The organism is Haladaptatus sp. QDMS2, from assembly GCF_029338295.1.
Lineage (GTDB): Archaea > Halobacteriota > Halobacteria > Halobacteriales > Halococcaceae > QDMS2.
In genome coordinates, this window is the sequence record NZ_CP119791.1 from 823843 (window position 1) to 876155 (window position 52313).

At 62.9% G+C, this 52313-nt stretch carries 69 protein-coding genes and 1 tRNA gene (2 of these 70 only partly in view); 42 read left to right on the forward strand and 28 right to left on the reverse strand.

The window, feature by feature from the left end; all coding sequences use genetic code 11:
• Positions 1-952, forward strand: partial view of a cystathionine gamma-synthase gene (locus P1M51_RS04535; RefSeq protein ID WP_276274835.1) — the 3' portion only. 203 nt of this gene lie to the left of the window's left edge; only the last 952 of its 1155 coding nucleotides appear in the window; the start codon falls outside the window, past its left edge; its stop codon occupies positions 950-952.
• Positions 953-982: 30 nt separating this feature from the next.
• Positions 983-1648 (forward strand): MBL fold metallo-hydrolase, encoded by a 666-nt coding sequence (locus tag P1M51_RS04540; RefSeq protein WP_276274836.1) that lies wholly within the window; start codon positions 983-985, stop codon positions 1646-1648.
• A gap of 47 nt (positions 1649-1695) precedes the next feature.
• On the opposite strand, the gene P1M51_RS04545 is transcribed toward P1M51_RS04540, so the two are convergent.
• Genes P1M51_RS04545 through P1M51_RS04555 form a run of 3 tightly spaced genes read right to left on the reverse strand, consistent with a single transcriptional unit; the run spans position 1696 to position 2772 of the window.
• Positions 1696-1962: an elongation factor 1-beta gene (locus tag P1M51_RS04545; protein WP_276247002.1), complete on the reverse strand. Its 267-nt coding sequence runs from the start codon at positions 1960-1962 to the stop codon at positions 1696-1698.
• A 2-nt stretch (positions 1963-1964) separates the two neighbouring features.
• A complete protein-coding gene (locus P1M51_RS04550) occupies positions 1965-2144 on the reverse strand; it encodes an HVO_2753 family zinc finger protein (RefSeq protein WP_276247003.1) in 180 nt (59 codons plus the stop codon).
• 52 nt (positions 2145-2196) lie between these two features.
• Entirely contained in the window at positions 2197-2772 is a 576-nt protein-coding gene (locus P1M51_RS04555; RefSeq protein WP_276247004.1) for a DUF2391 domain-containing protein, read from the reverse strand.
• Positions 2773-2910: 138 nt separating this feature from the next.
• Between P1M51_RS04555 and P1M51_RS04560 the strand changes: the two genes are divergently transcribed.
• Complete coding sequence (locus P1M51_RS04560; RefSeq protein ID WP_276274837.1) at positions 2911-3444, forward strand: VIT1/CCC1 transporter family protein; 534 nt, start codon at positions 2911-2913, stop codon at positions 3442-3444.
• A gap of 1 nt (position 3445) precedes the next feature.
• Here P1M51_RS04560 and P1M51_RS04565 read toward each other — a convergent pair whose 3' ends face one another.
• On the reverse strand, positions 3446-3874 hold the full coding sequence (locus tag P1M51_RS04565) for a universal stress protein (protein ID WP_276274838.1): 429 nt from the start codon (positions 3872-3874) through the stop codon (positions 3446-3448).
• A gap of 97 nt (positions 3875-3971) precedes the next feature.
• Between P1M51_RS04565 and P1M51_RS04570 the strand changes: the two genes are divergently transcribed.
• The gene (locus P1M51_RS04570; RefSeq protein WP_276247007.1) at positions 3972-5096 is read left to right on the forward strand and encodes a VIT1/CCC1 family protein; all 1125 of its coding nucleotides are present in this window, start codon (positions 3972-3974) and stop codon (positions 5094-5096) included.
• Here the strand turns inward: P1M51_RS04570 and P1M51_RS04575 are convergent, their stop codons facing one another.
• The 4 genes from P1M51_RS04575 to P1M51_RS04590 are packed head-to-tail and all read right to left on the reverse strand — an operon-like array spanning position 5097 to position 9388.
• The gene (locus P1M51_RS04575; protein ID WP_276247008.1) at positions 5097-5912 is read right to left on the reverse strand and encodes an enoyl-CoA hydratase/isomerase family protein; all 816 of its coding nucleotides are present in this window, start codon (positions 5910-5912) and stop codon (positions 5097-5099) included.
• Positions 5909-6781 (reverse strand): 3-hydroxyacyl-CoA dehydrogenase family protein, encoded by an 873-nt coding sequence (locus tag P1M51_RS04580; protein WP_276274839.1) that lies wholly within the window; start codon positions 6779-6781, stop codon positions 5909-5911. Before P1M51_RS04580 ends, P1M51_RS04575 begins: the two co-directional genes overlap by 4 nt.
• Positions 6782-6806: 25 nt before the next feature.
• Positions 6807-8219: a zinc ribbon domain-containing protein gene (locus tag P1M51_RS04585; protein WP_276247010.1), complete on the reverse strand. Its 1413-nt coding sequence runs from the start codon at positions 8217-8219 to the stop codon at positions 6807-6809.
• Complete coding sequence (locus P1M51_RS04590; protein WP_276274840.1) at positions 8216-9388, reverse strand: thiolase domain-containing protein; 1173 nt, start codon at positions 9386-9388, stop codon at positions 8216-8218. Before P1M51_RS04590 ends, P1M51_RS04585 begins: the two co-directional genes overlap by 4 nt.
• Positions 9389-9493: 105 nt before the next feature.
• Between P1M51_RS04590 and paaK the strand changes: the two genes are divergently transcribed.
• From paaK to P1M51_RS04625, 7 genes are all read left to right on the forward strand, one after another.
• Positions 9494-10774, forward strand: coding sequence for a phenylacetate--CoA ligase PaaK (gene paaK, locus P1M51_RS04595; RefSeq protein WP_276247012.1), 1281 nt, complete (start codon positions 9494-9496; stop codon positions 10772-10774).
• 40 nt (positions 10775-10814) lie between these two features.
• Positions 10815-11276 carry a MaoC/PaaZ C-terminal domain-containing protein gene (locus tag P1M51_RS04600; protein ID WP_276247013.1) on the forward strand — a complete coding sequence of 154 codons (462 nt, stop codon included), beginning with the start codon at positions 10815-10817 and terminating at the stop codon, positions 11274-11276.
• A gap of 83 nt (positions 11277-11359) precedes the next feature.
• Positions 11360-11803, forward strand: coding sequence for an ester cyclase (locus P1M51_RS04605; RefSeq protein WP_276274841.1), 444 nt, complete (start codon positions 11360-11362; stop codon positions 11801-11803).
• Positions 11804-11877: 74 nt separating this feature from the next.
• Entirely contained in the window at positions 11878-12318 is a 441-nt protein-coding gene (locus P1M51_RS04610) for an ester cyclase (protein ID WP_276247015.1), read from the forward strand.
• A gap of 55 nt (positions 12319-12373) precedes the next feature.
• Positions 12374-13249, forward strand: a complete 876-nt coding sequence (locus P1M51_RS04615) for an amidohydrolase family protein (protein WP_276247016.1) — start codon at positions 12374-12376, stop codon at positions 13247-13249.
• Positions 13246-14043, forward strand: coding sequence for an alpha/beta fold hydrolase (locus P1M51_RS04620; protein ID WP_276247017.1), 798 nt, complete (start codon positions 13246-13248; stop codon positions 14041-14043). The genes P1M51_RS04615 and P1M51_RS04620 overlap by 4 nt, the downstream gene beginning before the upstream one ends.
• A gap of 25 nt (positions 14044-14068) precedes the next feature.
• Positions 14069-14452: a PaaI family thioesterase gene (locus tag P1M51_RS04625; protein WP_276247018.1), complete on the forward strand. Its 384-nt coding sequence runs from the start codon at positions 14069-14071 to the stop codon at positions 14450-14452.
• 19 nt (positions 14453-14471) lie between these two features.
• Here P1M51_RS04625 and P1M51_RS04630 read toward each other — a convergent pair whose 3' ends face one another.
• Positions 14472-15128: a helix-turn-helix domain-containing protein gene (locus tag P1M51_RS04630; RefSeq protein ID WP_276274842.1), complete on the reverse strand. Its 657-nt coding sequence runs from the start codon at positions 15126-15128 to the stop codon at positions 14472-14474.
• Between the two features lie 86 nt (positions 15129-15214).
• Here P1M51_RS04630 and paaA point away from each other — a divergent pair, with 86 nt between their 5' ends.
• From paaA to P1M51_RS04680, 10 genes are all read left to right on the forward strand, one after another.
• Entirely contained in the window at positions 15215-16144 is a 930-nt protein-coding gene (gene paaA, locus P1M51_RS04635) for a 1,2-phenylacetyl-CoA epoxidase subunit PaaA (RefSeq protein WP_276247020.1), read from the forward strand.
• Positions 16145-16146: 2 nt separating this feature from the next.
• Complete coding sequence (gene paaB, locus P1M51_RS04640) at positions 16147-16464, forward strand: 1,2-phenylacetyl-CoA epoxidase subunit PaaB (protein WP_276247021.1); 318 nt, start codon at positions 16147-16149, stop codon at positions 16462-16464.
• Positions 16464-17306 carry a 1,2-phenylacetyl-CoA epoxidase subunit PaaC gene (gene paaC / locus P1M51_RS04645; RefSeq protein ID WP_276274843.1) on the forward strand — a complete coding sequence of 281 codons (843 nt, stop codon included), beginning with the start codon at positions 16464-16466 and terminating at the stop codon, positions 17304-17306. The genes paaB and paaC overlap by 1 nt, the downstream gene beginning before the upstream one ends.
• Positions 17296-17709 (forward strand): 1,2-phenylacetyl-CoA epoxidase subunit PaaD, encoded by a 414-nt coding sequence (gene paaD / locus P1M51_RS04650; protein WP_276247023.1) that lies wholly within the window; start codon positions 17296-17298, stop codon positions 17707-17709. Before paaC ends, paaD begins: the two co-directional genes overlap by 11 nt.
• A 2-nt stretch (positions 17710-17711) precedes the next feature.
• Positions 17712-17879, forward strand: coding sequence for a 1,2-phenylacetyl-CoA epoxidase subunit PaaE (gene paaE / locus P1M51_RS04655; protein ID WP_276247024.1), 168 nt, complete (start codon positions 17712-17714; stop codon positions 17877-17879).
• A gap of 51 nt (positions 17880-17930) precedes the next feature.
• Positions 17931-18764, forward strand: coding sequence for an NOP5/NOP56 family protein (locus tag P1M51_RS04660; protein WP_276247025.1), 834 nt, complete (start codon positions 17931-17933; stop codon positions 18762-18764).
• Positions 18764-19390 carry a fibrillarin-like rRNA/tRNA 2'-O-methyltransferase gene (locus P1M51_RS04665; RefSeq protein WP_369685086.1) on the forward strand — a complete coding sequence of 209 codons (627 nt, stop codon included), beginning with the start codon at positions 18764-18766 and terminating at the stop codon, positions 19388-19390. The genes P1M51_RS04660 and P1M51_RS04665 overlap by 1 nt, the downstream gene beginning before the upstream one ends.
• 96 nt (positions 19391-19486) lie before the next feature.
• Complete coding sequence (locus P1M51_RS04670) at positions 19487-20560, forward strand: glutamate--cysteine ligase (RefSeq protein WP_276247026.1); 1074 nt, start codon at positions 19487-19489, stop codon at positions 20558-20560.
• A 46-nt stretch (positions 20561-20606) separates the two neighbouring features.
• Positions 20607-21122 carry a winged helix-turn-helix domain-containing protein gene (locus P1M51_RS04675; RefSeq protein WP_276247027.1) on the forward strand — a complete coding sequence of 172 codons (516 nt, stop codon included), beginning with the start codon at positions 20607-20609 and terminating at the stop codon, positions 21120-21122.
• An 84-nt stretch (positions 21123-21206) separates the two neighbouring features.
• Entirely contained in the window at positions 21207-21701 is a 495-nt protein-coding gene (locus P1M51_RS04680; RefSeq protein WP_276247028.1) for a phosphopantetheine adenylyltransferase, read from the forward strand.
• A 1-nt stretch (position 21702) separates the two neighbouring features.
• Here P1M51_RS04680 and P1M51_RS04685 read toward each other — a convergent pair whose 3' ends face one another.
• Positions 21703-22011: a transcription initiation factor IIB family protein gene (locus P1M51_RS04685; protein WP_276247029.1), complete on the reverse strand. Its 309-nt coding sequence runs from the start codon at positions 22009-22011 to the stop codon at positions 21703-21705.
• Positions 22012-22097: 86 nt separating this feature from the next.
• Between P1M51_RS04685 and P1M51_RS04690 the strand changes: the two genes are divergently transcribed.
• Positions 22098-22181 (forward strand) — tRNA-Leu (locus P1M51_RS04690).
• Positions 22182-22412: 231 nt separating this feature from the next.
• Here P1M51_RS04690 and P1M51_RS04695 read toward each other — a convergent pair.
• The gene (locus tag P1M51_RS04695) at positions 22413-22724 is read right to left on the reverse strand and encodes a hypothetical protein (RefSeq protein ID WP_276247030.1); all 312 of its coding nucleotides are present in this window, start codon (positions 22722-22724) and stop codon (positions 22413-22415) included.
• A gap of 58 nt (positions 22725-22782) precedes the next feature.
• Positions 22783-23838 (reverse strand): S66 peptidase family protein, encoded by a 1056-nt coding sequence (locus tag P1M51_RS04700; protein WP_276274844.1) that lies wholly within the window; start codon positions 23836-23838, stop codon positions 22783-22785.
• A 106-nt stretch (positions 23839-23944) separates the two neighbouring features.
• Between P1M51_RS04700 and dacZ the strand changes: the two genes are divergently transcribed.
• Complete coding sequence (gene dacZ, locus P1M51_RS04705) at positions 23945-24757, forward strand: diadenylate cyclase DacZ (protein ID WP_276247032.1); 813 nt, start codon at positions 23945-23947, stop codon at positions 24755-24757.
• Between the two features lie 3 nt (positions 24758-24760).
• Positions 24761-25543, forward strand: coding sequence for a mechanosensitive ion channel domain-containing protein (locus tag P1M51_RS04710; RefSeq protein WP_276274845.1), 783 nt, complete (start codon positions 24761-24763; stop codon positions 25541-25543).
• Here the strand turns inward: P1M51_RS04710 and P1M51_RS04715 are convergent.
• Positions 25540-26061 (reverse strand): DapH/DapD/GlmU-related protein, encoded by a 522-nt coding sequence (locus P1M51_RS04715; protein ID WP_276274846.1) that lies wholly within the window; start codon positions 26059-26061, stop codon positions 25540-25542. The two genes, P1M51_RS04710 and P1M51_RS04715, sit on opposite strands and share 4 nt — an antisense overlap.
• 31 nt (positions 26062-26092) lie before the next feature.
• Positions 26093-27898, reverse strand: a complete 1806-nt coding sequence (locus P1M51_RS04720) for a DEAD/DEAH box helicase (RefSeq protein ID WP_276248468.1) — start codon at positions 27896-27898, stop codon at positions 26093-26095.
• Between the two features lie 290 nt (positions 27899-28188).
• On the opposite strand from P1M51_RS04720, the gene P1M51_RS04725 reads away from it, so the two are divergent.
• Positions 28189-28629, forward strand: a complete 441-nt coding sequence (locus P1M51_RS04725; protein ID WP_276247035.1) for a hypothetical protein — start codon at positions 28189-28191, stop codon at positions 28627-28629.
• An 8-nt stretch (positions 28630-28637) separates the two neighbouring features.
• Here P1M51_RS04725 and purD read toward each other — a convergent pair whose 3' ends face one another.
• Both purD and P1M51_RS04735 read right to left on the reverse strand, forming a co-directional pair.
• Positions 28638-29924 carry a phosphoribosylamine--glycine ligase gene (gene purD / locus P1M51_RS04730; protein WP_276247036.1) on the reverse strand — a complete coding sequence of 429 codons (1287 nt, stop codon included), beginning with the start codon at positions 29922-29924 and terminating at the stop codon, positions 28638-28640.
• A 75-nt stretch (positions 29925-29999) separates the two neighbouring features.
• Positions 30000-30236, reverse strand: a complete 237-nt coding sequence (locus tag P1M51_RS04735) for a hypothetical protein (RefSeq protein WP_276247037.1) — start codon at positions 30234-30236, stop codon at positions 30000-30002.
• Between the two features lie 90 nt (positions 30237-30326).
• Here P1M51_RS04735 and P1M51_RS04740 point away from each other — a divergent pair, with 90 nt between their 5' ends.
• Both P1M51_RS04740 and P1M51_RS04745 read left to right on the forward strand, forming a co-directional pair.
• Positions 30327-30497 carry a hypothetical protein gene (locus P1M51_RS04740; protein WP_276247038.1) on the forward strand — a complete coding sequence of 57 codons (171 nt, stop codon included), beginning with the start codon at positions 30327-30329 and terminating at the stop codon, positions 30495-30497.
• 31 nt (positions 30498-30528) lie between these two features.
• Positions 30529-30864: a hypothetical protein gene (locus P1M51_RS04745; protein WP_276247039.1), complete on the forward strand. Its 336-nt coding sequence runs from the start codon at positions 30529-30531 to the stop codon at positions 30862-30864.
• 6 nt (positions 30865-30870) lie between these two features.
• Here P1M51_RS04745 and P1M51_RS04750 read toward each other — a convergent pair whose 3' ends face one another.
• Positions 30871-31452 (reverse strand): class I SAM-dependent methyltransferase, encoded by a 582-nt coding sequence (locus tag P1M51_RS04750; protein ID WP_276247040.1) that lies wholly within the window; start codon positions 31450-31452, stop codon positions 30871-30873.
• A gap of 111 nt (positions 31453-31563) precedes the next feature.
• Here P1M51_RS04750 and P1M51_RS04755 point away from each other — a divergent pair, with 111 nt between their 5' ends.
• A complete protein-coding gene (locus P1M51_RS04755) occupies positions 31564-33675 on the forward strand; it encodes a thioredoxin domain-containing protein (RefSeq protein WP_276247041.1) in 2112 nt (703 codons plus the stop codon).
• Positions 33676-33717: 42 nt separating this feature from the next.
• On the forward strand, positions 33718-34227 hold the full coding sequence (locus P1M51_RS04760) for a universal stress protein (protein WP_276274847.1): 510 nt from the start codon (positions 33718-33720) through the stop codon (positions 34225-34227).
• Positions 34228-34229: 2 nt separating this feature from the next.
• Here P1M51_RS04760 and P1M51_RS04765 read toward each other — a convergent pair whose 3' ends face one another.
• Together P1M51_RS04765 and P1M51_RS04770 are read right to left on the reverse strand one after the other, a co-directional pair.
• Positions 34230-34592: a thioredoxin family protein gene (locus P1M51_RS04765; RefSeq protein WP_369685087.1), complete on the reverse strand. Its 363-nt coding sequence runs from the start codon at positions 34590-34592 to the stop codon at positions 34230-34232.
• A 49-nt stretch (positions 34593-34641) separates the two neighbouring features.
• Positions 34642-35658, reverse strand: coding sequence for a metallophosphoesterase (locus P1M51_RS04770; RefSeq protein WP_276274848.1), 1017 nt, complete (start codon positions 35656-35658; stop codon positions 34642-34644).
• A 154-nt stretch (positions 35659-35812) separates the two neighbouring features.
• Between P1M51_RS04770 and P1M51_RS04775 the strand changes: the two genes are divergently transcribed.
• The 3 genes from P1M51_RS04775 (at position 35813) to P1M51_RS04785 (ending at position 39048) form a co-directional block, all read left to right on the forward strand.
• On the forward strand, positions 35813-36589 hold the full coding sequence (locus tag P1M51_RS04775; RefSeq protein ID WP_276247045.1) for a RimK family alpha-L-glutamate ligase: 777 nt from the start codon (positions 35813-35815) through the stop codon (positions 36587-36589).
• A gap of 508 nt (positions 36590-37097) precedes the next feature.
• Positions 37098-38045 (forward strand): PLP-dependent cysteine synthase family protein, encoded by a 948-nt coding sequence (locus P1M51_RS04780; RefSeq protein ID WP_276247046.1) that lies wholly within the window; start codon positions 37098-37100, stop codon positions 38043-38045.
• A gap of 58 nt (positions 38046-38103) precedes the next feature.
• Positions 38104-39048 carry an alpha/beta hydrolase gene (locus P1M51_RS04785; protein WP_276247047.1) on the forward strand — a complete coding sequence of 315 codons (945 nt, stop codon included), beginning with the start codon at positions 38104-38106 and terminating at the stop codon, positions 39046-39048.
• Here P1M51_RS04785 and P1M51_RS04790 read toward each other — a convergent pair.
• The 4 genes from P1M51_RS04790 to cyaB are packed head-to-tail and all read right to left on the reverse strand — an operon-like array spanning position 39045 to position 42593.
• On the reverse strand, positions 39045-39488 hold the full coding sequence (locus tag P1M51_RS04790; protein ID WP_276247048.1) for a DUF5804 family protein: 444 nt from the start codon (positions 39486-39488) through the stop codon (positions 39045-39047). The genes P1M51_RS04785 and P1M51_RS04790 overlap by 4 nt on opposite strands.
• Positions 39489-39520: 32 nt before the next feature.
• Positions 39521-40714 carry a tRNA sulfurtransferase gene (locus P1M51_RS04795; protein ID WP_276247049.1) on the reverse strand — a complete coding sequence of 398 codons (1194 nt, stop codon included), beginning with the start codon at positions 40712-40714 and terminating at the stop codon, positions 39521-39523.
• 50 nt (positions 40715-40764) lie between these two features.
• Positions 40765-41988, reverse strand: a complete 1224-nt coding sequence (locus P1M51_RS04800) for a methionine adenosyltransferase (protein ID WP_276247050.1) — start codon at positions 41986-41988, stop codon at positions 40765-40767.
• A 59-nt stretch (positions 41989-42047) separates the two neighbouring features.
• Positions 42048-42593 carry a class IV adenylate cyclase gene (gene cyaB, locus P1M51_RS04805; protein ID WP_276247051.1) on the reverse strand — a complete coding sequence of 182 codons (546 nt, stop codon included), beginning with the start codon at positions 42591-42593 and terminating at the stop codon, positions 42048-42050.
• A gap of 93 nt (positions 42594-42686) precedes the next feature.
• Between cyaB and P1M51_RS04810 the strand changes: the two genes are divergently transcribed.
• Positions 42687-43661, forward strand: a complete 975-nt coding sequence (locus tag P1M51_RS04810) for a peptidylprolyl isomerase (RefSeq protein WP_276274849.1) — start codon at positions 42687-42689, stop codon at positions 43659-43661.
• 81 nt (positions 43662-43742) lie between these two features.
• Here the strand turns inward: P1M51_RS04810 and P1M51_RS04815 are convergent, their stop codons facing one another.
• The 3 genes from P1M51_RS04815 to P1M51_RS04825 are packed head-to-tail and all read right to left on the reverse strand — an operon-like array spanning position 43743 to position 45023.
• Positions 43743-44369 (reverse strand): transcriptional regulator, encoded by a 627-nt coding sequence (locus P1M51_RS04815; RefSeq protein ID WP_276247053.1) that lies wholly within the window; start codon positions 44367-44369, stop codon positions 43743-43745.
• Between the two features lie 25 nt (positions 44370-44394).
• Complete coding sequence (locus tag P1M51_RS04820) at positions 44395-44556, reverse strand: hypothetical protein (protein ID WP_276247054.1); 162 nt, start codon at positions 44554-44556, stop codon at positions 44395-44397.
• On the reverse strand, positions 44556-45023 hold the full coding sequence (locus P1M51_RS04825; RefSeq protein ID WP_276247055.1) for a ParA family protein: 468 nt from the start codon (positions 45021-45023) through the stop codon (positions 44556-44558). The genes P1M51_RS04820 and P1M51_RS04825 overlap by 1 nt, the downstream gene beginning before the upstream one ends.
• An 83-nt stretch (positions 45024-45106) precedes the next feature.
• Here P1M51_RS04825 and pyrB point away from each other — a divergent pair, with 83 nt between their 5' ends.
• From pyrB to P1M51_RS04840, 3 genes are all read left to right on the forward strand, one after another.
• Positions 45107-46018, forward strand: coding sequence for an aspartate carbamoyltransferase (pyrB, locus tag P1M51_RS04830; RefSeq protein WP_276248469.1), 912 nt, complete (start codon positions 45107-45109; stop codon positions 46016-46018).
• Positions 46011-46472: an aspartate carbamoyltransferase regulatory subunit gene (pyrI, locus tag P1M51_RS04835; protein WP_276247056.1), complete on the forward strand. Its 462-nt coding sequence runs from the start codon at positions 46011-46013 to the stop codon at positions 46470-46472. Before pyrB ends, pyrI begins: the two co-directional genes overlap by 8 nt.
• Positions 46473-46682: 210 nt before the next feature.
• Complete coding sequence (locus P1M51_RS04840; RefSeq protein ID WP_276247057.1) at positions 46683-47507, forward strand: hypothetical protein; 825 nt, start codon at positions 46683-46685, stop codon at positions 47505-47507.
• On the opposite strand, the gene P1M51_RS04845 is transcribed toward P1M51_RS04840, so the two are convergent.
• The gene (locus P1M51_RS04845; protein ID WP_276247058.1) at positions 47493-48056 is read right to left on the reverse strand and encodes an NUDIX hydrolase; all 564 of its coding nucleotides are present in this window, start codon (positions 48054-48056) and stop codon (positions 47493-47495) included. The genes P1M51_RS04840 and P1M51_RS04845 overlap by 15 nt on opposite strands.
• 116 nt (positions 48057-48172) lie before the next feature.
• On the reverse strand, positions 48173-48784 hold the full coding sequence (locus P1M51_RS04850; RefSeq protein ID WP_276274850.1) for a hypothetical protein: 612 nt from the start codon (positions 48782-48784) through the stop codon (positions 48173-48175).
• Between the two features lie 331 nt (positions 48785-49115).
• On the opposite strand from P1M51_RS04850, the gene P1M51_RS04855 reads away from it, so the two are divergent.
• The 6 genes from P1M51_RS04855 to P1M51_RS04880 form a co-directional block, all read left to right on the forward strand.
• Positions 49116-49298, forward strand: a complete 183-nt coding sequence (locus tag P1M51_RS04855; RefSeq protein WP_276247060.1) for a DUF1918 domain-containing protein — start codon at positions 49116-49118, stop codon at positions 49296-49298.
• Positions 49299-49353: 55 nt separating this feature from the next.
• Complete coding sequence (locus P1M51_RS04860; protein ID WP_276247061.1) at positions 49354-49770, forward strand: RNA-binding protein; 417 nt, start codon at positions 49354-49356, stop codon at positions 49768-49770.
• Positions 49771-50072: 302 nt separating this feature from the next.
• A complete protein-coding gene (locus P1M51_RS04865) occupies positions 50073-50780 on the forward strand; it encodes an RNase P subunit p30 family protein (protein WP_276248470.1) in 708 nt (235 codons plus the stop codon).
• Positions 50777-51256 (forward strand): Rpp14/Pop5 family protein, encoded by a 480-nt coding sequence (locus P1M51_RS04870; protein WP_276247062.1) that lies wholly within the window; start codon positions 50777-50779, stop codon positions 51254-51256. The genes P1M51_RS04865 and P1M51_RS04870 overlap by 4 nt, the downstream gene beginning before the upstream one ends.
• 6 nt (positions 51257-51262) lie before the next feature.
• Entirely contained in the window at positions 51263-52009 is a 747-nt protein-coding gene (gene psmA / locus P1M51_RS04875; protein ID WP_276247063.1) for an archaeal proteasome endopeptidase complex subunit alpha, read from the forward strand.
• Between the two features lie 106 nt (positions 52010-52115).
• Positions 52116-52313, forward strand: partial view of a ribosome assembly factor SBDS gene (locus tag P1M51_RS04880; protein WP_276247064.1) — the 5' end (the start) only. The gene runs 528 nt beyond the window's last position; the window shows 198 of its 726 coding nt (coding positions 1-198); its start codon is at positions 52116-52118; its stop codon lies beyond the right edge, outside the window.

Below are 52313 nucleotides of genomic sequence, written 5' to 3' on the forward strand. Positions count from 1 at the left end.
CGCACACGGGCGCTGTTTCTCCTCGGGGATGGGGGCCATCAACACCGTGCTCAACCTCCTCGAGTCGGGTGACCACGTCGTCGCGGGCAACGACGTCTACGGGGGCACCCACCGCATCTTCACACAGGTCTACGAGAAGTACGACCTCTCGTTCGACTTCGTGGACACGACCGATTTATCCGCCGTCCGCGATGCCATGCGCGACGAGACGGCACTCGTCTGGGTCGAGACGCCGACCAACCCGCTGATGAACATAAACGACATCGGCGCGCTCGCGGACATCGCCCACGAACACGACGCCCTCTGCACGGTGGACAACACCTTCGCCACGCCGTACCTCCAGCGCCCCCTCGACCACGGCGCGGACATCGTCGCCCACTCGCTCACGAAGTACCTCGGCGGCCACTCCGACGTCATCGGCGGCGCGCTCGTCACGGACGACGCAGACTTAGACGAGGAAATCGGCTTCTACCAGAACTCCGTCGGCGCGACGCCCGGCCCGTTCGGGTGCTTCCTCGTCCTTCGCGGGACGAAAACTCTTCCCGTCCGCATGGACCGTCACTGCGAGAACGCCCGCGCACTCGCCGAGTGGTTAGCCGACCACGAGAACGTCTCCGAGGTGTTCTACCCCGGCCTCGAATCCCACCCACAACACGACCTCGCCGCAGAACAGATGGACGACTTCGGCGGGATGCTCTCGTTCGAATTCGACGGAACGCTCGAACAGGCCAGCACTGTCGTGAGCGAGACTGACGTATTCACGCTCGCAGAGAGTCTCGGCGGCGTCGAGAGCCTCATCGAGCAGCCGGCAGCGATGACCCACGCCGCTATCCCGAAAGAAGAGCGCCTCGCAGCAGGCCTCACGGACAGCCTCATCCGCGTCAGCGTGGGCATCGAACACGTAGACGACCTGAAAGCAGACCTCCAGCAGGCCTTCGACGCCGCGCTGTAGCTTTACGGCAACCGCCCGCGTAGTGCCCGTATGTCGCTCCCTGCGGCGGTTCACGACATCGCACTCTCCGTCCCGTTTGGTGACCGAGACATCCAGATTCATCCAGTCGCAATCGAAACTGACCACGGACTCATTCTCGTGGATGCGGCGGTTCCTGACGCGGTCGGTGATATCGACGCCCAACTTGGCGAGTTCGATTATTCCGTCGAAGACATCGCCATTGTCCTCCTCACGCACCACGACGCAGACCACATCGCTGGCCTCGCACAGGTCGTCGAACGAAGCCGTGCGCTCGTCTGTGCCCACCGCGACGAAGCCCCCTACATCGAGGGGCGGAAAGACCCAGTGAAGGGCAACTGGGTTCCTGACCCGGTGTCGGTCGACATCGAACTCGTCGATGGTGTCACGTTCCGCACCGACGCCGGCCCGATGCGCGTCGTCGCCACGCCCGGCCACTCACCGGGGCACTGCTCGCTCTATTTCCCGACAGCGCGGACGCTCGTCGCGGGCGACGCGCTCAACGTGGGCGACGGACTCGTGGGACCAAAGCCGGAGTTCACGCCCGATATGGACGGGGCGATAGAATCGGTTGCGAAACTCGCCCGGCTGGACGTGGCAACCACTCACTGCTACCACGGCGGAACCGTGGACGAAGGGACGAGCCGAATCAAGCGAATACGCGACGAACTCCAGTAGTCGCGTCGCTCTTCGATCGCTGTCCCGAAAGAAGTGACGCGTCGGCGTTAGATACGGCCGACGTTCTCGACGGAGACGGACTCGACCCCGTCGACTTCGATGAACGCTTCTTCGACTGCTTCCGTGCCGCCGGCACCGTCGGGGACGATGACGGTTGGCAGGAGTGCGATGAGGCCGAACGCGACGTTGTCGCGCTCGAAGCCGTTGATCTTTGCGCCCTCGGGCAGGGCCTGCTCCAGGCGGTCCTGGAGGTCGTCGAGATCGATTTCAGGGCTGCTCGGCATGACCTTCATCTTGGCGGCTACTTTTCCCATGATTATGGACCCGTGAATCCGCAGTCAGGACACTCATAGAGGTTACTCTGCTTTCGGCACTTCGCACAGCGGTAAATCTGCTGGCCGCAGTCTGGACACTTGAATGCGGCGGCGTTGGTGCCGGAAATGTTGATTCCGCACGAAACGCACTTCCGTGCAGAAACTTGTTGACTCCCGCTCATACCCCCTCCTTCCGTCTCGCCGCTTTTAACCGTTATCAAACGCGGTGGGAACTCAACTGCCCGGCAGAATATCGCCGAGCGCAGCGCCGATGACCATCGGCACGAACGCAACGCTCACCTGACAGAACGCGAGCCACGGGTCGGCCCAGCCAACCCGTCCCCACGCGCTCATCATGAGCACCGCCGCGCCAAAGGAGATGCCGACGACGCCGACCAGTCGCCGGGGGAACACTCCGAGGATAGGGTTCGTAATCCGCACGTCCTGAATGTCCGCGACGTAGAGCAGGCCGATGACGATGCCGACGGCGATGAGCACCGTCGCAACCAGATACAACGGGTGCGTCGAGATGAATGCTCCCGCTTCGAGCGTGCCACTTTCGACGAACATCGGGATGCCGAAGATGATGGCTCCGACGAACGCCTCCGCGGCGTCCGCCCGGTCGAAACCCTTGATCGTGTTCCCGAACACGGAGGCGGTGGTCTGCCCGACTTCCATCGCGACGGCACGCGCCTCGCGGACCTGTTCTTTCGCCTGTTCGTCGACCGTGGATTCGAGGCGGTCGAACTGCTGGGCGAGGTCCGCGAGCGTCGACCCCCCGTCTCGTGACCCGTTTCCACGGTCGTCCATACCCGACAGTCCCACGCGGTAACTAAAAGTGTGCCTGCGTCCCGTACCGAAAACAGGCGGTTGAGTCAATTACTCTGCGAGCGTCTACGTAGGTGTGACCAGCGCGGAATCGCTCCAAAATTCCGAGAGAGTGCTTCGATGATTGGCCAGTTACTCGGCGACGACATCGAGCCTTCGGGCCGATACATCGCCGAACTCGTCTATGGCGCAAACGACGGCATCGTCACCACGTTCGCCGTCGTCGCTGGCGTCGCCGGGGCCACGCTCTCGCCGACCATCGTCATCATCCTCGGCGTTGCCAACCTCTTTGCAGACGGCTTCTCGATGGGGATGAGCAACTTTCTCAGCCGTCGGTCTGACATCGCCTACAGAGAGACGATTGGTGAAGCGCCGGTCGCAGACGACAAAACGCCTGGAAAGACGGCCTTCGCCACCTTCCTCGGGTTCGTGACGATCGGGTGGACTCCGCTTCTACCCTACGTGTTCGGCATGGAACCGGCGTTCACCATCTCGATTTTCGTCACTGCGTTCGTCTTCTTCTTCGTCGGCGCGAGTCGAAGCTTCGTCACGTCGCTGGGCTGGCTTCGCGCCGGTCTCGAAATGCTCGTCGTCGGGATGCTCGCCGCAGGCGTGGCCTACGCCATCGGTGCGGCCATTGCGGGACTCCTCTAACTCAGGCTGGTCCTTCTCGAATCGTCAGCACCGGTACCGGTGACATACGAACGACGCGCTCTGCGGTACTCCCGAGAAAGTACCGGCTGACTCCACGACGTCCGTGTGTTCCCATCACGACGAGGTCCACGTCGTGTTCGGTCGCGTAGTCCACGATTTCGTCGTCCGGAACGCCGACGACGACGGTCCCCGCTGTGGCAACTCCGGCCTTCGTTCCTCCGTCACGGGCTTTCTCGATGACCTTCGCCCCCTCGCGTTCGAGTCCTGCCTGGATGTCGTCGAGGAGGAGTACCTCACCGTAGTGACTCGTATCGACCACGTAGAGAAAGTGAATGTGTGCACCGACCACATGCGCGAGCGAGATCGCGTGGTTCTCGGCGAGAGCCGCCCCATCACTCCCGTCGGTGGGGACGAGAATCGTGTCGTACATGCAAGAAGTAGGGTGGATACTTCGGTGAACTTGTCGGTGAACCGCCGTAAGGAGGCGAGCCTACGGGGCTAAGCCGTCTGCAAGCGTTTATGCTGTCATGGTCACCGCTGCTGACAGAGCTCGGTATCTTGCTAACTGGCAGGATGAAATCGACAGCGCGTCACTCTATCGAACAATCGCCGCGAGTGAACCACAACCGCAACTCGCGGAGGTATACGCACGACTCGCCGAAACGGAAGCTGAACACGCGGCCTTCTGGGCCGAGAAGGCCGAGGCCGCAGGCGGAACGCTTCCACCGGAACGCCCATCGTGGCGGGCACGAACGCTCGGCTGGCTCGCCCGGCGATTCGGCCCGAACCTGATTCTCCCGACGCTCACCGCCGCGGAGAATGCAGGACGGTCTTCCTACCTCGGGCAACCGGAAGTCGCGGGAACCACCCTGCCTGCGGACGAACGCTCGCACGCGACTTTGCTCCGGACCATCGACGCGACAGGGGGCGTCGAAGGGAGTACGCTCGCCCGACTGGAAGGTCGTCATCGCTCTGCGAGCGGGAACGCCCTTCGGGCTGCCGTTCTCGGGGCGAACGACGGCCTCGTCTCGAATCTGAGTCTCGTGATGGGCGTCGCGGGTGCGGCACTTTCCGGGTCTGCCATCCTCATCACTGGCCTCGCCGGACTGCTCGCCGGGGCGGGTTCGATGGCCATGGGCGAGTGGCTCTCGGTCCAGAGTTCGCGCGAACTCTACCAGCGTCAAATCGACATCGAAGCCGAAGAACTCCGTACGGTTCCAGCCGAAGAAGCCGAAGAACTCGCGCTCATCTACCAAGCGAAAGGGTTGCCGGAAGAACAGGCCCGCCACCTTGCGGACCGACTCGTTTCTGACGAGCAGACGGCGCTCGACACGCTGGCTCGTGAAGAACTCGGTATCAATCCCGAAGAACTCGGGGGTTCCGCGTGGGAGGCGGCGGCCACTTCGTTCGTGCTGTTTGCGCTCGGAGCCATCGTCCCCGTCGCGCCCTTTGCGTTCCTCAGCGGGACCACGGCCGTCGTCACCAGCCTCGGACTCAGCGCCGTCGCACTGTTCGCCATCGGTGCTGCAATCACCCTTCTCACCGGTCGGAGCCTGCTCTATTCCGGTGGCCGTCAGGTACTCATCGGGCTTGCTGCGGCCGCGCTCACCTTCGGCGTCGGGACGCTCATCGGCGTCTCGCTCGCCGGGTAATCAGCGGCCCGTCCACTCGGGGTCGCGCTTCTCGAAGAAGGCGTCCATGCCCTCCTGTTTATCTTCCGTGGCGAACAACTGCGTGAACAGTTCGGCCTCGTACTCGATGCCTTGGTCGAGGCTCATCCGCGAAGCTGCTTTGATGGCGTCTTTCGCAAATTCGAGCGCCACGGGACTCTTCGCGGCCATCTTCCCCGCAAGGTCGTAGACGCGCTCGTCGAATTCGTCGTCGCCGTACACCTCGTCTACGAGGCCGATTTCCTGCGCGTCCGCAGCGGAAATCAGCTCGCCAGAGAGAATCAGGCGCATCGCGTGGCCCTCCCCAACGAGGCGAGTCAGGCGCTGAGTGCCGCCGCCGCCGGGGATGATGCCGAGATTAATCTCTGGTTGCCCCAGTTTCGCCTTCTCGTAGGCGATGCGCACGTCGCAGGCCTGGGCAAGTTCACAGCCGCCGCCGAGCGCGTGGCCGTTGATGCGGGCGATGACCGGCTTCGGGAGTTCGTCTACCAACTCGTACACACGGGGCCGACGGCTCACCGTGCGCTGTTCGAGCGCGGAGCGTTCTCGCAACTCGCCGACGTCCGCCCCGGCGACGAACGCCTTCGCCTCGTCAGAGCCTGTGAGCACGACGACGCGAACCTCGTCTGCCTCCTCGATTGCGCTGAATAGTTTCTTCAACTCCTCTCGAACCTGCGCGTTCAGGGCGTTTCGGGCGTCCGGGCGGTCGATGGTGACCGTAGCGACGTGTTCGACCTCGCTTCCCACGTCGAGGTGGACGAGCGAGCAGTCTGCTGCCACGGCTTCGAGGTCGCTCATCGTTCCACCTCGCCGACGTTCTCACCGTTCTCCCACCGGTAGAATCCCTGCCCTGATTTCTTCCCGTGATGGCCGGCCCGGACCTTCCGCTTGAGCACCTGCGGCGGCCGGAATCGCTCACCGAGTTCCTCACGCAGGTATTCGAGGATGTCGAGTCGCACGTCCAGGCCCACGAGGTCGGTCAGTTCGAGCGGTCCCATCGGGTGGTTGTAACCGAGCGTCATCGCCGCGTCGATGTCGGCGGCGCTCGCGACGCCCTCTTCGTACATTCGCATGGCTTCGACGCCAATGGCGACGCCGAGACGAGAGGAGGCAAAACCGGGCGAGTCGGTGACGACGATGGGCGTCTTCGCGATGCCCTCGACGAACTCGACGGCCACCTCGCGCGTGGCGTCGTCGGTCTGCTCTGCGAGGACGACTTCCACGAGCGCCATGATGTGCACCGGATTGAAAAAGTGGATGCCGACGGCCCGGTGTGGGTCGCTAAGTTCGCTCGCGATGGCCGTCACCGACAGCGAGGAGGTGTTCGTCGCGAGAATGGCGTCGTCGGGCGCGACCGCCTCCACATCCGCGAACACCTGCTGTTTGAGGTCGAGGCGCTCGGGGACGGCCTCCACGATGAGGTCGGCGTCGCCCGCCGCTTCCTTCAGGTCCGTCGTCGTCGTGATGCGCGAGCGTGCTGCGTCCATCTCGTCCGCGGTGAGTTTGTCGTGCTCGACGCCGCCCTGGAGGTTGCGTTCGATAGCCGAGACGCCCTCGCTCAGGACGCTCTCGTCGATGTCTCGCAGAAAAACGTCGTGGCCGGCCATCGCGCTCACCTGCGCGATACCGTGGCCCATGGTCCCTGCACCGAGTACGGTGACGTGCATACCGAAAGACCGCACGCGAACCGGGTTAATCGTTACCGTCGGCCGGACGCACCTTGAAGCCGTAACGGGTGACCCCTTCCTGGGTGTAGATGCGCCGGATGACTGCCTGCACGCGGTCGCCGACCGCGAGGTCGCCGTGGGCCACCTGTGCGGGGGCGCTCACCGTGTCACCCTCGTAGTCGAAGGCGACGATGGTGATGCCAAAGTCGCCGCTCTGTGCCTGCTGGACCGCGAACTCCGGCGGTGCGCCACCTTGTCCAACTCTGGTCACCGCTTCGACCGTTCCAGTCCCGGGTAACTGTATTGGGTCGTAGTCACCGAGGTGGCCGCACGCGTCGCAGGCACCCTCCGGCGGGAAGGCGAGCGCCCCGCACTCGGTGCATTTCCCGGCGATGAGTCGGTGGCGGTGCGGGAGTGACTGGTGCCACGCAGGCATGGAGACGTAGGCTCCGCCGCCTGTGGGCGAGTCACCGGTCAGGTCGCCTCGGAGCCGGAGGTACTCGGCGTACTCGATTTCCTCGCTCTCGTCGAGGGCGAGATTCGTCGCCACATCGTCTCCCTCGATGACGAGCGCGTCCGCGCCGCCGCCGGCCCCGTAACCGACCGCGAGGAGACGTTCGTGGCCCGCGTCGAGCGCCTTCGCGATACCGAGTGGGGCGCTCGCTGCGCCGGTGTCTCCGAGGTCGTGGACCGTCGTCCCGTTTTGGACGAGGCCTGCCTCGAAGCCGAGCGCCTTGGCCGCGCGATACGGGAGTTTCCCGTCGGGTGACTGGAGGCAGACCGCCCCGACGTCGCCGGGATACACTTGCTCGACTGCACCCCGGATGGTCGCGGAGAACGCCTCGCGGTCGTACCCCGTGACGCCCAACCCTTCGACGAACTCACTCCCGCGCTGGCGGAAACGGGTGCCGGGATACGGTGTCGTGTATTCTGCCTGACTTACGACCGCTGCGCCCGTCTCGCCGAGGACGAAGGCTACTGCCCCTGCCCCGGCGGCGTGTTCGTGTGAATCCGATGGATGGCCACGCGGACTGTCGCTCGCGATGACGAGCCCGACGCTATCGTGCCACGGTCCAGATTCGAGGCTGGCGACGAGGGCGCGGGTCCCAGCGCGGGTGCTCCCACCGAACTGCTGGTGGGTGGCGGTCTCAGAGACGGCAAGCATCGACCCGAGGCGGGCGGTCAGCTCCTCCTCTTCTGCGGGCGGCGTGGAAGACGCGAACGAAAGGTGGGCGACGTCTTCGCCGGTCAGGTCCGCCGCTTCGAGTACGCGTTTACCCGCCTCGACGGCCATCGTGAGGGCGTCCTCGTCCGCGTCGAGCACCGACTTTTGTTTGATTCCCGCCGGCCCGCGACTCCATTCCGCCGCGAACTCCTTCGCCGAGATTCGGAATCGAGGCGCGTACGCCCCGACCGCCGTGATTTTCGGCACGGTCATGCTGTCTCCTCCTTCTCGAAGATGTGGACGACGGCTGCACCGCCGCTCCCGCCGACGTTGTGCGTGAGGCCCCAGCGGGCGTCCTCGACCTGTCGGTCACCCGCCTTCCCAGAGAGTTGCGTGAAGGCTTCTGCGACCTGTCCCGCCCCCGTCGCGCCGATTGGGTGCCCTTTCGATTTGAGGCCCCCGGAGGCGTTCACGACCACGTCGCCGCCGTAGTCGGTCGCCCCGGATTCGACGTAGGAACCCGCCTCGCCCGGCTCGCAGAAGCCGAGGTCCTCGTAGGCCATGAGTTCGGCAATCGAAAAGCAGTCGTGGACCTCGGCGAAGTCGATGTCTACGGGGCCGACGCCGGCCATCTCGTAGGCCTGTTTCGCGGCACGTTGAGAGGCTGGCACGCCGGTGTAGGTTTCGCGCTGGAAGAGTCCAACCTTGTCCGAGCCAGCACCCACCCCAGCGACCCGGATGGGGTCGTCCGTGTACTCCCCGACAACATCCTCGCTCACGATGAGCGCGCAGGCCGCCCCGTCAGTGGTCGGACAGCAGTGGTACAGCGTGAGTGGGTCGGCGACGGTTGGGGCGTTCATCGCGTCTTCGAGCGAGCACTCGAAGCGGAGTTGTGCGTGTGGGTTCTTCGCCCCGTTCCGGTGATTCTTGACGGCGACGTGCGAGAGGTGTTCTTTCGTGGTTCCGAACGCTTTCATGTGGGCGCTCGCCATCTGGGCGTAGACGCCGGCGAAGGTGGTTCCCGAGAGGCGTTCCCACTCGGTTTCGCCAGAGACGCCGAGCCACCAGCGCGTGGCGTCGCCAGAGAGGTCGGTCATGATTTCGACGCCGCCGGCGAGGACGACGTCCGCCATGCCACTCTTGACCGCCTGTACCGCCTGCCGGACGGAGTATCCGGAGGCGGCGCAGGCGTTCTCGACGCGGGTACAGGGAATGCCCGAGAGGCCGACGTGTTCGGTGACGGCGGGACCGGGGAGGCCAATCTGGCGACCGCCGACGCCGAGCGTGCCGACGATGGCCTCGTCTACGTCGGCGGGGGCGACCCCCTTCTCGACGCTCGCGAGCGTCGATTTGTACGCTTGTTCGAACAGGGAGCGGTAGGATTCGTCGGGGAACGACCCGAAATCGGACTGGGCCGCGCCAACGAGGTACGCTTCGCGCATACTCGCCAGTTGGCCGCCCGGCAAATATAGTGTGGGTGTCGCTCCCGCGAACTGTGTGCCCGACCGACAGAACGGTTTTGTGGGGTGGTAACATTGTCCGAAATAATGTACGGCGTTGTGGAATCTGCGACCCGGGACGAGTTGCGCGACATCCAGTCAGACCGCTTGCGAAACATGGTCGAGACGGCCGCTGGCGTGCCGTTTTACCAGCAGGCATTCGAGGAGGCGGGCATCACGGCCGAAGACGTAGAATCGGTCGAAGACATCGACAAACTCCCCTTCACCACGAAAGAGGACCTCCGGGACAACTACCCGGACAAACTGTTCGCCGTCCCTCGCGTGGACATCGTCCGCCTGCACGCCTCCTCGGGGACGACGGGCAAGCCGAAAATCGTCGCCTACACCCGCGACGACCTCGACGTGTGGCGCGAGGTGATGGCCCGGTCGCTCAACGCGGCGGGCGTCTCGGCGAACGACACGGTCCAGAACGCCTACGGCTACGGCTTGTTCACTGGAGGCCTCGGCTTCCACGACGGCGCAGAGGAACTCGGCGCGACGGTCATCCCCATCGGTGGCGGGAACACCGACCGCCAAATCGACTTCCTGCAGGACCTCGGGAGCACGGTGCTTTCGTGTACGCCCTCGTACTGTCTCTACCTCGCAGAGGCGCTGGAAGAGCGAGACGTGGACCCCCGCGACCTGCCACTCTCGACGGTCGTCATCGGGGCCGAACCCTTCACCGACCCGATGCGCGCAGAAATCGAAGACGCGCTCGACGTGACGGCAATCGACGTGTACGGGCTCTCTGAAATCGTCGGGCCGGGTGTCTCCATCGAGTGTGCGGAAGCCCAGGACGGCCTCCACGTCTGGGAGGACTACTTCTACCCCGAAGTGGTGAACCCGGAGACGGGCGAGGTACTCGACGAGGGCGAGGAGGGCGAACTCGTCCTCACGACGCTCTCGAAGCAGGCGATGCCCGTCCTGCGCTACCGCACGGGCGACATCACCTCCCTCAACTACGACGAGTGTGAGTGTGGACGAACCCACGTCCGGATGGACAACGTCACTGGTCGGGTGGATGACCTGCTCATCGTCCGCGGCGTGAACGTCTACCCGAGCCAAATCGAAGAGGCGATGCTCGAATTCGCTGAGGCGGCCCCGCACTATCGCATCGACCTGCGCCGAGAGGGGACGCTGGATACGATTGAACTCACCGTCGAGCATCATGCAGACGCAGAGAACGTGGAGGAACTCCGTGAGAAGATTCACGAGAAACTGAACTCCACGCTCGACGTGAGTTTGGACGAACTGCACGTTGTGGAACCGGGGACCATCGAGCGCACGACGGTTGGCAAGGTCAAGCGAGTGTTCGACCACCGCGAATAATTCCCGGTAATTTTTTCTCGTCTTTCGGTGAAATCAGGGTGTGCCATACAGTTACGAACCGCACTTCTTCGAGGACATGGAAGTCGGGAAAACCTTCGAGAGCGTCGGCCGAACCATCACCGAGACGGACTTCGTCAATCACTCTGCGTTCGCGGGCGACTGGACGGAACTCCACACGAACAAAGAATACTCAAAAGACGGCCCGTTCGGCAAGCGCATCGGGCACGGGCCGATGACCTTCATCGTGACCACCGGGCTGGTCCAGCGCTGTGGGTTCGTCGAGCGCACCGTCATCGCCTTCCTCGGGATGAACTACATGGATGTACCTAATCCGGTTTTCATCGGCGACACCCTCTCTGCCGAGTTCGAAGTCACCGAGAAACGCGAGTTCGAAAGCCGCGACGACGCGGGCCTCGTGGTCATCGACGCGACGACGACGAACCAGAACGGAACCGTCGTCTTCCAGGGCGACATGAAGTTCATGTTCAAGCGCAAGGAGTGACCCATCCCTGAAAGTCACCAGAATCGGACGGTTCACATAGCGTTTTCTCCCTTTCCGGCGATTGGATAGTGAGGGGTTCAATCATGGCCGTACAAGATGTAAGAGAGATGAAAGACCTCGTTCTGAACATGGCTGTCGATGTGATGAACGACCGGAAACTGGACGACCTATCGAAATACTACATCGACGACTGCGTCACCCACTTCGCAGACCAGCGTCCTGACACCCACGGCATCGAAGGGGTGAAAACAAACTGGGAGGACGTCTTCCAGGGCTTCCCGGACTTCATGGCCGACCTGGACCACGTCGTCGCTGAGGGCGACAAAATCTGTGGCCACTTCACCTACAAAGGGACCCACGACGGTGAGTTCCTGGGGATGGAGCCGACGAACAAGGCAGCGAAGATTAGCGGGATGACCATGTACCGGTTCGAGGACGGGAAGATTGCAGAATCGTGGGTTCACACTGACTTCCTCGGCCTGATGCAGCAACTGGGCCTCGCGCCGATGCCCGGCGAGCAAGCCTGAAATCACGACACCTTTTCTGACGTTCGAGCAAGGGAAATGCTCTCAGCCGTCCTACCTACTCGTGGGTGGAACCCATGGCAGTACAATCGTCAATTGCAGAGAACAAAGCGCTCGCCCGACGCTTCTTCGAGGAAGTGCAGACGATGGACGACATCGACACGGTAGACGACATCTTCGCAGAGAGCTACGTCCACCACGACACCAACATGCCAGAACCGGTGCGCGGTCGTGACGCGTTTAAGGAATCGCTCTCCCAGTGGATGGGTGGCTTCTCTGACGCGACAATGACCGTTCTCGACCAGGTCGCAGAGGGTGACCGCGTCGTCTCCCGCGTCCGGATGGAAGGCTCGCACGACGGCCCGCTTCAGGGCATGGAGCCAACCAACAAGCACGTCGAGATTGAGGGCATCGTCGAACATCGCATCGAGAACGGCCGCATCGTCGAAGGGTTCCCGCAGTGGGACATCATGGGCATGATGCAGCAACTCGGCGCGATGGACGACCAGCGCGCGTAACCGTCACACGAACTGACGGCATCACTTTTTGCGGTGTGGAACCAACTGTCGAGGTATGCCTGTAGATGTCCTCGCCGATGGCGAACCGCGTGCCATCGACGTCCACGCTCACCAGCCGACCAAAGAGTTCCTGGAGGATGCCGGGGGCGAAATGATGCGTGACGCGGCGAAGAAGTTCGGCGCGACGATGGAGTTCGACACCTACGAGGGGATGCGCGAGGAGTACCACGCTGCGGGGGTAAAGCACGCCGTTCTCGTCGCGTGGGACGCCGAAACGAACACGGGGAATCCGCCGGTCACGAACGACTACGTCGCGGAGGTCCGAGACGAATTCTCCGATTTCATCATCGGGTTTGGCAGTGTGGACCCGCTGAAAGACGACTGCGCAGAAGAGGCAGCACGCGCCGTAGAGGACCTTGGTCTCTCGGGGTTCAAGTTTCAGCAAATCGCCCAGGGGTTCGACCCGAGTGCACCGAAACACGAACACCTGTTCGACACCATCGAGGACCTCGGCGTGCCCGTCATCTTCCACGGCGGAAACTCCACGCTCGGCGCGGGCAGTCCGGGCGGGCGCGGGCTGCGAATCAAGTACGGCAACCCGATGCTCGTAGACGACGTGGCGGCCTCCCACCCTGACCTCCAGATTCTCATCGCGCACCCCGCCTTCCCGTGGGAGCGCGAGCAACTCGCCATCTGCCAGCAGAAGGGGAACGTCTACATGGACTTCTCGGGGTGGATGCCCAAGTACATCGACGACGACTGGTTGCACTACGCGGGGACGCTCCTCCGGGAAAAGACGATGTTCGGGACCGACTATCCCATGATTCGCCCGGGGCAGTGGCTCGATAACTTCGCCGAGTACACCAACTACCCCGAGGACGTCCAGCGAAAGTTGCTCTGGGAGAACGCTGCGGAGTTCCTCGGCCTGTGAAAACTGAACAAATTGCGGGACATCCGGCCGTCACCGTCGGGAACGGGGCGGACCGCCTGCTCATCATCCCCGGATTGAACGACCCGCTCATGCGGGTCACCGAGACGTTCTGGTTCGCACGAATTGTCGCCGCCTACTGCAATCGCTACGCCGAGGACCGGACGGTGTCGATGGTGTCTCGACCCGTCGGTTTTGGGCAGCAATCGACGGCGGCGATGGCCGACGGCTACGCAGGAGTCCTCGAAGAGACCGGCCCAGCGGCCATCATGGGGCTCTCGATGGGTGGGTTCATCGTCCAGCACCTCGCCGCCGAGCGCCCGGACCTCGTCACCGGGGCGATTCTTGGCCTCTCCGCGGCGGCGTTCAGTCACGATGGCCACGAAACAATCAGTCGGTGGCACGAGTGGGGCGGCCGTCGTCAATGGCGTCGCATCTATCGGGAAGCGGCAGATACAGTCTCGTCTGGACTCGTCCAACGGGGTTTCTCACTTGTCGCGCAGGCCTACAGTGTGATTACGCGCGGGCCGAAAACGCCCGCCGACTTCCTCGGAACTGCACAGTCCAGTCTCGACCACGACGCCCGAGCAACCCTCGGAGACATCGAGGTTCCGACCCTCACGATAGGCGGGACGAACGACCCGTTCTTCGACGAGGCGGACTTCCGTGAAACCGCGAATCTGCTGGGTGGCGACCTGCACCTTCTGCCGGGCCTCGGCCACGAGGCGGTTATCCACCACAGCAGAGACTTCGACGACCCAATCAATCGGTTTCTCGCGGACGGGGCACAGTTTTAACCACCCGGCGGGCGTCTCCCGGCGCATGGACGTAGAAGCCTTCTTCGAAGGGATGCCGTTCGCCGATTTCCTCGGTGTCGAGGTCACAGACGTCGGAGACGGTCACGCCGAGGGCCACATCGAGATGCGCCCAGAACTTTCGTGGAACGAAGAGAAACTCATGGCCCACGGCGGCGTCGCGTTCACGCTCGCGGACACCGTCGGCGGCGCGGCGCTCGTCTCGCTCGTCGACCAGCCCGTCCCGACCATCGACATGCGCATCGACTACTTGAAAGCCGGCACGGGCGACCTCTACGCCGAGGCAGACGTCGTGCGGTGTGGCTCCTCTGTCGGCGTCGTCGACGTGCTGGTCACAGACGAGGACGGAACTGAGGTGGCGAGTGTTCGCGGCGTGTACAAAACAGGGTAGAACAGAACACCGATACGGGTTAGAACACCTGCGTGAGCAGCCCGCGCTCACCTCGGTGCAACCGTTCTAAGAACGACGATTTGGTGATGCCGAGCGCCGCGGCGACCTCCGCGGCGTCGACGTTTCGCGGAACCTCGAAATACCCCATCTCGACCGCCGTTCTGAGCGCCTCCTCCTGGGCAGGCGTGATGTCCCATTGCTGGGCGACGGTCGTCTCGTCGTCCGACCCGAGTGGGTAGATGCGTTCGAGCGTGACTCCGACGGCGTCCGCCCCGGCCTCTGCGTTGCGGGCGGCGACGGTGTCGAGGACGCCCTGGAGCACGTCGCGTCCGACCACTGCCCCCGTGTACCGTTCGGTTCCGCGGTGGTACTGGAGCGATTCGGCGAGGAACCCGGCGTTCGTCAGTTCGTGGACGACACAGCGCTGTTTCGCGAGACAGCGAAAGTTGTAGCGCCCCTCTGTCTGGGACATGTGCAGGTAGCGAATGCGCTCGTCAGAATCGAGGATGGGGGCCACCGCGTCGTCCGGCGCACTGAATCGGAGAAGCACGTTTCCATCTGCGCGCAATTGCGGCGGGCGGGCGACGAGCGTGGTTCCGGCCTCCCGCGAGGCGTCCGCGAGCGGGCAGTTGTCACCCGTAACTCGGAACTCGACGACGAGGCATTCGGCAATCATGCGGAAAATGTAGCCGTCAACATATTTAAACCCCTGTCATGAACGGGGTAAGGAGTATCCGGTGTGGTCTGTTATTATCTTCCATCATGGACCTCGATACCGTGTTCGAACGGGCTGGTCCGCGGGCGTTCAGCCCGAAGGACGACATGCCCCAGGAATACCGCGAGGCGGCGACGCGGATGATTCAGTTCCACGCGAACTCAGAAATCATGGGCGCGTACTTAGAACGCCCCTTCATCCGCCAGGCCCCGAGCCTCGACCGAAAACTCGCGTTCAGCGCGAAAGTACAGGACGAAATCGGTCACGGTCAGTTGCTCTACCGCGCCGCAGAGTCCCTCGGCGTGAAAACCCGCGAGCAGATGTTAGACGAACTCGCCAATGGGAAAGGCAAGTTCCTCAACTGCTTCCACTATCCGATGGAACACTGGTGGGAAGTGCCGATGATTGGCTTCTTCGTGGATGGCGCGGCGATGCGCCGGCAGGCCACGCTCAAGGACACGAGTTGGGAGCCGTACGCCCACGCGATGGACAAAATCTGCTTCGAAGAAGGTTTCCACATCAAACACGGCGAGCACATCCTGCGGGAACTCGGCACGGGACCGAAGAAGCACCAGGAACTCGTCCAGGAAGCGTTCGAGGACTGGTGGCCGCGCATCATCCAGTTCTTCGGGCCAACGAACGACAAGAGCACCCACCACGACTTCGCCGCGAAGGTCGGTCTCAAGCGCAAGTCCAACGACGAACTCCGCAGTGAGTTCCTCACCGTCTACGTTCCGAAGGCAGAGCGTTACGGCCTCGAAATCCCCGAGTACCCGCGCATCTACCACGACGAAGAAACGGGGACCTACACCGTCGAAGAGGACGACCTCGACTGGGACGAGTTCTTCCAGATTGCGAAAAACCAATACGAACCCGGTCTCGGCCAGATCAACACCCGCAAGGCGGCACAGGACGCGGTCGAATGGGTCACCGAATCCTTAGAGAATCCGGGGTCCACGCCCCAGGCGGCTGACTGACCATGATCTGGGAAGTGTTCCGCCAGGAGAAACAGGGTGGCTACCACACCCACTGCGGGAACGTCCACGCGCCCGACCGCGAGATGGCGCTGATGTTCGCTCAGATTCAACACGCGCGCCGTCGGCCAACCCACAGCCTCTGGGTCGTTCCGAAGGACGAGATTGGCGAAGTAGACGCAGAAGAAGCCTCTTTCGGCGGCACGACCGACAAGATGTACCGCTGGGCGATGACGTTCAACACGGACGCGAGTTTCGCGAAGGAAATCGAGGACTCGGAGAAAGAGCAAATCGAGGCCGAACGCCAGCGGAGGGAGAAGTAATGTCCGTCGCAGAACTCCCCGGCCCGCAGGAATTAGACGAGGCCCAGCAGGCCGCGGTCGAAGAACTCCTCTTTCGGATGGCCGACGACGAATTCGTCCTCGCAGAACGCTACACCGAGTGGCAGGTTCGCGCGCCGACGCTCGAATCCGACCTCGCCATCGCGAACAACGCACAGGACGAGTACGGGCACGCACGGCTCTGGTACGATCTGCTCGAGGACTTTGGCTACGAGGAACCAGAACTCATCTGGGAGCGCGACCCGGACGACTTCCGCCACGCGACGCTCGTCGAACTGCCCGTCTTCGAGGGCGACTGGGCCGACACCATCCTTCGAAGTTACCTGTTCGACCAGTACGAGAAACTGCACCTGGAGTCGCTCAACGCTTCGTCGTACCCGCGTCTTCGCGACCGCATCGAGAAGGTGCAACTGGAAGAACGCTACCACCTGGAACACGGACAGAACTGGCTCGAACGCCTCTGTGACGACGACCCGGGCCGCGAGCGTGTTCAGCAAGCACTCGACCGCGTGCTGCCGTACGCCCTGACGCTATTCGAACCGGGTGACCACGAGGACGCGATTCTGGAGTACGGCATCCGCACGGAACCGCTCGACTCCCTGCGCACGCAGTGGCTCGAAATCGTCGTGCCGTTCCTCACCGCACTCGGCCTCGACGTGCCACACGACGTGGACGAACTGCCGGACGTGCCTGCCAAAACGGGCCGTCGCGGCGACCACACCGACGACTGGGAACCGCTGTACGAGGACTTCACGTTCACGTACCGCACCCTCGGGCTGAGCACCCCGACGAAGCTGCTCAAGGACCCAGACGATGTCAAGTAACCCAACCGAAAACACCGGCACGCCGTGTTCCTACACGGACTACGTCCACGGCCCCGAACGCGAGGGCTTCCCTGCAACCGGCGAGGGCGCGACGGGCGTCGAACGCCGCGTCTGGGACGCCCTCTACGAAATCGAGGACCCCGAGATGCCAATCAGCATCGTCGATTTGGGCCTCATCTACGGCGTCACCGTTGAAGACGGCCACGCAGACGTGAAGATGACGCTCACCTACACTGGCTGTCCGGCCCGCAAGATGCTGACCACGGACATCGAGGAGGCCGTCGCCGCCGTGGAAGGCGTCGAGAGCATGGACTTAGACCTCGTCTGGAGTCCGCCGTGGACCGTCGAGATGGTCACCGAGCAGGGAAAGGAGGACCTGCGCGAGTTCGGCCTCTCCATCTGACCATGCGATTCAACGACCCGAGCGTCACGACGACTGCGGACGAATCGCCAGCGGAGTGCCCGTACTGTGGCTCCGACGACACGGTTCGCGACCACCCGAAAGGGCCTGGCCTCTGCCGGTCGATGCACTACTGCAACGGCTGTGACCAGCCGTTCGAGAAGTTCGGGTAGTCGGTCCCCAGAACGCGCCTTTTAACCCCAACCCACTCGCTACCGACAGGTATGACCGAAAACGGATGGTTCGTCGGCGTCGATTCCGACGACACCGCCGAGGCCGTCGCGCACATTCGCGAGGGGTCGGCCGACGCTCCCGCCGACTGGCCCGCGCAGGCCGTCGACGCTGGGTTCGCCGCGGACGAGGAGTCGTATTACGAGCGACTCCACGCGGTGACCGTCGAGGCGGCCCGCCAGGAAGTCGTCGAGAAGGAGCGCGCGACGGACAAGCAGTTGATTCACGCCGTTCGCGCGATGGACGACGCCCGTCGCATGGCGAACGAACTGGCCGAACGCGTCGCGGAGTGGGCGGGAAGCCGTTTCGCCGACGCCGGCACGGGCGTGGAGTCCGCCCGGAAACTCGCCGAACGGGAACCCAAAGACGCCGCAGACGAGCGCCTCATCGCGCTCGCCACCCGGTGTGCGGAACTCGACGACGAGGCCAACGCACTCAAGGAGTTCGTCGAAGAGACGACGCCCCTCGTCGCACCGAACCTCTCGAACCTCGCAGAGCCGGTTCTCGCGGCGCGACTCATCGCGCTCGCCGGTGGCCTCGACACGCTCGCGAAGAAGCCAAGTGGGACGGTGCAGGTCCTTGGCGCGGAGGACGCCCTCTTTGCCCACCTGAAGGGGCAGGCATCGTCGCCGAAACACGGTATCATCTTCATGCACCCGGCGATTCGACACACCCGCCGAGAGGACCGCGGGTCTGCGGCCCGCGCCCTCGCAGGGAAACTCACCATCGCCGCGCGCATCGACCACTACGCGGGTGACCTGCGCCCCGAATTGAAAGACGAATTGGACGAACGTATCGCGACTATCCAGGCACGGGGTGAGAACTGATGTTGCCGGCTGGTGTCGAGCGGCGCACCTTCGACGGCAAAGAACGCCTCGCGACGAAGGGGCAATCCGTGTACGGCGAACCCGTCTCCGAGGGGTGGCGACTCTGGGATGCGAACCGCTCGAAACTCGGTGCGATGCTCGAAACGGAGATGGACGTCGGCCTCTCGGGCGGCGAGAAAGTGCTGTACCTCGGTGCGGCAAGTGGGACCACCGTGAGCCACGTCGCGGACTTTTCTGGTCCCACATACGCCGTGGAGTTCGCCCCGCGCCCGGTCCGTGACCTGGTGGGTGTGGCGCGTGACCGCCCGAACCTGTTCCCGCTGCTCAAAGACGCCCGGAAACCCGAAACCTACGCCCACGTCGTCGAATCGAAGCTGGACGTACTCGTCCAGGACGTGGCCACCCGCGGGCAGGCAACCGTGGCCGTCCGCAACCGTCAGTTCCTCGCGGACGATGGACGCGCGCTCATCGCCATCAAGGCCCGCAGTGAGGACGTAACTCGCGACCCAGACGTCGTGTTCGAGGACGTGCTCGCTGAGCTGGAGGAGGGCTACGATATCGTCGAAACGGCCCGACTCGAACCGTTCCACGCGGACCACCTCGGCGTGGTTGCGACACCGAAGTGAGCGACTGGTCAATTCCCATACCTTTCGATACAGTTGGGTAACACCTGTGCGGGAAGCCAGAACTGTTTAAGTTCCGGCGGACGTACCGCGGACAAGATGGATACGGGCTCTGCCGAGAATTTCACCCGAACCGGGACACTCGGAATCGAAGAGGAGTTTTTCGTCGTCGATGACGTAGGCCGGCCGACGTCGGGGACGGACGAACTCGTCTACGAATCTGACCCTCCCGAACTGCTGGCTGGTCGCATCGACCACGAACTGTTCAAGTGCGTCGTAGAGACGCAGACGCCGGTCATCGAACGACTTTCTGCGGCCCGCGAGCAGCTGCTCGCAATCCGTGAGGCGCTTCTGTCCCACGCCGAAACCCACGGTTTTGGCATCGCCGCGGCGGGCCTCCACCCGGCGGCAAAATGGCGCGAACTCGAACACGCCGAGAAATCGCGCTACAAGGCGCAACTCGACCGGATTCAGTACCCGCAGCACCGCAACACGACGGCTGGCTTGCACGTCCACATCGGCGTCGACGATGCGGACAAGGCGGTCTGGATTGCGAACGAGATTCGCTGGTATCTCCCCGTGATGCTCGCACTCTCCGCGAACTCGCCGTTCTGGAACGGGTTCGACACCGGCCTCGCCTCCGCACGGGCGAAGATTTTCGAAAACCTCCCCAACACCGGGATGCCGACCGACTTCGACTCCTACGAGGACTTCCTCTCGTTCGAACACATGATGGTCACGCAAGGGTCGATAAACGACCGCGGTGAACTCTGGTACGACGTTCGCCCCCACACCGAGTACGGCACACTCGAAGTTAGAACGCCGGACGGACAGACCGACCCGGAGCGCGTCATGGCGTTCGTCGAGTACACGGCGGCGCTGGTCGAGGACCTCGGCGCGCGCTACGACGACGGCGAGGAAGGCTATCGCCACCGGCGGGAACTCTTAGACGAGAACAAGTGGCGGGCGATGCGCTACGGCCACGACGCCTCGTTCATCGACCTCGACAGACAAGGGACGAGCACCCTCGGCGAAATCGTCGACGAAGAGTGTGAGAGACTCGGCATCTCCGGCATCCGCGAGCTGTACGACGGCGAGAGCGGGGCCGACATGCAGCGCAGACTCCTCGAAGCGGAGGGGCTCCCCGCGCTCTGTGACGCACTTCGACTGTAGCCAAGGGTTTTTACCCGACAGTCTCTTTTCCCCTTCTCAGAGGAGCATGGCTGCTGACGACGCACCAGACAAACCGAAGGAGGGTGAACCAGCGGGTCACAGGGGACCACGGGAGCGACTCGAGCAACACCGGTCGCGACTCGAAGACGAAACCGACCGGGCTGTCGGGCAGTTCGACGACCGCATCGTCGAACTCCTCTCGTGGGTCCTCGACACCGAAACGCGAGCACGCATCTACGTCTATCTGCGCCAGCATCCGTGGGCGACCAGCGAGGAAATCGCCGACGGAACCGGGCTGTATCCGAGCACCGTCCGGGAGGCGCTCGCGGAACTCCATACCGAAGAAGTGCTCGAACGCCGGAAACGCAAGAGTTCGGGCGCGGGGAACAACCCATATGAGTACACGGCGATGCCGCCGAGCGAACTCGTCACCGCGCTCGCAGAGCAGGTGCAGGACGAACTCAATACGGTGTTCAACCTCGACTGCTATCTCGGCAGGCGCGACCCGAAGACGGCGACCGAACCCGTGACGATCACCGTCGAGGAAGAGGCGGACGAATAACCGGTCTGTGCGCGTCGGTTTTCTGATTGTTCATCGATTCATTGAGTCGAAGCCACTAAGCCAGCGGCGGTAGTTGGGTGGGGTATGAAAGTCGCGCTGGGCGGGACGTTCGACCCGGTCCATGATGGGCATCGAGAACTGCTCAAACGGGCCTTCGAACTCGGGGACGTGACAGTTGGCCTCACGAGTGACGAACTTGCGCCGAAGACGCGCAAGGAGGACCGCTACGTCAGACCGTACGACGAGCGCAAGGCGGACCTCGAAAAAGAACTCGAACAGTTCGCCGCCGAGTACGACCGCGAGTGGGAAATCCGGACGCTCACCGAGCCGACTGGCATCGCCACCGAACCGCAGTTCGACGTGCTCGTCGTCTCCACCGAGACTCAGCGCGGAGGCGAACTCGTAAACGAAATCCGCGAAGAGCGCGGCCTCGAACCGCTCCGAATCGAGGTTGTAGACCGCGTCTACGCGAAAGACGAGGACGTGATTTCGAGTACGCGCATCGTCCGTGGCGAAATCGACGAACACGGGAACCTCACGCCCGAACGCGAGGGGCGACCCGCAGAACGAGAGCAGTAAGTTACCAGCCCGGCGGCCGCAGGCCCGCGGTCTCCAACAACTCCTTCCAGCGCTGTTGAATCGTCAGACGAGCGACGCCGACGGCCTCAGCGACGTCACCCTGTGAGCGTTCGTCACCGGCGATGAGTGCCCCGGCGTAGAGACTCGCCGCGACGGCCGCGCGCTTCGAGCGTTCCTTTTCGGGGACCGTCGAGAGAAAGAGGTCCGCCGCCCGAGAGCGCGCTTCGGTTCCGAGCGACAGTCGGTCTGCCGCCTGTTCGAGTTGCGCGAGCCACTCTTCGTTTTCCACCTGGTCGCGGGCCCGATACACGAACTGCGATTCGGCGTGATAGGATATAAGCCCTCGCCACCCGAGAGCGACAGGTATTTTGTTTAATGCGGGAAATCGGTAGACGCGCGTGGGTAGCCAAGCCAGGAAACGGCGCAGCGCTTAGGACGCTGTCTCGTAGGAGTCCGCCGGTTCAAATCCGGTCCCACGCATTTTCTGTCGCGAACCAAACGGTGAGCGACGAAAATCGTACGGTCGGTTTGAAGCAGGGAGCAACTTGTTGCGACCGAGGTTCAAATCCGGTCCCACGTACTCTTCTGCGCGAGTATCACGAGCGCTAAAAATGGTCTGACCGATTTGAACGTTCGAGCGAAGCGAGAGAAGTTCAAATCCGGTCCGTCTTCGTCAAATCCGGTCTCTCGTTCCAAAAAAAGCGTCCGTCGTCACTCCGTCCGTTTCCCGCCGTCTGCGATGCGTTCTGCGTCCGCGTGCCCGTCGTTGAGTGGTTCTGCGCGATTCGAGTCAGCAATTCGGATGTGTTCTCTCCCGGTTCCATCGACGGCGCGTGCGGCGCGATTTTGCTGGAGTGCGGTGCCGATGCGGATGCCCGCGACGCCGAGGAAGAAGGGGACGAGCACCCACCAGAAGAGGGTCTGTGTGCCCGCGAAAAACCAGACGAGTGCGGCGACCGGCGCGAGAAGGAAAAGGGCGAGCCGGAGGCCCCACCAGGAGGATGCTGTGAGAGGTGTTCGCATTACACGGCATTACGCCGTCTGTATGATAAGTGTTGGGACAGCGCCAACGATTTCGCGGTCACTCCGCGAAGGTGATGCGTTCTCGTGCAGAATCGACCACGACGCGCCCGCCGATTGGTGGTGCGGCGGTCGGATACGTGTGGCCGAATTCGAGGTCGAAGACGATGGGTGCGTCAGGGTTGTATTCTCGGACCGTGTCGATGATGGCTTCGCGCTGGCGGGTTCGGTACGCCTCGCGTTCGTCGGGTGGGTTGGGGTCGAAGACGCTTCTGGCGCGGGCGCGGCCGACGAGTACGGCGGCAAAGCGTTCGAGCAGGCCGCGTTCGCCGAGGCCGAGGAGGAACCACCGGACGTCGAAGTCGCGGGGCAGTTCCTCTGAGGTTTCGAGGCAGAGGACGGTGCCAGAGAGTGCGTCCGGGTCGGGAAGGTAGTGGCTCACCGCGAGCTGGAGGTCCACGATTTCGAGACAGCCACCCCACGTCCGTCCGGAGACGACGGTTTCGGGGCCGTCCCAGTGCCAGCCGTCGCTGTCCTCCCATTCTGGTTCGTAGTCGAGCGTGTCCGGGTCGGCCCAGTCGTGGCCGTCGTCGGTGAACGCGGTGGCGGGTTCGAGTTCGCCGTGTTCCTCCTCGAAGAAGGCGCGTCTGAGATAGCGTTCGGTGTAGTCGGGGTGGCCGCCGTGGACCGCGAGGTCGGTCATGACCATGCCACCGTAGTAGGAGACGAGGCCCGCGTTCCAGAGTGCGAGTTGGAGGTTCGTGTTGTCACTCACGCCGTAGAACCGGGTGGGATGCTCCCGGAGCACGTCGGTGTCGAGGTGTTTGAGGATGCGAATCTGGTCCTCGCCGCCGATGGTGGCGATGACGCCCGCGATGTCCGGGTCGACGAAGGCGTCTTCGACGTCCCGTGCTCGTTCTTCCGGGTGGTCGTAGAGGTACTCGCTCGACTTCGTCGCCGTCGGGAATTCGACGGGTTCGAGGTCGAACGTCTCGCGCAGCGTTTCGAGGCCCTGTTCGTAGACGTGGGGAAACTGGCTGGCGTGACCGCCGGCTGGAGCGACGATGGCGACTCGGTCGCCGGGTTCGAGCGGTGGTGGGACGACGAATTCGTGCATGCGTTGGTTTCACCGAATCGTCTGATAACAGTTATGCACGTTCTGCCGGGAAATCGCACCCGGGCGCCACAAACCTTTTTGTCGGCTTCACGAGTGGATAGAACCAATGAGTGAAATCCGCGACCTTCTGGGACCGATTGTGTCCGAGGTCGACGCTATCTTGCTGTTCTCTCCGAGCGCCTCCTACTACGGGCGCTTCGCAGAGGTTGACGATGTCAAGGTCGTGGTCGTCGCCCCCGAGAACACGGTCTCTGCTACCCAGTTTGTGGAACTTCCACTCGAATTCGATAACGTCGCCTCACGCATTCGCTACGGTATCGAAGGGGCGATCAACAACGACATCATCGACGACGGCGACGACCTGCTCTGTGCGACGAAGATGTTCGACGAGGAAATCGATTCCCTCACGCGGGTCCGCGCGAGTGAGTTCACCCACACCGGCATCTACGACCTCTTCATGAACTCGCGGGCAGAGCCGACTGTCATCCGCGACGTGCTCGAAGTCGCCATCGAACTCGGGAAGAAAGGACAGAAAGGCAAGCCCGTCGGCGCGCTGTTCGTGGTTGGCGACGCGGGCAAGGTGATGAACAAGTCTCGGCCCCTCTCGTACAACCCGTTCGAGAAGTCTCACGTCCACGTCGGCGACCCCATCGTGAACGTCATGCTGAAGGAATTCTCCCGTCTCGACGGGGCGTTCGTCATCTCTGATGCGGGCAAGATTGTCTCAGCCTACCGCTATCTCGAACCGTCTGCGGAGGGCGTCGACATTCCGAAAGGACTCGGGGCGCGGCACATGGCAGCGGCGGCGACCACTCGTGACACCAACGCAATCTGCATCGTGTTGAGCGAGAGCGACGGGCTGGTTCGGGCGTTCAAGGGTGGCGAACTCATCCTCGAACTGGACCCCGAGGAGTACTGAACAATGGTCGACGTCATCTCGCAACTGGAGCAGTTGTTCACCGACGAGTTCAGGTTCTTCTTTGCGCTGTTCGTCTTCGTCGGCGGCCTCCTCCTCGGCTACGTCATCGGGCGGTCGATTCAGCGACTGCTCGTCTCCTCTGGCGTTCCGGATGCGGTGGAGGGGACGCCCTTCGAGCGCACGGCTCGCGGCCTCGGGACTTCGACCGTCTCGCTCATCTCACAACTCACAGCCCTGTTTATCGCCATCCTCGCCACGCTGCTGGCGCTCAGGATTCTCGGTCTCAGCACGGAGTTTTTCTTCGGTCAACTGACGGCGTTCATGCCGCGACTGTTCGTCGCGGCGCTCGCCATCATCCTCGGCCTCATCATTTCTGACAAAGCCGGACTGGTCGTCTCAGAGCGCCTTCGTAGCATCAAACTCCCCGAGGTGAACATCATCCCGCAGATGGTGCGCTACAGCATCATCTACATCGCCGTGCTCATCGCGCTCGGGCAAATCGGCGTCGCCACGGGCGCACTGCTCATCCTGCTCGGGGTGTACGTCTTCGGCGTCGTCTTCCTCGGGGGTATCGCCTTTCGCGACCTGCTCTCGTCGAGTGCGGCGGGCGTGTATCTCCTGCTCAACCAGCCCTACGGCATCGGCGACGAAATCGCAATCGGCGACCGCCGGGGTATCGTTCAGGAGGTGGACGTGTTCGTCACTCACATCGAGAGCGACGGCGAGGAGTACATCATCCCGAACGCCCACGTCTTCGACTCGGGAATCGTCCGAATTCGAACTTAATCGGACACTGATTCTGCAGACATCTCTTTTGCCGGAACGCCCGCCACAGTTGCACCGGCGGGCACGTCTCGCGTGACGAGCGAGTTCGCCGCCACGGAGGCTCCGTCGCCAATCGTGACGCCCGGCAGGACGATGGCTCCCGCGCCAATCATCGCCCGTTCGCCGATGTGGACTTCCCCGGTTCGGTACTCGTCCTGCAGAAACTCGTGGCAAAGAATTGTCGCGTTGTAGCCGATGATGGCGTGGTCACCCACCGTGATGAGGTCAGGCCAGAACACGTCCGGCGTCGATTCGAGGCCCCACGAAACCCCCGTTCCAATCGTCACGCCGAGGCGACGCAGGAGCCAGTTTTTGAGCCGCAGGCTCGGTGAGATTCGCGCGAGGACGATGACGGCGTAGTTGATGGAGACGCGAACGGGGTTGCGGGCGCTGGTCCAGTGGCGAAGCGAGTTCGCCGGCCCGGGCGTCGGGTGGCGCGTGATGCGCTCGTGGCGCGGCGTCGAGGCGTCGTCGGTCACGTCAGTTGGTTCGGCCGTGGAGGATTTGAACCTACTCCCACGCGGCCGACTCCGTTTCGACGATTCGCACGCCCTTCGCCGCGAGGTGACGCATCCGCTGGCGGGCGAAGTCCTCCTCAGAAGTGCCGCGCGTGGCGAGGACGTACATCCGCGAGTTGCCCACCGGGCGCATGGTTCGTCCGGCGCGCTGTGCACCCTGCCGACGCGACCCCCCGAGCCCGGAGGCGGCGATGGCAACCGACGCTTCGGGCAGGTCGATACCCTCGTCACCAATTCGAGAGACGATGAGCGCGTCGCGCGGGCCGGTGTTGAACTGTGAGAAGAGACGACGGCGCTCTGCGTGAGGCGTCTCACCGCTCACGAACGGGATGTTGAGTTCCTCGCTCAACTGCTGGCCCTGTTCGAGATACTCGACGAAAATCAGGGCTTTCTCGCCGGGGTGCTCGTCGAGAATCGACCGTACCTCCTCGATTTTCGCCGGATTCGAGGCGGCAATCATCCGCTTTTCGTGGCCCTCTGCGCTTCCGTATTCGTTCAGGCCGAACTCGTCGATCCACGGCACGTAGCGGATTTCGACCTCCGGTTCGGCCACGTAGCCCGCTTCGAACAGCGCGTTCCAATCGGTGCCGATTGGCGGGCCGATGAGCGTAAAAATCTCCTGTTGTTTGTCGTCTTCGCGGATGGGCGTCGCGGAGAGACCGAGGCGGTGGCGGGTCTGTAAATCCGCACTCCGGCGGTGAATCGGACTCGGGATGTGGTGGACTTCGTCGTAGACGATGAGGCCCCAGCGGCGTTCGTCGAACAGTATCCGGTGGCGGTCCATCCCCGCCGTCTGGTAGGTAGCGATGGTGACGGGCCGAATCTCCTTTTTGCCGCCGTGGTACTCGCCGACCTGGTCAGGGTCGAGAGTGGTGTGCAGGAGAATTTCGTCTTTCCACTGGGCGGCGAGTTCTCGACCCGGAACCAGAATCAGCGTCTCGCCCTCGATGGCGGCCATGATACCGAGTGCAGCGACGGTCTTCCCGCTGCCCGGCGGCCCGACGAGGACGCCCGACTTGGCTTCGAGGAAGCGCGTCACCCACGTCTGCTGGTAGTCGCGCAACGGCAGGAGGAGTTCGTGGGGCAGGTCGTCGCCCTCCTCCAGCGTGCGCTCGTCCTGGACGGGGTAGCCCGCCTCGTAGAGAATTCGCTTGACGGAGGCGGTGGCCTCGTTCGCGACCCACGCCTCCTCGTCGGAGATGCGAGCGCGAATCTCGCCGTTCTGGAGTTTCGGCAGCGCGACGTTCCCGAGCAGGTCCGCACTCCCGGCTTCCAACACGACGTACCCGTCATCGTGGGTGTAGAGGCGGAACTTCCGGGCGCGCTCCCACTGGCTTTCGACCCACTCTTCGAGGTGGGGCGAACGTTCCCCGAACGCCTGGCGCATGGTGCGCAGGAGGTCGCCGAGACTCTCGTAGGGGGCCTGCCAGATGTCCTCTTCACGGAGTTTGTAGACGTAGCCACCGGTGCGGTTGGTCTCCACGAGGTGCGAGAACTGCGTGAGCTGCGCCCGGGTGAACTGCGAGGGGTGGTCCACCACGACTTCGCGGCGTTTCGGAAAGAGGACGACTCGCTCGCGATTGGTCGTCTCCTTCCAGTCGCGCGGATACCAGACGATGGGGTCGGTTTCGACGTTCAGTGATTCGACCCGGCCGTCTTTCGTGAGTTGGGAGAGGGCGTCGGTGGCTTCGGCCTGGGAGATACCCAATCGGCGGGCGACTTCACTCGCCGTGACGACGGGTCGGCCTCGGTCTTCGAGGACGTCGTAGAACTCGTCTATGTCGAAGGTTTCGGACAGGTCGTCGTCGGTGGGTTCTGGGGACTCGTCGGCTTCGGGCGAGCCGTCGGGTGCCTCTGAATCAGTCACTGGACTCGTGTAGGGGGTGTGGCGCTAAAAGGAACCGCTCTTACGAGGGTTTGTTCGATTTAGACTACGCGAACGCTGTGACCGCACGACTGCCGGGTCACAATGAATCAGCACGCCTGCCCTCCCCCGGGTCGCGCGACGAGACGCGCTTCCCGGCCCACCGTGTGGGCGCACCTGTTCAGATAGTCTTATCCGCGTGTCAATTCAACTACAAAACCACGATGGAATCAAGCATCTCGCGAGGGTGGCGGGTAACGTTTTCGCTGCTCTTTGGTTACTTTCTCGTGAGCGCTGCGAGTGAGTTTGTCCTCGATGCAGCTTCCCTGTCTAACGAACTGACAATCGCCGTGTTGAGTTCGCTCTTTGCCTTTGGAATCGTGTTCGGTTTCATCCTGAGCACTGCCGTTTCGAGATACGCTGGCCGACGTGGCGTCCCATCCTCGAAAAGTGTCTCCGCGTTTTATCTCGTGATTACGCTGGTCCTGCTGTACAGCGTGGGTTCGACGTTCGTCTTCGTCACGTTCCGCAATCACGCGCCTGACCACTCGCTGGTGTGGCCGGTCACCAACGCGGCCAGAATCCTCGTCGCTGTCGTTGGCGGTGTGTACCTGTACCGCGAGCAACTCGGACGCTCGCTCTCTTCCCCGACGAAAAATCAGTAACGGACCGACTATCCGCGTAGCGCTTTCATGTGGTCGATTCTACGCTGGACGAGGTCCGCCTTTCCGATGTCGTGGCGGATGTGGAGGCCTTCCTCGCCAGCGACGGCGAGGGCGTCCTCGGCGATTTCCTCGGCCTCGGCAATCGTGTCCGCGACGCCGACGAGGGCGAAGGACCGAGAGGTAGTCGTGTAGATGCCGTCGTCTCGGTCGTCAACGCTGGCGTAGTAGAGCAGCGCGTCGCCTGCGCTCTCCTCGTCGACTTCGACTTTCGCGCCGGCTTTCGGATTCTCGGGGTACCCCTCGGGTACGGCGTACTTACACACCGTCGCCTGCGCCGAGAAGGCGAGTTCAGGCAGTTCCTCACCGTCACGCGCGGCGGTGAGAACGTCCGCAAACCGGGTTTCGAGGACGGGCAGCGTGTTCATCGCCTCCGGGTCGCCGAATCGGGCGTTGAACTCGATGACCTTCGGACCCTCCTTCGTGAGCATGAACTGGCCGTAGAGGATGCCCTTGTAGCCGTCCAGCGCGGAGACCGTCGCGTCGAGGATGCGCAGAGCTTCGTCGTAGTCGCGCTCGGTCATGAACGGCAGTTCCCACGTCGCGTCGGAGTAACTGCCCATGCCGCCGGTGTTCGGCCCCTCGTCGCCTTCGTAGGCGCGCTTGTGGTCCTGCACGGCGGGCGTGGCGCGGAACTCGCCGTTTGCCACGAAGGCCTGCACCGTGAACTCCTCACCAATCAGGCGCTCTTCGAGGACGAGGCGGTCGTAGTCGTTGTCTCGAATGTACTGCTTCGCGCCCTCGGCGTCCACCTGGTCGCCCATGACGACGACGCCCTTGCCGCCGGTCAAGCCCGCGGGTTTCACCACGAGGTCGCCGTCGTACTCGTCGATGAAGGCACAGGCTTCCTCGGGGTCGTCGAACGTCTCGAAGTCGGGGCATCCCGGAATGTCGTACGAGCGCATGAACCGCCGCTGGAACGCCTTGTCAGTCTCGATGCGGGCTTCCTCGGCGTGCGGGCCGAAGGCGTAGATGCCCGCCTCGTCGAGTGCGTCTGCGACACCCGCCGCGAGGGGAGCCTCTGGACCCACCACGGCGATGGTCGCGCCGACGTCTTCGGCGTAGGCGACGATTGCGTCTGCGTCCGTCTCAGAGAGCGTCTCGAAGCCGTCCGCCAAGCGAGCGATGCCGGGGTTGCGGTTGCTCAAACAGGCGTAGAGGTTCACGTCGGGCGCGAGGGCGCGGGCGATGGCGTGCTCGCGGCCGCCGCCACCGACCAGCAGGATGGTCTCGGTCATATCCGAATACCCTACACATGGGAGTGTAAAGGTTGCCCTTCAGCCGGCTGTAATTGTGCAAGAACGTGTATCGGTTCAGCGTCGAAGGCTGCCCCGCGAACGGTCTAGCGAGAGGACGTACAGGACGGCGGTGACGATGCCCGTGTACTGGAGCGTGCCGGCGATGGTGGAGCCGAATCCTCTGAGTACCCCAACCGCGGCGAACAGTTCCCCGACGACCAGCCCGGCGAAGAAGCCGGTGAAGATGATGGCAGCGATATACTTTGCGTGACCGAGAAGCCAGTACACGTTCGGCTGGGTCTGCGTTTTCATCCTCGAAATCAAATCAGGGAGTTGAAATAAGTGAGAGGGTTGCCAGCCCAGCCACCGAACGTACTTGTGAACCTCCTGCGAACGACTCGTATGCCCCGCGACACGTTCATCTCCTGGAAGTGGTTCGCGCTGTTCCTCCTTTTTCCGGGGTTGCTGGTCGTCGCCATCGTCTTCTTCCCACTCCCCCTCGCCGTACTGTTTTGGCTGTACTACCGCGGAAAGCGTCAGACGCGATTCGGGGAATCATCCACGAAAGAGTAAGGTTTTTTTCGCTTATCCCGTCGTTCGAACAATGAATCGAACTCGCCTCGCAGAGTGGGTCATCGTCGCCCACGCGGCGACGGCACTCGCCCTCCACGCATTTCTCCTACTCTGGATTGGGGCCATCTTCCTCCCAATTCCAGGGGTCGTTCAAACTGGCCTCATCGCGTTCATTCCGCTTCCAATTCTCCTCGCAATTCCGTTTTTCTACGCCTTTCAGCTCCAGAAACGCGCGATGGTAGCGGAGTTCGACTGGTCACCGAGCGTTCTCTACTATCTGGCTGCGCTGCCGGCGATGACCAGCCTCCTGTCTGCGGTTTACCTGTTCGAGCGACGGCGGCGAGTCGGACGGTATCAGCTTGTTTGACCAGTTCTACGGGTCCCCCACCCGCCCCAGCACGCAGAACGCGTCCGCCGTCTCAACCACGTCGACAAATTCGAGCTCGCTCGCTGAAACCGTCTCGACTGCCGCATCGCGCGACAGCCCGCTGTGCGTGGAAAACGAGAGCGCCACCGTCCCGTCGGGTTTACAGACGCGCCGAATCTCTTTCAGCCCCGCCTGCGCGTCGGGCCACACTTGCATCGAGTTGGTGCTGAAGGCGCACTCGAACGTGTCGGCTTCGAAGGGGAGCGCCTCAACGTCGCCTCGACACAGACTTGTTCGTCCAGTGGCCAGGGCTTGCTCGTTGCGGGCAGCGGCCTGTTCGACCATGGGACGGGACGGGTCCACCCCAACGACGTGCCCGTCGAAGACGCGGGCGAGTGCGCTTTCGACGCCGAGACCCGGCCCGAACCCAATTTCGAGGACCGAATCGGCGGGTTCCGGGTCGAGTAGCGACAGCGTCCACGCTGTGCTCTCAGTGCTGGACGACGCCATCAGGCGGCCGCCGAGGCGGCCGAGTCGGCCACGCGGGCGGGCGAACATCCGGTGGAGGAGCGCGTACAGAGGATTCATGATTCGAATGCCGGATGCTAGCACTCGTCCAGTCGGGATAAAAACGATTTTCATGGCCCACGTGCCGCCGCAACTTCGACCTTTTACGTGTCCGCAGGCCCAATCTCCGGTATGGACGACCCCACCGGACGCAACCGCCTGTCGGAAGAGGAGAGTCCGTACCTCCGACAACACGCGGAAAACCCCGTGAACTGGCAGCCGTGGGACGACGACGCCCTCGACGCGGCCCGCGAGCGCGACGTGCCCATCTTCCTCTCTATTGGCTACTCGGCGTGTCACTGGTGTCACGTCATGGAGGAGGAGAGTTTCGAGGACGAGGAGGTGGCCGAACTGATGAACGAGAAGTTCGTGCCCATCAAAGTAGACCGCGAGGAGCGCCCGGACTTAGACCGCATCTACCAGACCATCGGGCAACTCGTGACCGCCCACGGCGGGTGGCCGCTTTCCGTCTGGCTCACCCCGCAGGGCAAACCGTTCTACGTCGGGACGTACTTCCCGAAAGAGCCACGCGGCCAGATGCCGGGCTTCCTCGACCTGCTCGACAACATCGCTCACTCGTGGGAGACAGACCGCGAAGAAATCGAGAATCGGGCGACTCAGTGGACGGCGGCGCTCACCGACGAACTCGAAGACGTGCCCGACCAACCCGGGGAAGCGCCCGGCCCGGACTTCCTCGAAATGGCCGCGAACGCCGCGCTCCGGGGCGCAGACCGCGAGCACGGCGGGTTCGGGAGCAGCGGGCCGAAGTTTCCCCAGACCACGCGGCTTGACCTTCTGTTCCGGGCGTACGAGCGAACCGGGCGGGATGCCTACCGCGAGGTGGCACTCGAAAATCTCGACGCGATGACTTCTGGTGGCCTCTACGACCACGTCGGCGGCGGGTTCCACCGCTACGTCGTCGACCAAACGTGGACCGTCCCGCACTTCGAGAAGATGCTCTACGACAACGCGGAGATTCCGCGTGCCCTGCTCTGGGGCTATCAGGTGACGGGCAACGAGCGATACGCCGACGTGGTGCGAGAGACGTTCGAATTCGTCGAGCGCGAACTCACCCACGACGAAGGTGGCTTCTTCAGCACGCTCGACGCCCAGAGCGAGGGTGAAGAGGGCAAGTTCTACGTCTGGACGCGACAGCAGGTTCGAGACGCCGTCGAGGACGAGGCGGCGGCGAACGTTTTCATCGACCGCTTTGGCGTCACGAAACGCGGGAACTTCGAGGGGACGACGGTGCTCGGCCTCGCAAAGAGCATCGCAGACATCGCAGAGAAGTACGACCTCTCCGAAGCCGAGGTCGAGGAGAAAATCGAGGAGGCCCGCGAGCAGGTGTTCGCCGCCCGCGCAGACCGTGTCCGCCCGGCCCGCGACGAGAAAGTCCTGGCTAGCTGGAACGGCATGATGATTTCGGCGTTCGCGGAAGGCGGCCTCGTCCTCGCAGACCAGTACACGCACACCGCAGAACGCGCCCTCGCCTTCGTCAAGCGACACCTCTGGGACGCGGAGACGCAGACGCTCTCCCGGCGGTTCAAGGACGGCGATGTGAAGGGCGACGGCTACCTCGAAGACTACGCCTTCCTCGGGCGAGGGGCCTTCGACCTGTACCAGGCGACGGGCGACGTGGCGCATCTCGCGTTCGCCCTCGAACTGGCCCGCGCCATCGACCGCGAGTTCTGGGACGAGGAACGGGGCGCGCTCTACTTCACTCCCGAATCCGGCGAAGCCCTCGTCACCCGACCGCAGGAACTCGGCGACCAGTCTACTCCCTCGTCCGTGGGCGTTGCCCTCTCGCTGTTCCAGTCGCTCTCCCACTTCGCCCCCGACGAGGACTTCGGCGAGAAGGCAGAACGCGTCATCGAAACCCACTCGTCGAAGATTCAGGCGAATCCGCTCCAGTACGGCACCCTCGGCCTCGCGGCCGACCGTGTCGGCACGGGCGACCTCGAACTGACCGTGGTCGCCGACGACCTTCCAGCGGTGTGGCGAGCGCGTATCGTCGAGACCTATTTGCCGAACCGCATCCTCGCCCGCAGACCGGCGTCGGACGCGGAACTGGACGCCTGGCTCTCCGAACTCGGACTGGACGAGACGCCGTCAATCTGGGCCGACCGAACCCAGCGCGACGGCGAACCCACCATCTACGTCTGCCGGTCGTTCACCTGCTCGCCGCCCCAGACGGACATCGAGGCGGCCCTCGACTGGGTGGACGAACTCGGAAACGACGCGTAGGCGGGATTGGAATTATAACACTTCACCGTGTTGTCTCGGCTGATGACGTTTCTTGTTCCGTTCGACGGGTCGTCACTCGCCGAGGCCGCACTCGTTCGGGCGGTGGAGTTCGCGAAAGTGTTCGACGAGAAAGTGGTCGCCGTGAGCATCATCCCCCTCGACGACGAGACGTACGCACAGGAAAAAGGATGGCTCGCGACGGGCGACCCATTCGACCGTCACGCCATCGTGGCTCACCTGCACGAGCAAGTGACCGACCTCGCGCCGACGGTCGATTTCTCCCATGAGTTCGTCGGCCGGTACGCCTCCTCGGGGAGCATCGCCCTTGCCATCAGGAAAGCCGCAAAGGAGTTCGACACCTCGATGCTGTTTATCGGGAGCGAGAACGCTGGCCGCCTCGTTAACTCGCTCGCGAGCGTCGGGAGTCAGGTCACCGCAGACCAGGATTACGACGTGGTCATCGTGAGAGACCGGACGCCGGCGAAAATCGAGCGCCTGAAGCGCGTTTCACCGTTTAGGAAAGAGAAATCAGACTTCTACCTCTCGCAATAACCTTACAACTGTTTTTGCAGCTGCTCTGCGAGATAGACGGCCGCCGGTTGTCGTTCCTGCTCGACGTAGCGGGCGACCTCCTTGCCGTCTTTCTCGACGACGATGGTCGGGATGTACTCGATCCCGTACTCGTCGGTGAGTTCGCCCTGTTTGTCATTGTCCACGGGGTACTCGTGGAGGTTCTCGTCGGGGATGCCTGCGGCTTGCATGGCAGCGGCGAAGTCGGGCAGTTGGTTCCGGCAGTCGCCACACCAGTCGCCGCCCCAGACGCGAATCGTGAGTTCGTCGCCGAGCGCCGCGAACGTCTCGACGGTGGAGGGGTAGGACTCCGCGTCCCAGACGGGGTTCGGTGACATCGTTTCCATGGACACGGCTACGAAGCGGATTCACTTAACCGGCGCGCTCTGTGCAAATTCACGCGAAATCGTCGTACAGCGGCAGCGAGTCGAGGTGGTGCTGTGTCAACTCGGCAACGGCTTTGCTTCGGTCGGAGTAGTCCTGCGCGAGCATGTACGCCTCTGCGGTTCCCTCGGGGTCTGCGACGGGGACGTACCTGACGGTGGTGCCCTCCCCATTCACCGTCACCAGCAGATAGCCCTGCGGGAACGAAGAGAGTGCGGGACAGATGAGTTCGTTCACGCGCTCGGTCCGGGCGACGGCGGGGATGTGCAGGTGACCAGAGAGCGTGAGGGGAACGTCGTGCGTTTCGAGCACTTCGACGAGCGGGTCGTAGTCGAGCATCGGGAACGACGAGCGCCAGGAGACGCCGCCGGTCAGGTCGAGCATCCCCGGGAGGTTGTGGTGCATCACGACGAGCGGACAGATGGCACCGTCTAACACCTCGTCGAGCCACGCCACCTGCGCGGCAGAAATTTTGCCCTTGTGCGTATCGCTGAGGGAGTCGCCGGGGCCCGTCGCAGAATCGAGTCCGACGACGTCTATGCCGCCGATGCGCGTCTCGAACGGCAATCCGCCGGGCGTGAACGTCTCTTCGAACCACTCGAGCGTGGCGGACTCGTGGTGGTCGAACTCCTTTGGCACGTCGTGATTTCCGGGGACGGCGACGGCTGGCGGGTCCAGTTTCGAAACGAGGTCGGCGACGCGCTCGAAGTCCCCTCGCTCGCCGTTCTCCGTCAGGTCACCCGTGAACACGACGCCGTCCACGCCACGACCGTTGATGTCGGCGATGGCGGTTTCGAGGCGCTGTTCGGTTCGGTGGTACACCTTCCAACTGCCGGACTCGCGAGTCGAGAGGTGGACGTCTGAAATAATCGCGAGGGTCGTCTCGGTGGCCGTTCGTGGTCGCGCAAAGCGGGCAAACAGCGGCCCTGCGGCTTCGTGCGGGTGGGCGGGTGTCGGTCGCCGGCTCGGTTGCTGGGGTGCGTCCCGGCGGTTCATGCGGCTTGCTGGTGACTTAGATGCGGTGGACATAAGCGTTCCCCCACTGTCAGTTGGTAGCATTGAACATTCGAGAGACCGAACTATGGAGGGCTCAATAGTAATATATACAGTAATCTGGACAGTCTCGTTGACCCCGAAAAAACGATAAGCCAGCGACGGTGCTACAGGGGGCGTTGTGTCGCACGTGGGAATCTCGTACTGGCCAGTCGGTGGTAACCAGACCAAACAGCGGGTCTTCCGTCGGTTGGGCGAGCGAGTTGAGGTCACGTTCCTCGACCCGTCCGCAGACCATCCCGACCTTGTAGCCCACGAGTTCGACCTCTACCACCTCGCAAAACGTCGCACCGAGTCGATTCGAGACCTCCACCGGGCCGCTCGCGCCGGCGTCCCCACCCTGAATCCGCCAGCCGCCGTGGCCCAGTCGAGCGACCGAGTGGCGACGCTCGATGCGCTTCGCCGCGGGGGTATTCCGGTCCCCGACTATCAGTACAACGCGGCGACGGACGTGACGTTCGACCCGCCGTACATCATCAAGACGCGCCACGAAACCGACGACGGGGCCCACGACCACGACGTCGTGCTCACCGGGAGACCCGCATTCGACGGGGTCAAACTCGTCCAGGAATACGTCCTCGCGACGCGCCACCTGAAGGTGTATCGCGTCGGAGCGACCGTGCGCGTCGTCGAACTCGGCCTCGTTCGCGGCGCGGTTCGCGGCGAACTCGAACCGACGCCTGCACTCGTCGCGCTGACTGAGCACGTCGCGGCGCTCACGGGGCTTTCGCTGTTCGAAGTCGATGTCCTCGACGGGCACGAACCCCTGGTCGTCGACGTGAATCCGGTCGTCAGTCTCGCCGGCGTTGCTGATGCTGAGTCGGTGTATCTCGACTACCTGCTCGCGTCGCTCGCGAAAACAGAACACGCGCAGAATCCGATGCGGGCGACGGCGAGTCTCGACTGACGCGAAAAGGGGTGTCGAATCCCGAAGCGAGTTCGGCGTGGACAGGAGATGGACAGTCGTCCGACTGATTCGACCACCCTTCGGTGACTCCGTTTTCGCGTCTGTGCGACACTGAGCGACCGTAATCCGGCTTCGACAGAGCCCGTCGCGGAGTGAAGGCGGTGACACGGGTGTGATGACGATGAAAGTGTCTCGCCGTCCCTCGCTGCGTGCGTCGGCTGACGCTGACGATGACGCCGGCCGGAACCGAACTGTCTCAGTGTCGTGGTTCACGTCCCGTCGGTACGACGGAGAGCATCCGTCTCCCAACGCGGACACTCGCTTCTACCCGTTCCATCCTCATTATTATCCTGCGAATAAGCGACGGGAACGGGCGGGTTATCTACACATTAAGCAAGAGTGTTCGAACGGAACGGTATGTCATGCCCAGCGTCTGTCCACCGCGGTTGTCTGGAAAAACTGCCCGACTCCATCATCGGTATAAGCACCCGATTCGTAAGAGAGGGCAATGAAAGACAGTATTCTGGATACTGTCGGGACCCCTCTCGTTCGGATTCGCTCCCCACCGGGCTCCATCATCGCGACCAAGTTGGAGTCGTTCAATCCCGGTGGCTCCGCGAAGGACCGCCCGGCCATCTCGATGATTCGGGCGGCAGAACGAGCGGGCATCCTCGAACCCGACTCGCACATCGTCGAACCGACCAGCGGCAACACCGGCATCGGCATTGCCCTCGCCTGCGCCGCGCTCGGCTACGACCTCACCATCGTCATGCCCGCCTCGAAATCGAAAGAACGCCGCCAGTTGATGAAGGCCTACGGCGCGACCCTCGAACTCGTCGAAGGCGAAATGGTCGACGCCCGCGAGCGCGCAGACCAGCTCACCGAACGGGCGGGCTACGTCCAACTCGGCCAGTTCGAAAACGAAGCTAACCCGGAAGCCCACTACCGGACCACGGCCGAAGAAATTCTGCGAGACGTAGGCGACCGGACGATAGACGCCTTCGTCGCCGCGGTGGGTACGGGTGGCACCATCACTGGCACCGCGACGCGCCTGCGCGAGGAGTTCCCCGACATGGACGTCGTCGCCGTCGAACCCGCGGAGAACGCCGTCCTCTCGACGGGCGAAGCCGGCAGCGACGACTATCAGGGCATGGGTCCGGGTTTCGTGAGCGACCTCCTCGACCTCGACCTCCTCGACTCGGTGGAGACGGTCGAACTCGCCGACGCAGAAGACGAGTGTCGAAGACTGGCCCGGTCTGAGGGCATCCTCGTCGGCCAGTCGAGTGGCGCGGCCGCCGTCGCAGCCCGTCGCATCGCCGAACGAATCGCCGACCCACAGGCCGATTGTCTCGCCGCTTCGACCGACGGCGGCACCCCGGACGCGGACTGCCCGCTCGTCGTCACGGTGTTCCCCGACAGCGGCGAACGCTACCTCTCGACCGGCCTGTTCGACTGAAGTCCCTCGATTGCTGTTTTCCCGGCAGGTTTACCGCCTGCTCGCGATAGCTTTCTCCATGCGCAGACGAACGGACCTCGACGCTCAGGTACGCGAGGTTCTCGCTGAGTTCGAAGTACAGGGCATCCCGCCGTGGCACGCGATATCCGTGGAGGCCGCGAGAGCGCTGGAAGACGAACTGTTCTCGGCGGGCAGTGGCCCTGAAGTCGGGCGCGTCCAACACCTCGGCATCCCACGGCGGGATGGCCCGGGAACCATCCCGATTCGGACCTACCATCCAGACCCAGCAGCCCCAGAGGACCCGCCGATTCTCGTCTTTTACCACGGCGGTCTCTGGGCGATGGGCACGCTCGATTCGGCGGACGACCTCGCGAGGAATCTGGCTGCACGAGTCGGTGCACTCCTCATCTCCGTCGAGTATCGACTCGCACCGGAACACCCGTTCCCCGCGGGTCTCGAAGACGCCTACGCCGCGTTCGAGTGGGCCAGAGAGCACGGAGCGTCTCTCGGCGGCGACCCAGCGCGCGTCGGCGTCGTCGGCTCCAGCTCCGGCGGTAATTTGGCCGCGGCGGTTGCACTCTGGGCGCGCGACGAGCGTCGGAACGTCGCCGTGCAAGGGCTGTTGTATCCCATTCTTCGGTCCGACTTCGAGACTGGCTCCTACGAGGAAAACGCGGATGCGCCACTGCTGACGCGCGACGCCATCGCCCACTACTTCGACCGGTACGTCAGAAGCGAGGTGGACAGGGCACATCCATTCGTCGCACCTCTTTTGTCCGCAGACCTCTCGAACGTCGCCCCAGCGGTCATCGTGACGGCCGGCCACGACCCGCTGCGCGACGACGGATTCGCCTACGCCGAACGTCTCTCCGAAGCGGGCGTAGAGGTCGCACACCGCAATGAACCGGCGATGTGCCACAGTTTCCTGAGTCTGGCAGACGACGTAGACAGGGCCGCAAAAACGTTCGAGGCTGTTACCGCGGAACTCCGAGCCCGGCTCTAAAATTCGGCTTCAGTCACTCGCACGACGACCGTTTCATCCACGTCGGCGAGGTCGTAGTCGGGCAGGTTTCCGTCGCGTTCCACGGCGAGTGGTTCGGTCAGCTCGCCGTCTTTCACGCCGTAGATGTGGACGAATTCGGCCGACTGCTCGCGGCTGACGTCACCTTCGCGGATGGCCTTCGCCAGTTTTCGCGAGAGCCACTCGTCTTCGGCGACGCTCGGTTCTGTTACGAGCGTAAGTGAGGCAAAGCGCACGAGATACCAGTTCAGGTCGTTCATCAGCGAGACGGCCGCGCCGAGCGAGATGGTATCGACGGCGATGGAGTTCGCGTACGGCTGGTGGAGCCGATACGTCGAGAGCGCCTCGCGGGCGGTGTCCCGCGAGAGCAGTTCGTACCGGAGGTCAACCTCCGGCGACCCGACGATACACACCTGCGTCATATTCAGAACGTGTTTGCCGCCGCGTAAAGCGATTACGCTGTCTGCAGGGCGATGCGTCGCGCCTTCTTCGCCGCCTCGACGGCGAGTTCGGAGAGCTCGTCGGGTTCTGCGGCCTCCACCTGCCCGATGCTGGCACGCGTCTCTGGGCGATTCGGCGCGATACGGTTACACCCGGCTTCGATGTTCGCGGTGGTGAACGTGCCGAGTGCTCGTGCGCGTTCGACGATGTCCGGTTTGTCCATCGTGACGAGCGGCCGGTAGACTGGTAGACTCGTCGCAGCCGTCGTCGTCATGAGGTTCGCGCCGGTCTGACTGGACTTCTGCCCGATCGCCTCGCCGGTGACGATGCCGACGGCGTGTTCCTCGCGGGCGACGTGCTCTGCGACCATGAACATAAAGCGTCGAAGCGACAGCATCCGGGTGTTCTGGAGTTCGTCTACGAGCAGGCGGGCGACCTTCCCAGCGGGAACCATCCGCAGTTCCATATCGAAGTTCGGCGCGTAGCGAGCGAGCGTCTCGACCGATTCGACGACTCGTGCCTGATGGTCCACGCCGCCGAACTCCTCGAAGTCGAAGTAGACGGGGATGATGGGACACCCACGTTTCATGAGTTCCCACGCAGCGACGGGCGAGTCGATGCCGCCGGAGATGAGCGCGACGACGGGGTCCTGCGTTCCGAGTGGGAGACCACCCGGTCCCGCGCGCTTCTCGACGTAGACGTAGGCGTGGTCGGCGCGACACTCGACGAACAGTTCACAGTCGGGCTGTTCTAAGTCCACTTCCGGTTCGAATCGTTCCTCGGTCGCCTCCCAGACGGCAGTCCCGACCTCTCGTTCGATGTCTTCAGAGGAGAATGGGTGGGCGGATTTCTCCCCTGCGCGGCGGGCGCTGACGGCGAACGCACCCTCGGTGTATACCTCGCGGGCGGCCTCGACGACGGCGGATTTCATCGCATCCATCGTCGGGTCGGTGACGGTGACGGGACTCGCAGAGACTACGCCGAAGGCGTCACAGGCGGCGTCGGTGGCCGCGTCTATCGCTTCTTCGGTCGTGTCGATGAAGAGCCGAGAGTGCTGCTTTCGAACGGTGCCCTCGATGGCGCGGTCTGAGAGGAGGGCTCGGATGTTGTCACGGAGCATCTGCTCCATGCGGCCGAGGACCTGCGGACTTTTCACCCCCATATCGCCGTACCTGACGAGGACGGTGTCCGCTCCCGGTGGATTCATACACGAAAATGAACGAGGGGCGAATAAACCCCTATCGCCTTCTTCGCGGCTTAGAACGTGGAGAGTTCGCCGTCGATGACCTGTCGGGTGACGTCGGTCACGTTGGCGAGGCGCTGGTCGATGATGGCCCGGACGTCCGCCTCGATATCTTCGAGTTCAACGCCTTCCTCGGTGACGAGTCGGGCGTCAGCGACGTGGGGTTGGTCGATTGGCTTACCAATCTGGGAGAGTAGGCGGATGCGCAGGTCGCGGATGCCCGCTACGTTCGCGACGACGTCCTCTGCGATTTGCGTGCTGAGCAGGTTGTAAATCTTCCCGATGTGATTGACCGGGTTCTTCCCGGAGGTCGCTTCCATGGACATCGAGCGATTCGGCGTGATGAGACCGTTCGCGCGGTTACCACGGCCCACAGAACCGTCGTCGCCCATCTCTGCTGAGGTCCCGGTGACAGTGAGGTAGACCGACCCAGTCTCGTAGTTGTCTGCGGTGTTGACGTAGACCTCGACAGAGCGGTCCGTGTACTCGCTCGCGAGTTCGGTGACGTACTCGCGGACGTCGTTTACGGCCTCGATGTAGTCGTCTAAGCCTTCGAGATACTTGTCCACCATCGCGGCGGCGACGGTGATGTCGATGTGGTCGCCCTCGCGTTTGCCCATCACCTTAATGTCCTGGCCGAGTTCGCGGTGGTCCGCGGCGTAGACGCCGTTCAGGTGGCGTTCGGTTTCGAGGACGATGGTTTCGGTTTCCGAGAGGGGCGCGTGGCCGACGCCGAAGGAGGTGTCGTTGGCCATCGGAATTGTGGCGTTGTCCTCGCCGAACACCGACTGGAGGTCGCCGGAGCCTTCGCCGAGTTTCACGTCCACGATGATGTCCGTCCCCACGTCGATTTCCGGGAAGTGAGCTGAAAGGTACTCGCGGGCGGCGCGGAGGGCGATTTTCTCCGTCGGAATGTGGATGACCTCGTCTTTCTCCTCGTCTTCGTAAATCTTGGTCGCCCGCCCGACGATGAGCAGGTAGATGGGATTCATGACCTCGCCGCCACCGTACTTCGGGGCCGAGTTGCCAGCGACTAACTGCGTCTCGTCTGTGTTGTAGTGGAGGACCTTTCCGACACGCGTTAAGTATTCGTTGGCGAGCGCCTGGCAGACTGCCTCGGCGACGCCGTCGCAGATGGAGTCCGGGTGGCCGATGCCTTTTCGCTCGACGATTTCGACCTCCTGGTCTTCCACTGCACGTCGATCGATCGGTTCGACGCGAATATTGCGTTCTGTCATTACATCGTATTCGACACCAGCATTTCTATAACTTCCGAAAACCACGACCGCCAAAAAAATTACTCTGAGTTATTCGATTCGAGCAGTAAACCGAGATACGACGTCCGAATTTGGGTCTCAGGGTCCACGCCTAATTTCTCCAGTACGTTGTAGGCCCCCTCTCGCGCCGGTTCTACCGCCCCCTCGACTTCCGTCTCGACTTCGACGAACTCCCCGAGCCCGGTCACGTCGTCCAGTGTGACGGTGTAGCCGTCGAGCTCGTAGAATACTCGACGCTTCTCCACCGTCGCGGTGGCCGCGTATCCGAGACCGGACAGGATGCGGTCCATCGTCTCTCCGTCCGCGACGACGGTTTCTGCCTCTTTGCGGGTTTTCGACTCCTGCTCTACGAGCGGTCCCTTGTAGGTCACCTTCGTGACCGTCTCCTCGTCTGTCATCTCGGTTCGGATACGGAGTGCCTCGTCAGTCTCAGCGAAATCGCGGTCGGGAGCGTTGTAGTAGGTGTCTCGTTGGGTAACGGTGCGCACCTGCGTCGCGCCGCACGCGGCGAGTTTTTCGCGCACGGCGTTGTGGTCGGCCCGGACCTTGACTTCGACCTCGTACATGGCATTTCGGAGGTGCTACCTGCTGAAAAACGTGGGTGTTCTTCCGGCGCGAGAAACGTGATTCTTAAGGGTGCAACGACTGTCCGTTGACGTATGAGTGAAGAACCTCAGGCCGAGGAGGCCGAGCAACCGGACGACGTCGAAGAAGAAGTCGAAGAGACGGAGGCTGAGGCTGAGGAAGGCGGGCTCCAGGACGGAGATTTCGTCAAACTCGCCTACACCGCACGCACCGTCGAAGGCGGCCAGCTCGTCGACACGACGGACGAAGAAATCGCAGAGGAAGAGGGCGTCGCAGACCAGGGCGAGTTCGAGCCCCGCGTCATCGTCCTCGGTGCCGGCCACATCTTCTCCGCAGTCGAAGAGGCAATCATCGGCGGCGAAGTCGGTGACTCCGGCACAGTGACCGTGCCTGCCGAAGAAGCGTTCGGCGAGTACGACGAGTCCGAAGTCCGCACCGTCGCCGCCTCGAAGATTCCAGAAGACGACCGCTACCCAGGCGGCCACGTCGACATCGACGGCCAGCACGGTCACGTCGAGACCATCATCGGCGGCCGCGCCCGTGTCGACTTCAACCACCCGCTTGCCGGTGAGGACATCGAGTACGAGTACGAAGTGCTCGGCGTCGTCGAAGACCGCGAGGAACAGGCGAAAGGGCTGCTCGGGATGTACCTGGACGCGGACCTCGAACTCTGGATCCAGACCGACGAGGTCGAAGAGGAAGTCGTCGTCGAATCCGACGACGATGACGAGGACGCAGAGCCGGAGACGGAGATGGAGACCGTCGAGAAGGAGACGCTCTACATCGAGTCTACGCCACAGCTCGCGTTCAACCAGCAGTGGATGTTCCAGAAACAGCAGATTGCCCAGCAGATTATGGACCGCCTCGACTTAGACCGCGTCATCATCCAGGAGACCATCGACGGCTCCGGCGGCATGATGGGCGGCATGGGCGGTATGATGGGCGGCATGGGTGGCACTGGCGGTGCAGGCGGCGCTGACTTAGAAGAACTCGTCGAAGACGCAGACATCGACGCCGAAGAACTCGTCGAAGACTTAGACGAAGAGTAAGTCGGCTTCCCCATTTTCGATTTTCACGCGACGAGCCGCAGGCTTTGCGGCACAGGCAACGAGGAGAAACGCGCAGTCGCCTCAGGCGATGTCCCGGCTGGTGTCGATGGCGACGCGCTCTGAAAGCTGGAGCTTCACCGTCTCCGGCAGTGCCGCGCCACCGCGGAACTTCGGAATGGCGAGTCGGTTCACGATTTGGTCGCCCTGCACCTTCGTCTCCAGTTGGAAGATGACGTCCACCATGTGTTCGGTGGTGTCCCGAAGTTCGGGGACGTTTCTGCCTTCCAGTGCGTGAAGGACGGCGAGGCTTCCGGTGTTGTAGATGTGATTTTGCAACTCGTTCAGGAAGTTCCGATAGCGGGGGGCCTCCTGCTCTTCGAGGATGTTGACCGGGTCGATGATGAGGTTCGACTCCTCTGGCAGGCTCTTTATCATCTGTCCAGCCCGGTCGAGCGGCGCGTCGCCGGAAACGTATCGTACCGTCGGTTTCCCGGTGCGTGCCGTCGTGTTCTTGATGCTGTCTGAGACCGCCTGCTCCGTCCGGTCGAGCGTGAGATAGAGCGTTCGTCTGCCAGCGGTGAGCTCGTAGAGGAAGAGCTCCGCCTGACTCGCTGGGCTCGCGGTCAGGGCGACGACGCTCCCTGCCGGAATCCCGCCGCCAAGCTTCCGGTCAAGTACGTCGATTCCGGTTGGCAGCCGCTTCGACATACCCGAACATACCAATTCCACCGAATTAAGTGTTCCCCAGTACTGTCCGGGAAACGAGCCGGTCGAACACCTTCGCTTTCTGGCGATTCTGTGTCTCCGGCGCCGCGTCCAAATCGAGTGCGGCGAGCACGTCACACTGGAGGAGTCGGTCGATTCCGTCCGGCGTCGTCTCACAGCGCGTGAGCACTACGCCAATGGGGGGCGCGTCGAGCGCTCGGGCCATGGCGGCGGTTTTGGCGGCGTCACGGAGACTCGCCGGATTGCACGTCGAAACGAGGAGCGTTTGCGTGGCGAAGCGGCGTAGCCGCCGCGTTCCCCGCACCCGCCGGACAGTCGAGAAGCGTGCATCCCGCGTCCGGCAGGCGCGAGAGCGCCCTGTTGAGGCTGTGCGCCGCGCCCGGTTTGCCGGCGGGTACGATTCGGAGACGCGGGGTCCTCGGGCAGTGGATGACTCGCCGCCTGGAGGGTCGCACCTCTTTCGAGCGCTGGCAGGCCGGGTTCCCGGTCTACGTCGGCGACGGCGTGGAGGTTCGGCATGGCGGTGTCAGTATCCACCGCGACGACGTCGTGGCCGTGGCGAGCGAGTGCGCGAGCCAGTCCGAGCGTCGTCGTCGTCTTTCCACAGCTTCCTTTGCCTCCCGCGACGGCGAGCATGTGCTCGTCTGGTTCCGTGTTCCTACTTGAACCTTCGGCGGGTGTCGGGAGTTTCAAGAGTGCTGGCGTCAGCCTCTATGATGATGTGGAAGGACCAGCTCGTCAGCGCGAAACAGCTGTCGCGGGCGGACATTGAGGCCGTTCTCGACCACGCGGCTGCAATCGACGACGACCCCGCAGCGTTCGCCGACCGACACACCGACAAACTCCTCGCACTGCTTTTCTACGAACCCAGTACCCGGACCCGCCTCAGCTTCGAGACGGCGATGAAGCGCCTCGGCGGCGACGTCATCGACATGGGTTCGGTCGAAGCGTCGAGCGTAAAGAAGGGTGAAACCCTCGCGGACACGGTGCGCGTCATCGAGGGCTACGCCGACGCAATCGTGCTCCGCCACCCAAGCCAGGGGGCGGCGACGATGGCCGCGGAGTTCGTAGACGTTCCGCTCATCAACGCGGGCGATGGGGCCGGCCAGCACCCGACCCAGACGCTCCTCGACCTCTACACCATCCGCAAGAACGTCGGGTTCGACGACCTGACCGTGGGCATCATGGGCGACCTGAAGTACGGGCGGACGGTCCACTCGCTTGCCCACGCGCTCACGCAGGTGGACGCGAGCCAGCACTTCATCAGCCCCGAGAGCCTGAAACTCCCTCGCCGGGTGCGCTACGACCTCCACGAGGCGGGCGCGAACGTCAAGGAACACACCGACCTCGCAGAGATTTTACCGAGCCTCGACGTGCTCTACGTGACGCGCATTCAGCGCGAGCGGTTCCCCGACGAGAGCGAGTACCGGGCGGTCGCCGGGCAGTACCAAATCGACGCGGAACTCCTCGAAGCGGCCAAGGACGACTGCATCGTCATGCACCCGCTGCCTCGCGTGGACGAAATCGCCCCGGACGTAGACGAGACCGACTTTGCGAACTACTTCGAGCAGGCCCACAACGGCATCCCCGTTCGCATGGCGCTGCTCGACATGATGTTAGACCATGAGTGAACACGAACTTCGCGTCAGCAAAATCAAAAGCGGCACCGTCATCGACCACATCCCCGGTGGACAGGCGCTCAACGTGCTCGCCATCCTCGGCATCGACGGCTCGACGGGCGAGGCCGTGAGCGTCGGGATGAACGTTCCGTCAGACCGCCTCGGCCGCAAGGACATCGTGAAGGTCGAGAGTCGGGAACTCAGTCAGGAAGAAGTGGACGTCATCTCGCTCATCGCACCGATGGCGAGCATCAACATCATCCGCGACTACGAGGTCGAACGCAAACACCGCGTCGAGCGACCGGGGTCCGTCGAGGGCGTCCTCGAATGCCCGAACCCATCGTGTATCACCAACGAGCGCGAACCCGTCAAGACCCGGTTTACCGTCCTCGACGACGCAGTTCGCTGTAATTACTGCGAAACCATCGTGCGGGACAATATCGCGTCCCACATCGCGAGCGAGTAACCTCGTCCGCGGCGAGCACGCGCCCGGTTCAGGCGGATTCGTCCGACGCCCGAACTATTTTATTCTGCGTTTGCGAACATTAGGTATGGCTCGAAAAGTCAAGTTCCTGTTCGCCCTGCTCGCCGTCGCACTGCTCTTCAAGGTCGTCCTGAAGAAGTAACCACCCGCCGTTTTCGAATCACTTACCCCTGTACCCGACTACCTCTCGGTATGTTCGGCGTCGTCACACGAAACGCATCGGAGGTCGACATCCCCGAGTTCGACCGCGCATTCTACGAGGTCAAAGACGTGACCGGGCGGGCCGCCGCGCCGCTGGCAAACGCCATCAACATGGTGTCCTGTTTCGGCGACAACGCCGCCGCGAACGGCAACCCGGACCTCGTTCCGATTAACGAGGAGGGCGACCTCGCCACCCGGGACCAGCCGTACTTCGACTGGGCGTACATCTGCCCGACAAACGAGAAGTATCGGGCTGGTCTTCTCGAAATCATCGACGACTGCGTCGAGGAAAACGAGGACGTCCGCCTGGACGACGTGGGCTTCCCGCGAGAGGGCTACTGCCACTGCGAGCGGTGCAACCGCCTGTTCGCAGAAAGCGACTACGAGGACAGAAACGAGTGGCGTGCATCCGTGATAACGGAGTTCGTCGCGGAGGCCACCGAGCGAATTCCGGGCAAGGTGTACCTCACGCTCTATCCCGACCCGTATCCGGGCCACCTCTATCGCCGGGCGGGGCTCGACGTGGAAGCGCTCGCAGAACATGTAGACGAGTTCGTTGTCCCGCTCTACGACATGGCCTACTCGACGACCTACTGGCTCGAAATCATCGTGACGGGCTTTCTCGACCTCCTCGCGACGCCCTTCAGCGTCGAACTCTACGCGGTGGACGTGGACATCGACAACCTGATTCACGCGACGGACGTGGCCGACGCCTACGCCAACAACGTCTACTTCGGGTACGACGCCTCGAACGCGACGGCGGCACTCAGGCGGATGAAAGCAGAGGACAGAGAGGGCGTCTCACACGGACAGTGAACGCTCGCGCCAGGAGACTAACTCCTCCCGGTCGCGGGTATCGGTTGGAATCGCGTCGAACCACTTCACATCCGAGATTTCGTCGTCTGGGTCACACACCTCGGGGTTCGTCGTCTCCGCCCGCGCTGCGAACACCGGGAGGACGCCCCACGTCTCGTAGCCTCCACAGCGCACCGTGATTTTCGTGACGAGTGCAATCCCGTCGTAGGTCGCTTCGACGCCCGCTTCTTCTGCGAGTTCGCGTCGTGCGGCTTCGAGAAACGATTCGCCGGGGTCGATTTCGCCGCCCGGGAGCACCCACAGGTCGACGCCCTCGTGGCGACAGAGCAGGAGCTTCCCACAGGGTTGGTACACGATGGTGTGTGCGCCGTACGGGGCGCCACACCGGGCGATGCGCGTCGCGAGCGTTCGAAATCGGTCGCGGGACACAGTCCGGGTGCGAGCGTGCTCGATGTACCCGTCGTACGCGTCGGTCAGGCGGTGATAGGCCTGTGCCGCTCGCTGGTTTGCGTTCGACGAGAGAAACCAGAGGTCGTCGACGCGACTCATGGCTTCCCGCGACCCAGCCGACCAGCAGTAACCGCGAGAGACACCGCACAGCAGAGACGAATCGTGTCAGTCATTGCTCTGTATTCGAGTGGCCACCGGTATAAAGCTTCGAGAGCCTACGGGAGGTAACTGCGACACTGCGTCGCGACTTCTGGCAGACGCAGTTGATAGGAGTCGGCGAAGGTTACGAGCACCTGTTGTTTGTCCGCGACAGGAAGCCGTAACAGCGTCAGTTCGTCGTATCCCTGGACGGTGTAATTGAGGTCACCGACGGTTTCTGTGGCTGGTTCGCGTTCGTCGGTGAGAACTTCGTTTGCCACTTCCGTGATGGTCTCTGTCGGTTGCCCGTTCGTGTATTCCTCCAGCACTGCAGGCGTGTGTGAGTAGACGGAGACGCCGTCCTGGGTGTAGGCGACGACCCCGCGCAACTCGTCGTCGACGTTCGTGAGCAGATACTCGAGGAGGTCGTGGTAGGGGAACCCGGCTGCATCGACGAACTCGAACGAGATGTCCTGGTTCTTGCGGTACACCTCCCAGATTATCTCTTTTCCGTCCCCAGTGAGGCCGTAGAGTCGCCCCTTCTGGGTTTCCTCCGGGACCAACAGGGTTACGAGGTTATTTTCCCGCAGTTCGGCAATGCTGCGCGAGATGTGGGGAAGCGGTCTGTCTGTGGAGTCAGAAATCTCTGATGGAAGCGCCGGGCCTTTTTCAAAGAGGTGATATAACACTTCCGTTCGATGTGTCGAACTCACGACAAACTGTACGCTTTCCCAGTGTTCACTCACTATGAATTCCTCATTACAACCTGGGAGTTGGGTCCGCCGATGTTTATAACCTTGGTCGACGCTGTCCGATTCACCCGCCGTTGGCGATTTATTATGAATTAGTTACAGCAAATAGTAAGAATACAGATAACTACCGTGGATTGTGGAGTTAGTGGCTCCTGACAGGATTCGGTGGCGCTGGTGAGTCACCGCAACTGGACGGACCGCATCGCGCCGTGGGTCGAAAACTGACTGGAACCACGACATTTTTACGCCGCTCAGTTCTAAACCGGCTATGAGTTTCGACGAAGGTGACCAAGTCATCCTGCACGACAAGCACAGCGAATTCGACGGCCAGTCCGGCACCATCAGCCAGGTCGTAGAGAACATGTTCGGTGGCGCGACGTACACCGTGATGTTCGACGAGGGGCAGGAACAGGGAATCGCAGAGGATTCCCTCGAAGCACTCGAAGAGTAAGACCTTCTGGCGACGAGTACGACGCTTTTTACCGACGCGGGGCCAACGCTCGGCCATGTCGAAGGTTCCGTTTCACTACATCGACCTCCGGACGTTTTGCTACGCGACGGAGGACGAAAAGCGCGTGACAGATGCCCTCCAATCGTTTCTCCCCGCGGAGTTCGAACTCGAACGAATGGAGACGAAGGGCCACCACGGCGACCGAATCGTCATCCTCTCGGCTCGCGTCGAGAACGCAGACGACGTTCGCGTCGTCTTAGACCGGCTTGCCACGCTCGAAAACTTAGACCAGGTTCGCGTTGAAATCGACCAACGCGTAGACGACAACTGCTCGTTTTTCATCCATCTCGACAAGCAGGCGGCGTTCAAGGGCGTCACCAAACTTGGCGAGGGCATCTCGCTTCGTGGAAAGGTCGAAGCCTACCCGGCGAAAAAGGAGAAAGCAGTCGAAATCATCCGCGAAGCAATCTAACCGGGGCAGAAACGTGGCCCATGTTACCTAGTAACAATGCTTATGGGGATGGCCCGTGTCGATTGGAAAGAGGCATCATCGAATGCAAGCCTGTCCGTACTGTAATTCTGAGTTGAGCGGAACCGGGAGCCGAACATCGACGCGAACGGGTGGCGGGCGAAAGACGACCGGATCCGAGTTGGTTTCCTGTCCGGACTGCGGCGGGGTTATCGACGGCTTTTCGTCTCACTGACGCGGCCGCCGGGTCGCTCCTTTTATTCGCCGTGGCACGAAACCCGTGAGTGACAGCGCCAGAGGCTTACATGTACGAAGCAGTTCACGCACACCCCGACGGCGACAGCACGGTCGCCAGATTCGCCACCACGGCAGCGACGTACGGCTACGACGGCATCGTCGTTCGTAATCACGGCGACGCAGACGTCACGTTCGACGCACCTGCCCTGAGCGAAGCGACCGGCATCGACGTCGTCGAGGCAATCGAAATTCGCGCCGACAACCCCGCACAGGCGAGCGGTCACGTCGGGAACTACCGCCCGAAGAAGACGCTGCTCGTCGTCCACGGTGGGTCGACGAAGGTGAACCGCTTCGCGTGCGAGCAAGAGCGCGTGGACGTCCTCGCCCACCCGATGGCCGGGCGCGGCGACGTGAACCACGTCCTCGCGAAAGCGGCCGCCCGAAACAACGTCCGTCTCGAATTCAACTTTGGCGACGTGCTTCGCCGCCACGGCGGCCCCCGCGTGCAGGCGCTCCAGAATCTCAGAAAACTGCGCGAACTCGTCGAGTACTACGACGCCCCGTTCGTCGTGAGCGGTGACCCGCACACCCACCTCGAACTCCGCGCTCCCCGCGAACTCGTCGCACTCGGGGAGGCGATTGGCTTCTCGCGCGACCAGGTCGAACGCGGTCTCACGGAGTGGGGGGAGATTGTGGCGCACAATCGCGAGGTCCAGCGTGCGGACTTCATCGAACCCGGCGTCCGCCGCGGGCGCTACGAGGAGGTCTCAGAATGAAGCACTTGCCAAAGCACATCCGCCCCCGGTGGCGCTACCTCGCCGTCCACCTCGAAACGTGGCCGGATGCGCGTCTCGACCGGGGGACGTTCCAGCGTCACGTCTGGTACGCCGCCCAGAACCTCCACGGCGACCCCGGCGGGGCGGACCTGGACATGAAGGTGATTCGCTTTGCGTTCGACGACGGAATCGGCCACGCCATCGTCAGGACACGCCGCGGGGAGGAGGACCGTGCCCGAGCGGCGCTTGCGTGCCTCCACGAAATCGATGGCGAATCGGTGGGCGTACGCGTCGCCGGAATCAGTGGGACGGTGCGTGCTTGTGAAGAAAAGTATATAGGTCGCCGAAGGGTAAAACCGACACAGAGAAAAGTCGTCTTCGCAGGCGCAGACGCAACCGCCGTCGAACGGGGTTCCCGGGTCGACGTGCGGTTAGATGGCGCGTTTGTTGGGGCGACAGAACTCGATCTCGAGTGATACTACATGCAGGGACAAGCCCAACAGCAGGCATACGACCGCGGAATTACGATTTTCTCCCCGGACGGACGCCTCTACCAGGTCGAGTACGCCCGTGAGGCGGTCAAGCGAGGGACGGCGAGCATCGGTGTCCGGACGACGGACGGCATCGTGCTCGCAGTCGACAAGCGCATTCGCTCGCCGCTCATGGAGCGCACTAGCGTCGAAAAGATTCACAAGGCCGACGACCACATCGGCATCGCGAGCGCCGGGCACGTCGCAGACGCTCGCCAGCTCATCGACTTCGCCCGCCGCCAGGCGCAGATTAACCAACTGCGCTACGGCGAGCCAATCGGCGTCGAGACGCTGACGAAGGAAGTCACCGACCACATCCAGCAGTACACGCAGGTCGGTGGCGCACGCCCGTTCGGCGTCGCGCTCATCATCGGCGGCATCGAGAACGGCCGCCCACGTCTCTACGAGACGGACCCCTCCGGCACGCCGTACGAGTGGAAAGCCCTCGCCGTCGGCGCAGACCGCGGCGAGATTCAGGACTTCCTCGAAGCGAACTACGCAGATGACATGGACTTAGACGCCGGCGTCGGTCTCGCGCTTCGCGCACTCGCACAGGTCAACGACGGCAAACTCCGTCCAGAGGGTATCGGTGTCGCCACCATCTCCCTCGACGAGGACTTCGCCGAACTCGACGACGAGTCGGTCGAATCCTACCTGACCGAACTCGACCTCCTCGACACCTCCACCGACGAGGAATAACCCCGTCTCGTTCTTTTCTGGCTCGCTTCCCGGAGCCACTGCTCTCGGCCAATTTTCACCCCGAATGAGGACAACACCCTTTACCCGTGCTGTACTATATTGCACCATGATTTCACTTGACGAGGCCGTCACCGCTCGGCTCGAATCGCACGGTGCTCGATTCGAAGTTCTCGTAGACCCAGACGCCGCCCTCGCTATCAAACGCGACGAATTCAAGGGTGACCTGGAAGACGTCATCGCCGCAGACGACGTGTTCGAGGACGCCTCCCGAGGCGACCGACCGGCAGAAGAGGACCTCGAGAAG

Bases quoted from the DNA above. Each gene is read 5' to 3' on its own strand.
- purD (WP_276247036.1), bottom strand. From the start codon at position 29,924: ATGACCGAGACCATCCTGCTGGTCGGTGGCGGCGGCCGCGAGCACGCC.
- P1M51_RS04675 (WP_276247027.1), top strand. From the start codon at position 20,607: ATGGCTGCTGACGACGCACCAGACAAACCGAAGGAGGGTGAACCAGCG.
- P1M51_RS04710 (WP_276274845.1), top strand. From the start codon at position 24,761: ATGGTCGACGTCATCTCGCAACTGGAGCAGTTGTTCACCGACGAGTTC.
- paaC (WP_276274843.1), top strand. From the start codon at position 16,464: ATGTCCGTCGCAGAACTCCCCGGCCCGCAGGAATTAGACGAGGCCCAG.
- paaA (WP_276247020.1), top strand. From the start codon at position 15,215: ATGGACCTCGATACCGTGTTCGAACGGGCTGGTCCGCGGGCGTTCAGC.
- P1M51_RS04570 (WP_276247007.1), top strand. From the start codon at position 3,972: ATGGTCACCGCTGCTGACAGAGCTCGGTATCTTGCTAACTGGCAGGAT.
- P1M51_RS04665 (WP_369685086.1), top strand. From the start codon at position 18,764: ATGTTGCCGGCTGGTGTCGAGCGGCGCACCTTCGACGGCAAAGAACGC.
- cyaB (WP_276247051.1), bottom strand. From the start codon at position 42,593: ATGTACGAGGTCGAAGTCAAGGTCCGGGCCGACCACAACGCCGTGCGC.
- P1M51_RS04755 (WP_276247041.1), top strand. From the start codon at position 31,564: ATGGACGACCCCACCGGACGCAACCGCCTGTCGGAAGAGGAGAGTCCG.
- P1M51_RS04700 (WP_276274844.1), bottom strand. From the start codon at position 23,838: ATGCACGAATTCGTCGTCCCACCACCGCTCGAACCCGGCGACCGAGTC.
- P1M51_RS04580 (WP_276274839.1), bottom strand. From the start codon at position 6,781: ATGCACGTCACCGTACTCGGTGCAGGGACCATGGGCCACGGTATCGCG.
- P1M51_RS04695 (WP_276247030.1), bottom strand. From the start codon at position 22,724: ATGCGAACACCTCTCACAGCATCCTCCTGGTGGGGCCTCCGGCTCGCC.
- P1M51_RS04605 (WP_276274841.1), top strand. From the start codon at position 11,360: ATGGCCGTACAAGATGTAAGAGAGATGAAAGACCTCGTTCTGAACATG.
- P1M51_RS04545 (WP_276247002.1), bottom strand. From the start codon at position 1,962: ATGGGAAAAGTAGCCGCCAAGATGAAGGTCATGCCGAGCAGCCCTGAA.
- paaD (WP_276247023.1), top strand. From the start codon at position 17,296: ATGTCAAGTAACCCAACCGAAAACACCGGCACGCCGTGTTCCTACACG.
- P1M51_RS04815 (WP_276247053.1), bottom strand. From the start codon at position 44,369: ATGTCGAAGCGGCTGCCAACCGGAATCGACGTACTTGACCGGAAGCTT.
- P1M51_RS04560 (WP_276274837.1), top strand. From the start codon at position 2,911: ATGATTGGCCAGTTACTCGGCGACGACATCGAGCCTTCGGGCCGATAC.
- paaK (WP_276247012.1), top strand. From the start codon at position 9,494: ATGTACGGCGTTGTGGAATCTGCGACCCGGGACGAGTTGCGCGACATC.
- P1M51_RS04785 (WP_276247047.1), top strand. From the start codon at position 38,104: ATGCGCAGACGAACGGACCTCGACGCTCAGGTACGCGAGGTTCTCGCT.
- P1M51_RS04740 (WP_276247038.1), top strand. From the start codon at position 30,327: ATGCCCCGCGACACGTTCATCTCCTGGAAGTGGTTCGCGCTGTTCCTC.
- P1M51_RS04540 (WP_276274836.1), top strand. From the start codon at position 983: ATGTCGCTCCCTGCGGCGGTTCACGACATCGCACTCTCCGTCCCGTTT.
- P1M51_RS04610 (WP_276247015.1), top strand. From the start codon at position 11,878: ATGGCAGTACAATCGTCAATTGCAGAGAACAAAGCGCTCGCCCGACGC.
- dacZ (WP_276247032.1), top strand. From the start codon at position 23,945: ATGAGTGAAATCCGCGACCTTCTGGGACCGATTGTGTCCGAGGTCGAC.
- P1M51_RS04795 (WP_276247049.1), bottom strand. From the start codon at position 40,714: ATGAATCCACCGGGAGCGGACACCGTCCTCGTCAGGTACGGCGATATG.
- P1M51_RS04735 (WP_276247037.1), bottom strand. From the start codon at position 30,236: ATGAAAACGCAGACCCAGCCGAACGTGTACTGGCTTCTCGGTCACGCA.
- P1M51_RS04860 (WP_276247061.1), top strand. From the start codon at position 49,354: ATGTCGAAGGTTCCGTTTCACTACATCGACCTCCGGACGTTTTGCTAC.
- P1M51_RS04575 (WP_276247008.1), bottom strand. From the start codon at position 5,912: ATGAGCGACCTCGAAGCCGTGGCAGCAGACTGCTCGCTCGTCCACCTC.
- P1M51_RS04680 (WP_276247028.1), top strand. From the start codon at position 21,207: ATGAAAGTCGCGCTGGGCGGGACGTTCGACCCGGTCCATGATGGGCAT.
- P1M51_RS04790 (WP_276247048.1), bottom strand. From the start codon at position 39,488: ATGACGCAGGTGTGTATCGTCGGGTCGCCGGAGGTTGACCTCCGGTAC.
- P1M51_RS04810 (WP_276274849.1), top strand. From the start codon at position 42,687: ATGAGTGAAGAACCTCAGGCCGAGGAGGCCGAGCAACCGGACGACGTC.
- P1M51_RS04745 (WP_276247039.1), top strand. From the start codon at position 30,529: ATGAATCGAACTCGCCTCGCAGAGTGGGTCATCGTCGCCCACGCGGCG.
- P1M51_RS04555 (WP_276247004.1), bottom strand. From the start codon at position 2,772: ATGGACGACCGTGGAAACGGGTCACGAGACGGGGGGTCGACGCTCGCG.
- P1M51_RS04780 (WP_276247046.1), top strand. From the start codon at position 37,098: ATGAAAGACAGTATTCTGGATACTGTCGGGACCCCTCTCGTTCGGATT.
- paaB (WP_276247021.1), top strand. From the start codon at position 16,147: ATGATCTGGGAAGTGTTCCGCCAGGAGAAACAGGGTGGCTACCACACC.
- P1M51_RS04660 (WP_276247025.1), top strand. From the start codon at position 17,931: ATGACCGAAAACGGATGGTTCGTCGGCGTCGATTCCGACGACACCGCC.
- P1M51_RS04565 (WP_276274838.1), bottom strand. From the start codon at position 3,874: ATGTACGACACGATTCTCGTCCCCACCGACGGGAGTGATGGGGCGGCT.
- P1M51_RS04825 (WP_276247055.1), bottom strand. From the start codon at position 45,023: ATGCTCGCCGTCGCGGGAGGCAAAGGAAGCTGTGGAAAGACGACGACG.
- P1M51_RS04670 (WP_276247026.1), top strand. From the start codon at position 19,487: ATGGATACGGGCTCTGCCGAGAATTTCACCCGAACCGGGACACTCGGA.
- P1M51_RS04800 (WP_276247050.1), bottom strand. From the start codon at position 41,988: ATGACAGAACGCAATATTCGCGTCGAACCGATCGATCGACGTGCAGTG.
- P1M51_RS04725 (WP_276247035.1), top strand. From the start codon at position 28,189: ATGGAATCAAGCATCTCGCGAGGGTGGCGGGTAACGTTTTCGCTGCTC.
- P1M51_RS04870 (WP_276247062.1), top strand. From the start codon at position 50,777: ATGAAGCACTTGCCAAAGCACATCCGCCCCCGGTGGCGCTACCTCGCC.
- P1M51_RS04750 (WP_276247040.1), bottom strand. From the start codon at position 31,452: ATGAATCCTCTGTACGCGCTCCTCCACCGGATGTTCGCCCGCCCGCGT.
- P1M51_RS04770 (WP_276274848.1), bottom strand. From the start codon at position 35,658: ATGTCCACCGCATCTAAGTCACCAGCAAGCCGCATGAACCGCCGGGAC.
- P1M51_RS04760 (WP_276274847.1), top strand. From the start codon at position 33,718: ATGACGTTTCTTGTTCCGTTCGACGGGTCGTCACTCGCCGAGGCCGCA.
- P1M51_RS04845 (WP_276247058.1), bottom strand. From the start codon at position 48,056: ATGAGTCGCGTCGACGACCTCTGGTTTCTCTCGTCGAACGCAAACCAG.
- P1M51_RS04765 (WP_369685087.1), bottom strand. From the start codon at position 34,592: ATGGAAACGATGTCACCGAACCCCGTCTGGGACGCGGAGTCCTACCCC.
- P1M51_RS04630 (WP_276274842.1), bottom strand. From the start codon at position 15,128: ATGATTGCCGAATGCCTCGTCGTCGAGTTCCGAGTTACGGGTGACAAC.
- P1M51_RS04615 (WP_276247016.1), top strand. From the start codon at position 12,374: ATGCCTGTAGATGTCCTCGCCGATGGCGAACCGCGTGCCATCGACGTC.
- P1M51_RS04840 (WP_276247057.1), top strand. From the start codon at position 46,683: ATGTTCGGCGTCGTCACACGAAACGCATCGGAGGTCGACATCCCCGAG.
- P1M51_RS04590 (WP_276274840.1), bottom strand. From the start codon at position 9,388: ATGCGCGAAGCGTACCTCGTTGGCGCGGCCCAGTCCGATTTCGGGTCG.
- pyrB (WP_276248469.1), top strand. From the start codon at position 45,107: ATGTGGAAGGACCAGCTCGTCAGCGCGAAACAGCTGTCGCGGGCGGAC.
- pyrI (WP_276247056.1), top strand. From the start codon at position 46,011: ATGAGTGAACACGAACTTCGCGTCAGCAAAATCAAAAGCGGCACCGTC.
- P1M51_RS04855 (WP_276247060.1), top strand. From the start codon at position 49,116: ATGAGTTTCGACGAAGGTGACCAAGTCATCCTGCACGACAAGCACAGC.
- P1M51_RS04625 (WP_276247018.1), top strand. From the start codon at position 14,069: ATGGACGTAGAAGCCTTCTTCGAAGGGATGCCGTTCGCCGATTTCCTC.
- paaE (WP_276247024.1), top strand. From the start codon at position 17,712: ATGCGATTCAACGACCCGAGCGTCACGACGACTGCGGACGAATCGCCA.
- psmA (WP_276247063.1), top strand. From the start codon at position 51,263: ATGCAGGGACAAGCCCAACAGCAGGCATACGACCGCGGAATTACGATT.
- P1M51_RS04585 (WP_276247010.1), bottom strand. From the start codon at position 8,219: ATGACCGTGCCGAAAATCACGGCGGTCGGGGCGTACGCGCCTCGATTC.
- P1M51_RS04865 (WP_276248470.1), top strand. From the start codon at position 50,073: ATGTACGAAGCAGTTCACGCACACCCCGACGGCGACAGCACGGTCGCC.
- P1M51_RS04550 (WP_276247003.1), bottom strand. From the start codon at position 2,144: ATGAGCGGGAGTCAACAAGTTTCTGCACGGAAGTGCGTTTCGTGCGGA.